At 54.3% G+C, this 41073-nt stretch carries 35 protein-coding genes (1 of these 35 running past the window's edge); 31 read left to right on the top strand and 4 right to left on the bottom strand.

Features of this window, described 5'->3' with window-relative positions:
• The 11 genes from spoIVA to H7U36_RS09755 all read left to right on the top strand — a co-directional run.
• Window positions 1-1356 carry the 3' portion of a stage IV sporulation protein A gene (gene spoIVA / locus H7U36_RS09705; protein ID WP_138304570.1) on the top strand. Its footprint begins 117 nt before the window's first position, so the window shows 1356 of its 1473 coding nt (coding positions 118-1473); its start codon lies off the left edge, out of view; the stop codon is at window positions 1354-1356.
• A 277-nt stretch (window positions 1357-1633) separates the two neighbouring features.
• The gene (locus H7U36_RS09710) at window positions 1634-2332 is read left to right on the top strand and encodes an ABC transporter ATP-binding protein (RefSeq protein ID WP_033124566.1); all 699 of its coding nucleotides are present in this window, start codon (window positions 1634-1636) and stop codon (window positions 2330-2332) included.
• A complete protein-coding gene (locus H7U36_RS09715; protein ID WP_205156070.1) occupies window positions 2329-3897 on the top strand; it encodes a putative ABC exporter domain-containing protein in 1569 nt (522 codons plus the stop codon). Before H7U36_RS09710 ends, H7U36_RS09715 begins: the two co-directional genes overlap by 4 nt.
• A gap of 34 nt (window positions 3898-3931) precedes the next feature.
• On the top strand, window positions 3932-4408 hold the full coding sequence (locus H7U36_RS09720; protein ID WP_033124568.1) for a methylglyoxal synthase: 477 nt from the start codon (window positions 3932-3934) through the stop codon (window positions 4406-4408).
• Window positions 4409-5164 (top strand): class I SAM-dependent DNA methyltransferase, encoded by a 756-nt coding sequence (locus tag H7U36_RS09725; RefSeq protein ID WP_205156071.1) that lies wholly within the window; start codon window positions 4409-4411, stop codon window positions 5162-5164.
• Window positions 5165-5249: 85 nt separating this feature from the next.
• Window positions 5250-6137, top strand: a complete 888-nt coding sequence (hslO, locus tag H7U36_RS09730; RefSeq protein ID WP_205156072.1) for an Hsp33 family molecular chaperone HslO — start codon at window positions 5250-5252, stop codon at window positions 6135-6137.
• 15 nt (window positions 6138-6152) lie between these two features.
• Window positions 6153-8084 (top strand): NAD(+) synthase, encoded by a 1932-nt coding sequence (locus H7U36_RS09735; RefSeq protein WP_205156073.1) that lies wholly within the window; start codon window positions 6153-6155, stop codon window positions 8082-8084.
• Window positions 8081-8983, top strand: a complete 903-nt coding sequence (locus H7U36_RS09740) for a hypothetical protein (protein WP_205156074.1) — start codon at window positions 8081-8083, stop codon at window positions 8981-8983. The genes H7U36_RS09735 and H7U36_RS09740 overlap by 4 nt, the downstream gene beginning before the upstream one ends.
• Window positions 8964-9395 carry a C-GCAxxG-C-C family protein gene (locus H7U36_RS09745; RefSeq protein ID WP_138304582.1) on the top strand — a complete coding sequence of 144 codons (432 nt, stop codon included), beginning with the start codon at window positions 8964-8966 and terminating at the stop codon, window positions 9393-9395. The genes H7U36_RS09740 and H7U36_RS09745 overlap by 20 nt, the downstream gene beginning before the upstream one ends.
• A 46-nt stretch (window positions 9396-9441) precedes the next feature.
• On the top strand, window positions 9442-9795 hold the full coding sequence (locus H7U36_RS09750) for a hypothetical protein (protein WP_138304584.1): 354 nt from the start codon (window positions 9442-9444) through the stop codon (window positions 9793-9795).
• Window positions 9789-11774 carry an FUSC family protein gene (locus tag H7U36_RS09755; protein WP_138304587.1) on the top strand — a complete coding sequence of 662 codons (1986 nt, stop codon included), beginning with the start codon at window positions 9789-9791 and terminating at the stop codon, window positions 11772-11774. The genes H7U36_RS09750 and H7U36_RS09755 overlap by 7 nt, the downstream gene beginning before the upstream one ends.
• Here H7U36_RS09755 and H7U36_RS09760 read toward each other — a convergent pair.
• Window positions 11771-12811 carry a type II toxin-antitoxin system RelB family anti-toxin gene (locus H7U36_RS09760; protein ID WP_205156075.1) on the bottom strand — a complete coding sequence of 347 codons (1041 nt, stop codon included), beginning with the start codon at window positions 12809-12811 and terminating at the stop codon, window positions 11771-11773. The genes H7U36_RS09755 and H7U36_RS09760 overlap by 4 nt on opposite strands.
• A 209-nt stretch (window positions 12812-13020) precedes the next feature.
• Between H7U36_RS09760 and H7U36_RS09765 the strand changes: the two genes are divergently transcribed.
• The 3 genes from H7U36_RS09765 to H7U36_RS09775 all read left to right on the top strand — a co-directional run bounded on the left by H7U36_RS09765 (window position 13021) and on the right by H7U36_RS09775 (window position 15510).
• The gene (locus tag H7U36_RS09765) at window positions 13021-13176 is read left to right on the top strand and encodes a type 1 glutamine amidotransferase family protein (protein ID WP_205156076.1); all 156 of its coding nucleotides are present in this window, start codon (window positions 13021-13023) and stop codon (window positions 13174-13176) included.
• Between the two features lie 217 nt (window positions 13177-13393).
• Window positions 13394-14059 (top strand): hypothetical protein, encoded by a 666-nt coding sequence (locus H7U36_RS09770; protein ID WP_205156077.1) that lies wholly within the window; start codon window positions 13394-13396, stop codon window positions 14057-14059.
• Window positions 14060-14127: 68 nt separating this feature from the next.
• Window positions 14128-15510 carry a PDDEXK family nuclease gene (locus H7U36_RS09775; protein WP_205156078.1) on the top strand — a complete coding sequence of 461 codons (1383 nt, stop codon included), beginning with the start codon at window positions 14128-14130 and terminating at the stop codon, window positions 15508-15510.
• 606 nt (window positions 15511-16116) lie between these two features.
• Here the strand turns inward: H7U36_RS09775 and H7U36_RS09780 are convergent.
• Window positions 16117-16800: a S1 RNA-binding domain-containing protein gene (locus H7U36_RS09780; protein WP_033124576.1), complete on the bottom strand. Its 684-nt coding sequence runs from the start codon at window positions 16798-16800 to the stop codon at window positions 16117-16119.
• A 192-nt stretch (window positions 16801-16992) separates the two neighbouring features.
• Here H7U36_RS09780 and H7U36_RS09785 point away from each other — a divergent pair, with 192 nt between their 5' ends.
• Together H7U36_RS09785 and H7U36_RS09790 are read left to right on the top strand one after the other, a co-directional pair.
• A complete protein-coding gene (locus H7U36_RS09785; RefSeq protein ID WP_205156079.1) occupies window positions 16993-18627 on the top strand; it encodes a putative manganese-dependent inorganic diphosphatase in 1635 nt (544 codons plus the stop codon).
• Between the two features lie 13 nt (window positions 18628-18640).
• On the top strand, window positions 18641-19216 hold the full coding sequence (locus H7U36_RS09790; protein WP_033124578.1) for a flavin reductase family protein: 576 nt from the start codon (window positions 18641-18643) through the stop codon (window positions 19214-19216).
• Here the strand turns inward: H7U36_RS09790 and H7U36_RS09795 are convergent.
• On the bottom strand, window positions 19186-20508 hold the full coding sequence (locus H7U36_RS09795; RefSeq protein ID WP_205156080.1) for a polysaccharide biosynthesis protein: 1323 nt from the start codon (window positions 20506-20508) through the stop codon (window positions 19186-19188). The genes H7U36_RS09790 and H7U36_RS09795 overlap by 31 nt on opposite strands.
• 170 nt (window positions 20509-20678) lie before the next feature.
• Between H7U36_RS09795 and H7U36_RS09800 the strand changes: the two genes are divergently transcribed.
• The 10 genes from H7U36_RS09800 (at window position 20679) to gpmI (ending at window position 30874) form a co-directional block, all read left to right on the top strand.
• The gene (locus H7U36_RS09800; protein WP_138304594.1) at window positions 20679-21140 is read left to right on the top strand and encodes an RrF2 family transcriptional regulator; all 462 of its coding nucleotides are present in this window, start codon (window positions 20679-20681) and stop codon (window positions 21138-21140) included.
• Window positions 21141-21194: 54 nt separating this feature from the next.
• A complete protein-coding gene (gene nifS / locus H7U36_RS09805) occupies window positions 21195-22379 on the top strand; it encodes a cysteine desulfurase NifS (RefSeq protein ID WP_138304596.1) in 1185 nt (394 codons plus the stop codon).
• Window positions 22380-22429: 50 nt separating this feature from the next.
• Window positions 22430-22873 carry a Fe-S cluster assembly scaffold protein NifU gene (nifU, locus tag H7U36_RS09810; RefSeq protein WP_033124581.1) on the top strand — a complete coding sequence of 148 codons (444 nt, stop codon included), beginning with the start codon at window positions 22430-22432 and terminating at the stop codon, window positions 22871-22873.
• Window positions 22874-22891: 18 nt separating this feature from the next.
• The gene (gene mnmA, locus H7U36_RS09815) at window positions 22892-23980 is read left to right on the top strand and encodes a tRNA 2-thiouridine(34) synthase MnmA (RefSeq protein WP_033124582.1); all 1089 of its coding nucleotides are present in this window, start codon (window positions 22892-22894) and stop codon (window positions 23978-23980) included.
• A 59-nt stretch (window positions 23981-24039) separates the two neighbouring features.
• Window positions 24040-24843 carry a histidinol-phosphatase HisJ family protein gene (locus tag H7U36_RS09820; RefSeq protein WP_033124583.1) on the top strand — a complete coding sequence of 268 codons (804 nt, stop codon included), beginning with the start codon at window positions 24040-24042 and terminating at the stop codon, window positions 24841-24843.
• Between the two features lie 128 nt (window positions 24844-24971).
• Window positions 24972-25985, top strand: a complete 1014-nt coding sequence (gene gap / locus H7U36_RS09825) for a type I glyceraldehyde-3-phosphate dehydrogenase (RefSeq protein ID WP_033124584.1) — start codon at window positions 24972-24974, stop codon at window positions 25983-25985.
• 130 nt (window positions 25986-26115) lie between these two features.
• A complete protein-coding gene (locus H7U36_RS09830) occupies window positions 26116-27309 on the top strand; it encodes a phosphoglycerate kinase (protein WP_033124585.1) in 1194 nt (397 codons plus the stop codon).
• A 291-nt stretch (window positions 27310-27600) separates the two neighbouring features.
• Entirely contained in the window at window positions 27601-28350 is a 750-nt protein-coding gene (tpiA, locus tag H7U36_RS09835) for a triose-phosphate isomerase (protein ID WP_033124586.1), read from the top strand.
• 116 nt (window positions 28351-28466) lie between these two features.
• Window positions 28467-29300: an alpha/beta hydrolase gene (locus H7U36_RS09840; protein ID WP_138304600.1), complete on the top strand. Its 834-nt coding sequence runs from the start codon at window positions 28467-28469 to the stop codon at window positions 29298-29300.
• A gap of 35 nt (window positions 29301-29335) precedes the next feature.
• Window positions 29336-30874 carry a 2,3-bisphosphoglycerate-independent phosphoglycerate mutase gene (gpmI, locus tag H7U36_RS09845; RefSeq protein ID WP_138304602.1) on the top strand — a complete coding sequence of 513 codons (1539 nt, stop codon included), beginning with the start codon at window positions 29336-29338 and terminating at the stop codon, window positions 30872-30874.
• A 97-nt stretch (window positions 30875-30971) separates the two neighbouring features.
• On the opposite strand, the gene H7U36_RS09850 is transcribed toward gpmI, so the two are convergent.
• The gene (locus H7U36_RS09850; protein WP_138304604.1) at window positions 30972-35246 is read right to left on the bottom strand and encodes a 2-hydroxyacyl-CoA dehydratase; all 4275 of its coding nucleotides are present in this window, start codon (window positions 35244-35246) and stop codon (window positions 30972-30974) included.
• Window positions 35247-35517: 271 nt separating this feature from the next.
• Here H7U36_RS09850 and H7U36_RS09855 point away from each other — a divergent pair, with 271 nt between their 5' ends.
• The 5 genes from H7U36_RS09855 (at window position 35518) to H7U36_RS09875 (ending at window position 40933) form a co-directional block, all read left to right on the top strand.
• Window positions 35518-36375, top strand: coding sequence for a DUF1751 domain-containing protein (locus tag H7U36_RS09855; protein WP_138304606.1), 858 nt, complete (start codon window positions 35518-35520; stop codon window positions 36373-36375).
• Window positions 36376-36535: 160 nt separating this feature from the next.
• Window positions 36536-37972, top strand: coding sequence for a pyruvate kinase (gene pyk / locus H7U36_RS09860; RefSeq protein ID WP_033124591.1), 1437 nt, complete (start codon window positions 36536-36538; stop codon window positions 37970-37972).
• Between the two features lie 250 nt (window positions 37973-38222).
• Window positions 38223-38939 carry a TrmB family transcriptional regulator gene (locus H7U36_RS09865; protein WP_205156081.1) on the top strand — a complete coding sequence of 239 codons (717 nt, stop codon included), beginning with the start codon at window positions 38223-38225 and terminating at the stop codon, window positions 38937-38939.
• A complete protein-coding gene (locus H7U36_RS09870) occupies window positions 38939-40210 on the top strand; it encodes a diaminopimelate decarboxylase (protein WP_138304610.1) in 1272 nt (423 codons plus the stop codon). The genes H7U36_RS09865 and H7U36_RS09870 overlap by 1 nt, the downstream gene beginning before the upstream one ends.
• A gap of 69 nt (window positions 40211-40279) precedes the next feature.
• Window positions 40280-40933 carry a YgdI/YgdR family lipoprotein gene (locus H7U36_RS09875; RefSeq protein WP_243426744.1) on the top strand — a complete coding sequence of 218 codons (654 nt, stop codon included), beginning with the start codon at window positions 40280-40282 and terminating at the stop codon, window positions 40931-40933.
• The last annotated feature ends 140 nt before the right edge of the window (window positions 40934-41073 follow it).

Raw genomic sequence — 41073 nt, forward strand, 5'->3', positions numbered from 1 at the left:
GTGCTCGTCCTTCCCCACCTGGAGGATGAGAACGTAAAGGCCAGGACGGTGGATGAGCTCCCCCAGTCTGCCTCCGGCAGGACCATCATGACTACAGAGCCCAAATTTGTCCCCAAGGAGGCGGCAAAGATCGATCTGACGGAGGATGTGTCGGTGAAGATCCGCCTCATCGACTGTGTGGGCTACATGGTGGAGGGGGCGTCGGGACACGAGGAGGAGGGGCAGGAGCGGAAGGTGAAAACTCCCTGGTTTGACTATGAGATACCCTTTACAAAGGCGGCTGCCGTGGGAACGGAGAAGGTCATCCACGAGCACTCCACCATCGGCATTGTGGTGACCACCGACGGCAGTATCGGGGAGATCCCAAGGAGCAGCTACGAGGAGGCGGAGGGGAAGACCATCCGGGAGCTCCAGGGGATCGGGAAGCCCTTTGTGGTGCTGGTGAACAGCCGCCGCCCGGCGGGGGAGGAGGCCAAAAGGACCACGCAGCACATCCGGGATACCTACCAGGTGCAGGCTCTGCCGGTGAACTGCGAGCAGCTGAAGGAGGAGGATATTCACCGGATCATGGAGGCTGTGCTCTTTGAGTTTCCTGTGTCGGAGCTTCAGTTCTTTATCCCCAGGTGGGCGGAGATGCTGCCGCCGGATCACAGGATCAGGCAGGACCTGACAGCCTGCGCCCGGGAGCTGTTGGAGAGAATCGGTCAGATACGGGACGCTGTCTCGGGAATAGACACGCCGGAGAGCCCCTACATAGAGGAGATGCGTCTGGAAAAGATCGAGATGGACACAGGCTGCGTGAAAATACGCATAGACATCGGGGAAGAGTTCTATTACGAGATGCTCAGCGAGATGACCGGGGCACAGATCCAGGGGCAGTACGGCCTCATCTGCGAGCTGAAGAAGCTGTCCGCCATGAAAAATGAGTACGAGTGCGTCAAGGGAGCCTTTGACAGTGTCAGGATGAAAGGCTACGGGGTGGTAAAGCCGGGCCGGGATGAGATCACCCTGGATGAGCCGGAGATCATACGCCAGGGCAACAAGTACGGTGTGAAGATCCGGTCCCACGCCCCCTCCATTCACCTCATCAGGGCGAACATAGAGACAGAGATCGCGCCCATTGTGGGCAGCGAGCAGCAGGCGGAGGACCTGATCCGGTATATCAGGGACAGGAAGGACACAGAGGGAGGTATCTGGGAGACGAATATTTTCGGGAAGACCATCGAGGAGCTGGTGATGGACGGCATGCAGAGCCGGATCTCCATGATCGGAGATGACAGCCAGGCGAAGCTGCAGGACACCATGCAGAAGGTGGTGAACGACATCAATGGGGGGATGGTCTGCATCATTCTGTAGAGGAGGCGTGTTTTCCCGGACTGCCTTAAGGACTTCGCAGGCGCGGAGTCCTTTTCCCGTACGGGCTGCTGACACGGACGAAGGGGGAGTACGAGCCCTATGGGAAGGGGGCGGTGGAGGCAGAGCAGATCCTCCCCTTCCTATACCGGCGGGAGAGAAAGAGTGACTGGGCCTGCCGCGTTCCATTTTTGCTGTTGACAGAGATGGTTTTCGTGCGTATAATTGTATTATAATATTAATACAAAAAACATCGCGGAATGCACAGGGGGAAGAGACCATGTTAGAGGTACAGGGACTAAGGAAAATGTATGGGAAAAACCTGGCGGTGGATCAGGTCAGCTTTTTTGTGCCGGACGGGAGGATAGGCATCCTTCTTGGCCCCAACGGCGCGGGAAAATCCACTATCATCAAGAGTATAGCGGGGCTTCTCAGGTACGAGGGGCTGATACGGATACAGGGCATCCCCTCCAGGGAGCTGGCGGCCAAAAGGATCTTTGGCTACGTGCCCGAGATCCCCTCTATGTTCGAAGCGCTGTCCGTGCGGGAGCATATCGAGTACATCCGGATGGCATACAGGAGCTCCATCACTGACCAGGAGGTGGAGAGCCTTCTTCAGAGATTTGAGATGACAGACAAGGCGGACAAGCTGGGCGGCGAGCTGTCCAAGGGGATGATGCAGAAGGTCAGCATCCTCTGCGCCCTGGCGGTCAAGCCTCAGGTCATCCTCTTTGACGAGCCCATGGTGGGCCTGGATCCCCAGGCCATCCGGGAGCTCAAGGAGGTCATACTGGAGCTGAAGAGTCAGGGGGTGACGGTCCTTATCAGCACCCACATGCTGGAGATGGTGGAGGAGCTCTGGGACGTCATGTTCGTGATGGAGAAGGGACGTATCAAGGCCTCCTTCCGAAAGGAGGATGTGGGGGACAGGGATCTGGATGACCTGTTCTTTGAAGTGACAGGCGGTGAGAAGAGATGAGGGCGCTTTTGTATCTGACAAAGAGAAGCTTTATCAACCGGGCGAGGAAGGCGGTGCGCAAGCCGGTGACCTACCTCTATATCGCGCTGGGCATCTTCTATGTGGTGGGGATCCTGGCAGCCTTTGCCTCCCTGGCGGCGGCCGGTGGCATTGCCTACAAGCAGGGGATCGTCTACGTCATGACAGTGTGGCTCTACTTTATCTTCTGCAGCAATTTTCTGTCCTACGCAAAGCTGAAGGGCGTGATCTTCAGGCCCAGCCACGCCCATTTTATCTTCACCGCGCCCATCAGCTCCAAGCTGGTGCTGCTCCACGGGGCGATTTTGAACTACACGGTATCCCTTGTGGCAGATTTTTTGTTCTCCGTGGCGGCAGTGACGATCTTCCACGTGGAGCCGGTCAGGGCTATTCTGCTCTTTGTCTTCTGCTTTGTGTTTGAGACGGCATTTGAGACCAGCCTGATGGTCTTTCTCTACTCCGGGGAGGAGAGGTTTCAGGGGCTGATCCGCCTTCTGCGGCTTCTGATCTATGTCCTTGTGGGAGCGGTGGCCGCGGTGGTGGCCTGGTATCTTGTGAGAGGAGGGCTGAATAAGGAGTCAGTCCTTGCCCTCTTTGAGTCCCCGGCCCTCAGGCTCCTTCCGGTGGCGGGCTGGGAGGTGTCGGCGGTAAGCCTTCTCGTGACGGGGCCGGACCGGTGGAATGTGATCGGGACTGTCCTCTTTCTTCTGGCCTGCGCGGGGATGCTCCTGGTGGCCCGGAGGATCCGGTGTACAGGAGCCTACTACGAGGACGCGGCTAAATTCGCGGATGACTACGCGGAGCTGAAAAGGAGGAACCAGAAGGGGGAGAGCAGTGTAGGCTTTGGAAAGAAGAAGCTGAAAAGGGCGTCCCTCGCGGGCTGGGGCACGGGGGCCAAGGCGATCTTCAGCCGGCAGCTCCTGGAGTACAAAAAGGAGCGGTTCTTCATTTTTACAGGCTTTACCCTGGTAGCCCTCATAGGGGCAGTGGTCTGCATCTTCTTTGTGGGCAGGCCCGACGAGGAGCTGCCACCGGATCTTCTGCTCATGGGGATCGCCATCTACATGGTCTTTGTGGGCACCGGGTACATGGGAAAATGGGGGAAGGAGCTGGAGCTGCCCTACATTTACCTAATCCCCGAGCCGGCGGCAAAGAAGCTCTGGTACGCCACCTGCACGGAGCACCTGAAGGCCCTGGTGGACGCGGTTATCTTCTGCGTCCCCGTGGGACTGGCCTGGGGCATTTCCATCTGGAAGATCGCGTCCATCATCCTGTCCTATGTGGTGCTCCAGGCCAACCGGCTCTACATCAAGGTGCTGGGGGACAGCCTTCTGGGCGATACCCTGGGGACTACGGGAAAGCAGTTCTTCCTGCTGGGAGTCCAGGGAGGCATCCTGGGCATCGGAGCCCTGGCCAGCATCCCGGCGGCCTACCTGATAAATGCAAATTTGCTCTTTTTAATCGTGCCGATTTATAGTATGATAATTACAGTGCTGATTGCTGCTCTCACCGTTCCGAGATTTGAGTGCATGGAGCAGTGGGATTAGGAAAATAAGGACAACATGCAAGGAGGGTCACACAATGTTGGATGAAGAATTTGTCACGCTTGAGATCGGAAAGACAAAGCATATCGCTCTGGTCGCTCACGACGGCAAGAAGAAGGAGCTGGTGGACTGGTGCGACAGGAATAAAGAGATACTGAAGGGCCATTTTCTCTGCGGGACAGGGACCACGGCCAAGCTCATCGCCGAGAAGACGGGGCTGCCGGTGAAAGGGTTCTGCAGCGGTCCCCTGGGAGGAGACCAGCAGATCGGTGCCAAGATCGTGGAGGGACAGATCGATTTCATGATTTTCCTGTGGGATCCGCTGGAGGCACAGCCCCACGACCCGGATGTGAAGGCGCTTTTGCGCATCGCTGTGGTCTATGACATTCCCATCGCCAACAACCTGGCTACCGCGGATTTCATGCTTAATTCCAGATACATGTCAGAGCCCTACGCGAGAAAGATCGAGAATTTCAACAGGACGATCCAGCAGCGTGTGGAGAGGATGAAATAGATGGCTGAGGCATACGGCAGCTTTTCGGAGGTCTATGACACTTTCATGGATAATGTGCCCTACCGGGAGTGGGCCGGCTACATAGAGGAAAAGCTGAGGCAGCAGGGGATAGAGGAGGGCCTTGTCCTGGATCTGGGATGCGGGACGGGCAGCATGACCGAAGAGCTGGCGGACGCCGGTTACGACATGATCGGGGTGGACAGCTCCCCGGAGATGCTGGAGCAGGCCTTTGAGAAGAAGGAAACAAGCGGCCACGACATCCTCTACCTTCTGCAGGATATGCGGGGATTTGAGCTCTACGGCACCGTCCGGGCAGTGGTCAGCGCCTGCGACTGTGTCAACTACATCACAGACCCGGAGGAGCTTCTGGAGGTGTTCCGGCTTGTGAACAATTACCTGGACCCGGGAGGCATCTTTCTCTTTGACTTCAACACAGAGTACAAGTACAGGGAGGTGCTGGGCGAGCAGACCATCGCCGAGGACAGGGAGGATTGCAGCTTCATCTGGGACAACTATTACGATGAGGAGGGGCGGATCAACTCCTACGAGCTGACTCTGTTTATCCGGGAGGAGGGGGATCTCTACCGGAAATATAAGGAGCAGCATTTCCAGAGGGCCTACACTCTGGAGGAGATGAAGGAGCTCCTTAAAAGGAGCGGCCTGACCTTTCTGTCAGCCCGGGAGGGCTACACGGACAGGGAGGCGGGGCCTGGCAGCGAGAGAATAACCATCATGGCGAGGGAGTGCGGAAAATGATCCGCGCTCCCTTGTCAAGTATCGGAAAAAATATTAAAATGGTACATGAGTCAAAAAAGAGAACAAGAGAAAGGATCAAGAATAGATGACACAGAACACAGATTACATCGTAAGGGCAACCGCCGCGGGAGGGCAGATCAGAGCCTTCGCGGCCACCACAAGGGACCTGGTGGAGGAGGCCAGGAGACGCCACAACACAAGTCCGGTGGCCACAGCGGCCCTGGGGCGCCTGCTGACAGCGGGCGTTATGATGGGCAGCATGATGAAAAATGACACCGACGTGCTGACTCTCCAGATTAACGGCGACGGCCCCCTGGGAGGCATCACAGTGACAGCGGACAGTCAGGGGAATGTGAAGGGCTACGTGCAGAACCCGGACGTGATCCTGCCCCCGAAGAACGGGAAGCTGGATGTGGGGGGAGCCGTGGGCATCGGCCTTCTCACCGTCATCAAGGACATGGGCCTTAAGGAGCCCTACTCGGGCCAGACCATCCTTGTGACAAGCGAGATCGCGGAGGACCTGACCTACTATTTCGCCAATTCAGAGCAGGTGCCCTCCTCTGTGGGGCTGGGCGTGCTCATGGAGAAGGACAACACGGTAAAATGCGCGGGGGGCTTTATCGTGCAGCTCATGCCCTTTGCCGAGGAGAAGGTGATCAGCCGCCTGGAGGAAAATGTGGGAAAGATCACCTCTGTGACAAAGCTTCTGGAGGAGGGCTACACGCCCCAGCAGCTTCTTTCGGATCTGACAGAGGGGCTGGATCTGGAGGTCACAGACACCATGCCCGCCCGGTTCTACTGTAACTGTTCCAAGGAGAGAGTGGAGCGGGCCGTGGCCAGCATCGGGGCAAAGGATCTCCAGGAGATGATCGACGAGGGGAAGGATATTGAAGTGAAGTGTCACTTCTGCAATACAGCCTACAATTACTCAGTGGACGAGCTGAAGAGCATACTGAAAAGAAGCAGAAAATAGAGAGGAGTGTGGACCTTGAGACATGGTTTTGTAAAGGTGGCGGCAGCCACCCCGGACATCCGTGTGGCGGATGTGGCGTATAACAAAGAGCAGATCTGCCGTCTCATCGATGAGACGACAGCGGAGGGGGCCAAGATCGTGGTGTTTCCCGAGCTGGTCCTCACCGGCTACACCTGCGGGGATCTCTTTACCCAGGACGTGCTCCTCGGGGAGGTGAGAAGAGCCATCAAAGAGGTGGCAGCGGCCACGAGGGAGAAGGACGCCCTCATCTTTGTGGGCATGCCTCTGGCAGTGGAGGGGGAGCTCTACAATGTGGCGGCGGCCCTGAACAGGGGGAGGATCCTGGGATTTACCACCAAGACCTTTCTGCCCAACTACGGAGAATTCTACGAGATGCGCCAGTTCCGGGAGGGGCCGGAGGACGTGCGGTACATCCCGTTTGAGGGGGAGAAGATCCTCTTTGGCCCCCGGATCCTCTTTGAGGCAGATGCCATGCCGGACCTGACCGTGTCGGCGGAGATCTGTGAGGACGTCTGGTCTCCGGTGCCGCCCAGCATTGACGCGGCCAGAGAGGGGGCCACGGTCATTGTCAACTGCTCCGCCAGCGACGAGACCATCGGCAAGGCGGCCTACAGGAAGAGTCTCATCGAGGGACAGTCGGCCCGGCTCATGGCGGCCTATATTTACGCCAACGCCGGGGAGGGAGAGTCCACCACAGATCTTGTCTTTGGCGGCCACAACATCATCTCCGAGAACGGTACCACCCTGGCGGAGGGAGAGCGGTTCAGAAACGGCGTCATCTACGCCCAGATCGATGTAAAGCGGCTGATCGGCGAGCGGAGGAAGAACACCACCTTCAAGACAGCCCGGGACCGCCATCTTCTGAGAGTTCCCTTCCATGTGGAGATGACCCGGACGCGGCTTTCCAGAAGGTTTCCCTCCCGCCCCTTTGTGCCGGACGCCAAGGAGGAGAGGGACAGAAGATGCGAGGAGATCCTCACTATCCAGGCTATGGGGCTGAAGAAGCGCCTGGCCCACACCCACGCGAAGAGTGCGGTGGTGGGCATCTCCGGAGGCCTGGACTCCACCCTGGCCCTCCTTGTGACAGCCCGGGCCTTTGACAGGCTGGGCATGGACCGGGGACAGATCATTGCTGTCACTATGCCCTGCTTCGGCACCACAGACAGGACCTACAACAACGCCTGCCAGATGGCGCTGAAGCTGGGGGCCAAGCTCCGGGAGGTGCGGATCGCCGACTCGGTTGCCAGCCATTTCAGGGATATCGGCCACGACATGGAGGATCACAGCGTCACCTACGAGAACTCCCAGGCCAGAGAGCGGACCCAGGTGCTCATGGACATCTCCAACCAGACAGGGGGCCTTGTGGTGGGCACAGGGGATATGTCTGAGCTGGCTCTTGGCTGGGCTACCTACAACGGGGACCACATGTCCATGTACGGAGTCAATGCCTCCGTGCCAAAGACGCTGGTGCGGCATCTGGTGCGCTACTGCGCGGACACGGAGAAGGATCAGGAGCTTAAGGCTGTGCTCTACGACGTGCTGGACACGCCGGTGAGCCCGGAGCTCCTTCCTCCCAAGGACGGACAGATCGCCCAGAAGACGGAGGATCTGGTGGGGCCCTACGAGCTTCATGATTTCTATCTGTACTATTTCCTCCGCTTCGGGTACGAGCCCTCTAAGATCTACCGCATCGCCAAGGAGGCTTTCGCGGGCGAGTACGATGAGGAGACCATCTACAAATGGCTGCGCACCTTCTGCTGGAGATTTTTCAGCCAGCAGTTCAAGCGGTCCTGTCTTCCCGACGGCCCCAAGGTGGGTACGGTGGCCCTCTCGCCCAGAGGGGACTGGCGGATGCCCAGCGACGCCTGCGTGGATGTGTGGATCCGTGACCTGGAAAAAGAGGCGAAAGGAGATGGGGTACAATGACAGTGGAAGAAATGACAGCGGTGGATCAGCGGGAGGTTGACAGGAGAGTGCGGCGCTGCCGCTTAAGGCAGTGGCTGGGATGGGCTGCCTACGCTCTGGTAGCTATCCATCTTCTCTGGATGATTTTGAGCAGCAATTTCCCCGTCCGGCTCTGGGTGAGTGGATATAAATGGGATATGCTGCAAATCTGCATGATCATCACACACTTTGCGGTGCTCTTTATCCTGGCTCTTGTAGCGAAGACCGGGACCACCTGGATCTACGGGGCGCTCCAGAAGGAGTGCGACCCCTTCCTCTTTGAGGCCTGCGTCTACCACATGGGCTTTATGGGAAATGAGAACCTGAAGCGGCTGAATCTGGCCATCGCCCAGTACTACCAGGGGAATTTCCAGCAGGCCATGGACACCATCATGCACACGGATCCCTCTTCCTTCAAGAAGACCAACCGGCTGAATTACTATGCCCTAAAAAGCGGCCTCTGCTTCCGCTTTGGCATGGGGGACAAGGTAAGGGAGCTGGAAAACGAGTTCCAGAGAAGGATCAGCGGCAAGCAGGACACAAAGAACATGCAGCTCCTCTGCGCCATGAACAATCTGAAGCGGGCCCGGGCGAACAAAGACTATGAGTCCGCCTGGTGCTTTTACCAGGAGTGGCTCCACCTGTCCGACCCGGTAAGCCAGCAGCTCTGGTCAAAGGTGGGAAGAGCCTGGCAGCAGGCGGTTCTGGAGCAGGACTGCGGGAACGAGGCGGGGGCACGGGCGGCCTTTGCCTATGTGGAGAAGTACGGAAACCGTCTGATGTTCGTGAAGGACGCGGCCCGTTTCCTGCACCCCCAGGAGACGGCTGCGGATAAAACAGAGAGCGAAGGAGTGAAACGCGATGGAGGAACTGAAGCTTAGGGAGAAAGCGGCGGAGAATTTTAATAAGATCTACAACTGCTGTCAGTCTGTGGCCTGCACGGTCTGTGAGAGATACGGGGTGAGCCAGGAGGATATGTTCCGCATGACAGAGGGGTTCGGGTCCGGCATCGGCGGGCTGAAGGACACCTGCGGAGCGGTCATGGGGATGTTCCTCATCATCAGTCTGGCGAACAGCGCCGGGGACATGGAGGATCCCACCCGGACAAAGCTGGATACATATGCTAAATTCCAGGAGGCGGCAGAGATCTTTAAGGAGAGGAGAGGGTCGCTGTACTGCCGGGACCTAAAGACCCAGGACGGTCCCCAGCCCCTTCCCTGCTGCATGGCCTGCGTGGAGGACGCGGCCCAGATTTTGGAAGAGCTTCTGAAAAAATGGGACATTCTGTCATAAAATAGAAAACAGGCGCATATATATGATCACAGGAGGAAATCAGATCATGGGAACAGAAAGAGAAATGAAAGCTGTCGTATGCCTGCACCACATTGCTACCTTTATGTCTGTGGCAGCCGGCGGATGGGCAGTCATAAAAGGAACGGGAAGCAAAGTGAAGGATGCGCTGGCAGGGATATTCCTGGCAGTCCAGCTCTTTGCCCTTCTCAAGGTCGTTCTGGAGACGGCGGGGAAGAGGGAGGAGACGCTGGGGGACCAGGTCGGGCGTCTGAGGGCGAAGATTGAGAAGACCAGGGGCGGCCGGGCGGCCGCGGAGGCCTGCACAGCGCTGATGCTTTTTTTGTCTCTTCTCTTTAAGATCGGTGTTCCCCTCTGCCTTCTGGAGAGGAAGAAATGCTAAGAGAGCGTCTGGAAGGCCAGGCCAGGCTTGTCTGGAAAAGCTTCCTTAACGCCCTCCCTGTGATCTGCTTTTACCTGTTTTTGTTCTGCACGGTTTTGCTTTTGTTCGGGACACAGTACATCATGGTGGTGTCCCTCGTGACAGTGCTCTTCCAGACCAATTACCGGAAGAGAAGGTCCTGGGTGAGTCTCGCCCGGGCGGCGGCAAGCCAGCTGGGACTCAGTCTGCTGGCCTGGATCGCCACCTGGTCCTTTCCGCTGTCTGCAGGGCTCAACCTGATCGTGCCCTTTGCCCTTGTGTTCCTGAAGGCCACCCGGTTCAACCGGATGGGCTATTTTTCCGGGCTCATGACCTTTACCTTTCTGCAGCTCCTGCCAGTGGACCTGGCGGGATTTTTTGTGCAGACAGAGGCCATGCTGTATTCCCTGGCCTGCTTTTTCCTGTTGGTGAAGCTGTACCAGTGCCGGTATCCCCAGGAAAAGAGCTACAGAAGAGAGCAGGAGGGTCTGTCTGTCCTGGCAGATTGCCTGCGCCGGCAGCTCCGGGGAGAGGAGAAATCCCCGGAGAGCCTTGGGGATCTCTATGAGCTGCAGCAGCTCCAGTACCAGGAGACCTACGCCAAGCGGGGCGGAAGGGAGGTGGCCACCCGGGAGGGGAAGATCTCCTACATGTTCGCCCTCCTGTTCCAGCGGGCCTCCTACTTTGTGGGCAGCAGATACGCCCCGGCCATGCTGGAGCAAAAGGGAGCCGCCGAACTGGTGGAAAAGACAGCCGTCTATCTGGAGAGGGCAGCATCCACAGCCTTCTGGGAAAAGACGGCGAGAACGGCGTTGGAGGAGGCGGGAGAGGCATTGCTTCTGGAAGCAGGGGCAGGGGGGGACGAGATCCAGATCTCGGTTCAGAATTTTCTCCAGCCCTTCCTCATCATCCTCCGGAAATTTGACGAGGGAGAGAGGGAGGAGGCAGGGGCTTCCTGGCCCATGCCAAGGCACCAGCGGCCTTTGGGGAAGCTGCTGTACCAGATGCGGCCGGACGGCTTTGAGATGCGGTTTGCCCTGCGGATGAGCGCGGTTTTGACCCTCAGCTTTCTCTTTGTGCACATAAGCGGCGCCGACCACGCCTACTGGCTGCCCCTCAACGCCTTTCTGCTCCTGCGGCCCATGTACGAGGACAGCCGCTATCGCATGCTGACCCGGTTTCTGGGAACTGCGGGAGGCTGCGTCATCATGAGCCTGCTCTTTCCTGTCATGCCCGGAATGGCAGGGCATTTTGTCCTGGCGGCACTCATGGTCATCTGCATGTACACCGCCACGCCGGGAACCTGCGTGCACGCGGTCTGTGTGACCTGCTTTGCCCTCTCCATGGTGACCCTGGCCATGGGGGAGGAGACAGCTGTGGAGCTTCGGATGATCTATGTGATGGGGGCTGTCGCCCTTGTCCTTGTGATCAACCGGTTTTTCTTCCCCACCAGCATGGGGCAGCAGTTCCGATACAATCTCACCGTGGTCTTCCATATGCACCACATGTACCTTAGGATGCTGGAGAGGGCTCTGGAGCGGCCCACGGATTACGGGACTATCTGCGATGCCCAGGTGGAGTACCATCTGGTTCACGGACAGATGATGGAGTATCTGGACAAGAGGCGGGGACAGCCCTGGGAGACCTACCGGGAGCTTCTTAAGATATCCTGGGAGATGGTGGCGGAGATGGAGCAGATTCTGCTCTTTGTCAATTCCGGACACTTGAGCGAGGGGGAGGATGAAGAGATGGAAAACTATATTTCCCACGCCCAGTATGTGCTGGCGCAGATCCAGAGGCTGCTGGGCCTGCGGGGCGAAAAGACGCTGCCGGAGGTGAGAAGAGTCAGCTACAGCCGGGCGGATGCCGGGCAGCAGGAGCTGTCCTATTTTCTGACAGCCTACTCAAGCCATGTCTCCCGGATGTACCGGCTTGCGCTGGAACACAGATCCGATATTTAAGCCTTTCGTTGTGCCAGCAGCTCTTCAAATTCCGGACCGCCGCGGAGAAATGCGTACTCCTCATCGTTTGCCAGCTCATCGGTGATCGCCTGGGTCAGCTTGCCTGAAAAGAATGTGGAACTGCCGGCATCTGTATGGCGATATAAGGGGCAATCCTGCGGAGCCCATTCCTGCTTCATGGCAGACAGCATTTTTTGGAGGACAGACAGGCTCCTGTCCTTATCTTTTCTTGCGAGGGCGAGCTGCAAATGGGCATTGTAGCGCATCCACTCCGGAAGACAGAACCAGCGGGTAAGGGACTCGTACCTATCCGCGAAAAAGTCCGCGTCCTTTTCCTGGTTTTCCAGTAACGCGATTTCCAGCATGTTTAGTAAAGCGGTCTGTATCCCGGTCACGCCGTTAAGCACCCGGCGCTCCCAGATTTTTTCCGCCTCCTGGTATCGTTTCTGCTGCTGGCAGAGGATGGCGGATTGCTCCTCTCTATCTATTGAGGAAAATGGCAGTGCGTTTATCAGCGCCTCTGCCTCTGCAAAATCTCCCCGGTTACGGGCATAGGAGATCAGCATACTGGTTGCGGTATCCTTTATTTCCGGATTTTCACTTGCAGACAGACGCCTGTAAAATGCTTCAAATGTCTCCCGGTATTGCGGGGCTTCAGGTGCGTTGTAGAGAACAAGCGCTCCCTCCAGATAGAGAGTGACCGAATAGATCAGCTTTTCACAGGTGGGGTATTCCTGTATTTTGCGGATCGCTTTCTGGAAAGCGGCATCATAGTCCTGCTCCCGGACCGTCTGGTCGACTTCGTCAACAAAATCTTCAATCTCAATATCTGTCAGATCGTCATGGAAGGACAGCAGGGTGTTAAGGTCGGTCTTAAGCAGACGCGCCAGCGCCGGCAGAAGGGTGATGTCAGGGTAAGTGCTGCCTTTCTCCCACTTGCTTACAGCCGGCGTGGAAACGCCCAGATAATCTGCGATCTGCTCCTGCGTCAGGGACAGCTCCTTTCGCTTTTCCCGAATGACCTGGTTAATCTTCATGGCGGACCTCCTTTGCGTTTATGCCCTTATGATAGCAGAGCGGGTTTTGCAGGACAATAGAGCTGTCGTTAAATTTCTGATCAAAAAAATGAACCGGAAGTTAAAAAACGGGTAAATTCAAATTCGGAGCTTTTAGAATAATCGAGAAAAATTGCGAAAGAGATAATCAGCGCATTTACTGAGGTTGGTTTGAAAGGGGGAGGGGAGTGGTGAAAGATATGATAAAGAATAGTGGAAGAGAATGGAAGGAAGAAACATGTGTAAGAGAGGAAAATCTAGTTGTTTCTAATGCGAATAAAGCACTCTTAGAGGGATGTAAAGAACGGATGGAACAGGCATTAAAGGATGAGAAGTCAGAAGGATAAAAAGATAGATAAGATTGAACTGAGATAAAAGGAGTGAAAAATTGTTGATAGAGAGTTATTGGCTACGAATGAACGAAGGTTGTAGTGTGGGAGAGTGGTATATAGGCGGATTTTTTGTGAAATAAGTATAATAAAAGGATAATGTATTTAGGAACATGTTATGTTAAAATAGACGTGACTATAATAGATTAATTTGGGAAGGAACACTTTTGATAAAATGAATAAAAAGATTGTTATAGTTAGTATAGGTGTATTCATATTGCTCTTACCTTTTGGGGGAATATGGGTGGCTTGGAAACACTGGGAAAAAATCGTATACGATAACCCGGATTTTTGGTATGGTTATATGGCGTATTTCGGTACAGTTTTTTTGGCAGTAGTTTCTTTAATTCAAAATGTGAATACTAAAGAAGTTAATGATAAATTCATGACACAACAACTTCGACAAAAGTTGGGATATTTTAATTTGAAAAAGGAAAGCATAAATGGACGAAAATATTGTCCGATACGAATTGGACAATTTACTAATGAAAGTGGCAATGATGATTTATCAAAAGATAAAAAATTAGGGATATGGCTGGTGAATGTCGGAGAAGACATAATACTGAATGTCAGAACCATGTATGGAAAAATTAACGGCGTGTTAGTAGAAGTGCCGTGTTCGATTAACGTGATTTATAAAAATGAAGAGATATGTTTTGAATTAGATAATACACAATATTTCCAAGCAGAGAATTTAAAAATAGAATTTTTAATTCAGATGAAAAATTCGGCCGGAATAACATATAAGCAATATTTTTGTGTTGGTGCAAAAAAGATTAATTATACAAGGCAAGAGATGTATTTAATAACGGAATACGATACAAATATAGAGTTTTCGTAAAAATAAACGTGTAAAATGCAATGTTGAATAAGAGGAAAAGTATGTGTTATATTGAATTTTCGTTTGATTTGGACAAAAACGAATTTATAAGTAAAAAGAGTGAGAATGTAAATAAAAAACCATTTTGGGAAGAAGAGGTTTTAAATAATCAAAGACTAGTATGTGTGAAATTTAGAAAAAGCAAATCTAAGTCTTATAAAAAAGTAATTGAATTGGCAAAGAACTTACCGAACTATCAATTCGATGGAAAAATGCATTCGTTTACAATAAATTCGGTTGAAGAATATGCAGATAATGAAATTAGTATAGAGTATATTATTTCATTAGTGAATAAATGGAAAGGATCGTATATAACCTTAAACGGGAAAAAATTTACGGGAAAAACTAGTATTTGGCATTTTAAAAAAGTCTTACAGGCTAACGCTGGTAAATACAGGGAAAATATACATCCAGACATATATTATGATTTTATTCCTAAAGAACCTATTGAAGATTTACCTTTACCATATGTGTTATACCCTGAGCTATATGGTAGTTTTTTTGCATTTAAAGAAAGTAAAGAAGCTACAGATATTTATTTTTGCGAATGTGAAAGGCAAGGGATTGAAAATTATTTGGTCTTAAAGAGACGACAACAGAAGCTTAGTGTTTTTGAAAAAGGAGTTGCTCCTTTATTAGGAACAGATGAGTTCCCAACTGCCGTTGCACAAACATCTTTAAATGATCTTGTAAATCCATTAAGTCTGTTTAAATTTCGTAAAGGAATATGTCATAGATGCAATGGGAAATTACCACAGGAAGAGTATTGTGATCCTATGTATGGAACAGCTTTTAAAAGACAGTATGGATGGTTTATAAATCAGAAATATTTTGAATATGGTATTTATTATATGTTAGAAGGAAAAATGTCTATTCAGAAAGAACTGATTTTAAGAGAGAAATGTCCTCCGGATGTATTAGAGATATGGGATCAGTTTATATTAGCTAATGAAGAAAGCGAAAATGATCCAGACTCGGATGAGTTATATAAGAATGCGAAAGAAGCACGTCGAAATTTTGAAAAGTGCATAGAAAATAAGGTGAGAAGAGAGTTTGGCTTTCGAAATGTTGGGGAGGCATGGGTTAGTGAAACAACATTGGCTAATATAACAAGAATGATTTATCCTAATTGTGAAATTAAAACACATTATCGTCCACAATGGCTTGAAGGGTTAGAATTAGATATTTTTGTGAAGGAAAAAAATCTAGGAATAGAGTATCAAGGGCAACAGCATTATCATGCAGTTGAACATTGGGGTGGTAAAAAACAATTAGAAAAGCAGAAAGAACATGATGAAAGAAAAGCTCGTATTTGTCGCGAGTGTAATATAAAATTGTTGACTGTGAGATATGACGAACCGTTGACAGAACCATATATTAGAAAAAGGTTACAAGAAATGCAATGTTTATAAGAGGCTTAAGGTTCAATTCAATATTCGGTGAAGAAAAGGAGTGCGGCGAAGCCATGATACCGTAGAGTAGTCCTTTGAGGAACAGACATAGTCAATACATCATGATACAGACGAGGATTTGAAAACTCGCAGACTTGTATGTTCTCTTGAGAATTGCTGACAATTTTGTCTTAGGAAGTGTGCCTAATATTTATGAGCGAAAGCAGGAAATAGTGGACACTGAACTATCGATGAAACGGTATTAGATGATCATCAGTCTAACAAAGGAATAGATAAAGATGTATTTGGGAAAACTATGGTACATGGGAGCGAACAATTGCTATAAGTAGGACAAAGAAAGTAAGAAGAGAATGGACGAAGTAGAAGTTTTAAAACTTCATCTCAAAAGCACAAAGACAGGGGGTATCGTGTACACTCTGTTTAAAGTTTCGGAGTTTCTGAGGATTGAGTCGTATGCAGTAGAAAAACTGGGGAACGTTATTTATGATACTTCTTTCGAATGTCAAGCAGGTATTGGCCAATCATTTGAATTGATGATTGGCCAATACCTGCTTCTTTTGATATTTGTACGGCTGCGGTAACGGCGTTACCGCCTGCCAGGAAGATTTACAGCTTGATGTTCTTGAACAGGTCGCCCAGGCTTGTGCCGATGTTCTCGGACTTGGGGATCTCCACCTTGATGTCTTCCTCCTCGTCCTTCTCCTCCAGAGCCTTCATGCTGAGGCTGATCTTGCCGTCCTTGAGGCCGATGATCTTCACAGTCACCTCATCGCCCACAGAGAGAACGTCCTTGGGGGATTTCACCCGCTTTCTGCTGATCTGGGACACGTGTACAAGTCCGGAGAGTCCGTCCTCCAGACGGACGAAAGCGCCGTAGGTCTGCAGGCTCTCCACCTTGCCCTTCACAACGCTGCCCACCTTCACGTTAGCGATCTTCTCCTCCATGGCCTTTTTCTCCTTCTCCCGGAGGATCTCTCTTGCGGACAGGATAAGGCGGTTCTCAGCCTGGTTGACTTCGATGACCCGGACCTCGATGTCCTTTAAAAGATATGTCTCCAGATCCTCGATATAGGATAAGGATAACCTGGATGCGGGGATAAATCCGCGCAGGCCTTCCACCATGGCGATGGCGCCTCCGTTCACGATCCCCTCCACCTTTACCGGAAGGGTAGTCTTGTTCTCCATGTAGCGCTGTACCACGTTCCACGGATTGGCATCGTCAAGATGCTCCTCGTAGTCAGCCATTGTCTCTTCCGGTTTGTTTTCCTCTTGTAATAATTCTTCGCTCATTTTGTTAGTCCTTTCTCATAACCGTATTTATGTGTTTCCACATACTAGTAACAGTATATCACGAAAAGGGGACTTTGTTCAAAGAAAAAAGCAAAGTATCCGGGAATTTTTAGTTGACTGGAAGTGGAAAAAATGGCAAGCTTATTTTACAGATCAAAAATTTGGAAAAGATACAAGCAGGGAGTTGAAGATATGAGAAAAGTTTATGTTGTAGGGCACAAAAATCCGGACACGGATTCCATCTGCTCTGCCATTGCATATGCCGGGCTGAAGAAGGAAGTCACGGGGAAGGAGTTTGTGGCAAAGCGGGCTGGCCAGATCAATGAGGAGACACAGTACGTGCTGCGCAGGTTCAAGGTGGACGCTCCGAGGCTTCTCCAGGATGTGAAGCTCCAGGTGAAGGACCTGGACATCCACAAGATCACCGGGGTGGCCCCGGGCGTGTCCATCAAGGAGGCGTGGGAGCTGATGAAAACCCAGTCTGTCAAGACCCTTCCGGTGCTGAAGGACGGGGAGCTGGTGGGGCTGATCTCCACCGGGGACATCGCGAAATCCTACATGGACGTGTACGACAACACCATCCTGGCAAAGGCCAGGACCCAGTACCGCAATATTGTGCGCACCCTGGACGGGGAGATCGTCACAGGAAATGAGCACGGCTGTTTTGTGAAGGGAAAGGTGGCTGTGGGGGCTTCCACCACGGACAGAATGGCCGAGTTCATAGAGAAGGACGACCTGGTGATACTGGGAAACAGGTACGAGTCCCAGGCCTGCGCTGTGGACATCAACGCCAGCTGTCTGGTAGTCTGCCACGGGGCGGAGATCTCCGAGGAGCTGATCCAGAAGGCGGAGGAGCAGAGCATCGTGGTCATCAAGACGCCCCACGACACCTTTACCGCGGCAAGGCTCATTAACCAGAGCATCCCGGTGAAGTATTTCATGAGCAAGGGTCCCCTGACCGTGTTCCACATGGACGACTATGTGGACAACATCAAGGAGGAGATGACGAAGAAAAAATTCCGCGATTTCCCCATTCTGGACCGGCACGGCAACTTCAAGGGCTTCATCTCCAGGCGGCGTTTCCTGGACGCCAGGAAGAAGCAGGTCATCCTTGTGGATCACAACGAGAAGTCCCAGGCTGTGGACGGCATCGAGGAGGCGGACATCCTGGAGATCATTGACCATCACAGGATCGGGAGCATTGAGACCATGGGGCCGGTGTTCTTCCGCAACCAGCCTGTGGGCTGCACGGCCACCATCGTCACCCAGATGTACGAGGAGTACGGCGTGGAGATCCCGCCGACGACGGCAGGGCTCCTCTGCGCGGCCATCATCTCGGACACCCTCCTTTTCCGCTCCCCCACCTGTACCGAGATGGACAGAAGGACCGCAAGTAAGCTGGCCGAAACGGCGGGGGTCGTCCTGGAGGATCTGGCCGCGGAGATGTTCAACGCAGGCAGCAACCTGAAGGGCAAGAGCGCAAAGGAAATCTGCTTCCAGGACTTCAAGCAGTTCACAGTGGGCGACACAGTGTTCGGTGTGGGGCAGATCAACTCCATGAGCAGCGATGAGCTGGAGGATATCAGGGAGAAGCTGCTCCCCTATCTGGATCAGGCCCGGGAGGAGCACAAGCTGAACATGGTCTACTTCATGCTCACCCATATCCTTCACGAGTCCACAGAGCTTCTCTGCTCCGGGGCAGGGGCGCGGGAGACTGTGCTGGAGGCCTTTGAGCTGCCGGAGGATATGGACCCTGTCCTCCTGAAGGGAGTCGTGTCCAGAAAGAAGCAGCTCATCCCGGCGCTGGTGAGCGCGCTGCAGCAGTAAGGAGGAGAGAGGTATGGCAAAAGAGATATGGAAACCGGGCAATATGCTCTATCCCCTGCCCGCAGTGATGGCAAGCTGCGGGGATCAGGAGGGAAGGACCAATATCATCACTGTGGCCTGGACGGGAACGGTCTGCACCAACCCTGCCATGGTCTACATCTCTGTCCGGCCCCAGAGGTACAGCTATGACATCATCCGTAGGAGCGGAGAATTTGTCATCAACCTGACCACAGAAAAGCTGCTCCGGGCGGCGGACTGGTGCGGTGTCAGATCCGGCAGGGACGTGGATAAATGGAAGGAGATGCACCTGACTCCGGGAAAGGCCGCTAAGCTTGCCTTTGCCCCGGTCATAGAGGAGTCCCCTGTCAACATCGAGTGCCGGGTGACGGAGGTGAAGGAGCTGGGGAGCCACCACATGTTCCTGGCCCGGGTGGAGGCTGTGCAGGCGGACACAGCCTACATGGACGAGGCCGGACGGTTTCATCTGAATGACGCAGGTCTTGTGGCCTACTCCCACGGGGAGTATATGGAGCTTGGAAAGAAGCGGGGCAGCTTTGGCTACAGCGTGAAGAAGAAAAAGCGCAGGTAGGCCAGGCAGAGGGCGAAGACGGCGGCCTGGCTGGCCAGCAGCCCCCACAGATACCCCTGGATGCCGAAGAGGGGAATGAGGAGGAACACACTGCCGATGCGAAGGAGGAGCCCCGTCACATTTACGGCAAAGGAAATATTGGTTTTCCCCAGGCCGTTCAGAATGCCAAGGAGGCACCCGTTTGTGTAGAGAAAGGGGCACATCCAGGCCAGGGTGATGATGAAGTGTCCCGCGGCGGCGCTGTGAAAGAGGAGCCTGCCTATGAAATTTCCCGTCACTACAAGGGCCAGGCAGAAGAGGAGCCCCAGGGAAAAGCAGCAGAAGAAGACCTTCTTTATGACTCTCTTCATAGCCGGGACATCCCCGGTGACCTGGATCTCCGCCACTGTGGGCAGCAGCATAGTGGCGATGGAGTTTGTCATAGCGGAGGGAAAGAGGACGCAGGGGAGGGCCATGCCCGTCAGGACGCCGTAGGTGCTTAAGGACTCCCCGGCGCTAAGGCCGAAGGCCTGAAGCTTTACAGGGATGGAGACGGCCTCCACGCTCTGCAGGATATTGAGGAGCACACGGCTGCCGGTGAGAGGGACTGCCAGGGAGAGGATCTCCCCCAGTCCCTTTTTGTATGCCCCAAGGGGCAGGCGCTCCGGGGAGGCCATGTCCCCGGCTTTGCGCAGATTTCCCAGGCAGTACAGGGCGGCGGCCGCCTCCCCGGCCACGATGCCGGCGGCTGCCAGGGCGATCCCGGTGTGGACGGAGCGGTCCATGAAAAACCAGTACAGAAAGACCACAGCCCCCACCCGCACGGTCTGTTCAAGGAGCTGGGACAGGGCGGGGAGTTTTGTGCGCTTCTGGCCGATATAGTAGCCGTAGATGCAGCTGTGCATCACCGAGAAGGGGAGGGCCAGGGAGAGAATTACAAGGAGAGGGGCGCACCGGGGCTCACCCAGAAAGCGGCAGGAGAGGTAGTCCGCCTCCTTCTGGATGAAGAGCATAAGGGCAAAGGCAAGGAGGAGGGACAGGGTGAAGCCGCTGTACAGAGCGGCCTTTGTGCGGCCCGGATCCTTCAGGGAGCGGCTGGCGGCGGTGCTGCGGGCGATGGCTGTCTCTATGCCGGCGGCGCAGAAGGAGAAACAGAGGGCGTAGATTGGGAAGGCCAGCTGGTAGAGGCCCACGCTCTCCTCCCCGAAGGCGCGGCTTAAAAAGATCCGGTAAAAAAAGCCCATCAGGCGGGTGACGACTCCGGTCAGGGTCAGGACAAAGGCCCCCTTTATGATCGTATTTTTCTGTATCATGGCAGACTCCGGAACATTTTTATTACAGCATATTCAGAAAAATGGGAGTATATGCGGACGTCCGGATGCAAAAAATGAGGAAAGGTGCTTGACAGACAGACAGGCCGGTGCTATCCTACTAACAGGAATTCCAAGTAAAATACTAGGAATTAAAAAGGAGGGTGAGGACAATGAAGCTATCCACAAAAGGGAGGTACGGCCTGCGGGCTATTGTGGATCTGGCCAGGTTCAGTGAGAGCGAACCGGTCTCCATCAGCAGCATCTCCTCCCGGGAGGACATCTCCGAGGGATATCTGGAGCAACTCATGGCTCTCCTGAAAAAAGCCGGTCTCGTAAAGAGCATCCGGGGAGCCGCGGGGGGATACGTGCTGGCCCGCCCGGCCGGACAGATCTCCGTGGGGGATGTGCTCAGGGCCCTGGAGGGAAAGCTGGAGCCCGCCGAGTGCGCGGCCTACCACCCGGATGAGGGCTGCCAGGCAGCGGACAGCTGTGTCACCAAGTACGTGTGGAAGAAGATCAACGACAGCATCAACGACACGGTCAACGGGATCATGCTGGATACCCTGGCGGAAAAGAGCAGACAGCTGCGGCCTGAGGAAGAGGAGAAAGAAAAGGCCTGCAGCCGGAGATAGACCTGGAAAAAGAGAACAAAAAACAAAATGAAATACAAGGCAGGAGGATATAAGATGGACAGACTGATTTATCTGGATAACGCGGCGACAACAAAGACAGCCCCTGAGGTAGTGGAGGCCATGCTCCCCTATTTCAGCGAAAACTACGGAAACCCGTCCAGCGTCTACAGCTTTGCTTCAAAGAACAAGGATGCGGTGACAGAGCAGAGGGAGATTATCGCCCGGGCGCTGGGAGCAAAGACCAATGAGATCTATTTTACAGCGGGCGGCACGGAGAGCGACAACTGGGCCCTGAAGGCAACAGCCGAGGCCTACGCCTCAAAGGGAAAACACATCATTACCACAAAGATCGAGCACCATGCCATCCTTCACACAGGGGAGTACCTGGAGGGGAGAGGCTTTGAGGTGACCTATCTGGACGTGGATGAGAACGGCCTTGTGAGGCCGGAGGAGGTGGAGGCGGCCATCCGTCCGGACACCATCCTCATCTCCGTCATGTTCGCTAACAATGAGATCGGCACCATCGAGCCTATCAAAGAGATCGGCCGGATCGCCCATGAGCACGGAGTCCTTTTCCACACAGACGCGGTGCAGGCCTTCGGGCAGGTGCCCATCGACGTGGACGAGCTTGGCATTGACATGCTCAGCGCCAGCGGCCACAAGCTGAACGGGCCGAAGGGGATTGGCTTCCTCTACATCCGCAAGGGCGTGAAGATCCGCTCCTTTATTCACGGCGGCGCACAGGAGAGAAAGCGCCGGGCAGGAACAGAGAATGTACCCGGCATCATCGGCCTTGGCAAGGCGGTGGAGAGAGCCGTTGCCACCATGGCGGAGAGGTCCGCAAAGGAGATCGAGCTTCGGGACTACCTTATCGGTCGGGTGCTGGAGGAAATTCCCTATTGCCGTCTCAACGGAGACCCGGTGGACAGACTGCCCAACAACGCCAACTTCAGCTTTGAGTTCATTGAGGGAGAGTCCCTTCTCATCATGCTGGACATGAAGGGCATCTGCGCTTCCAGCGGCTCGGCCTGCACATCAGGCTCCCTGGATCCCTCCCACGTGCTGCTGGCCATCGGCCTGCCCCACGAGATCGCTCACGGCTCCCTGCGCCTGACGCTTGGCGAGGAGACCACAAGGGAGGATATTGACTACGTGGTGGACAGCCTGAAGGAGATCGTGGCCCGGCTGCGGGAGATGTCTCCTCTCTACGAGGATTTTGTAAAGAAGAACAGCCTGTAAAAACAGAAGAACAGCCGCCCGGCGGGGCGGCATATTAAGGAGGAATAAACATGTACACAGAAAAGGTAATGGATCATTTTCAGCATCCCAGGAATATGGGAGAGATAGAGAACGCCAGCGGCGTGGGAACAGTGGGAAATGCAAAGTGCGGGGACATCATGAGGATTTATCTGGACATTGACGAGAACCAGATCATCCGGGACGTGAAGTTTAAGACCTTTGGCTGTGGTGCCGCGGTGGCCACCAGCAGCATGGCCACAGAGCTGGTGAAGGGCAAGAACATAAAGGAGGCCATGGAGGTCACCAACAAGGCGGTGATGGAGGCCCTGGACGGACTTCCGCCGGTGAAGGTACACTGCTCGCTTCTGGCAGAGGAGGCCATCCATGCGGCTCTCTGGGATTACGCCCAGAAGAACGGCATCAAGATCGAGGGACTGGAAAAGCCCAAGTCTGACATCCACGAGGGCGAGGAAGAGGAAGAAGAGGAGTATTGATCCGGAAGGATAAAGACAATGGAGAAGAAGAAGGTTGTGGTCGGCATGTCCGGGGGAGTGGACTCCTCCGTGGCGGCCTGGCTTTTAAAAGAACAGGGATATGACGTGATCGGCGTGACCATGCAGATCTGGCAGGACGAGGAGGAGGCAGTCCAGGAGGAGAACGGGGGCTGCTGCGGCTTAAGCGCCGTGGACGATGCCAGGAGGGTGGCCGCAAGACTTGAGATCCCCTACTATGTGATGAATTTTAAGGATCAGTTCCGGCGCAGCGTCATCGACTATTTTGTGGGCGAGTACGTTTGCGGCAGGACCCCCAACCCCTGTATTGCGTGCAACCGGTACGTGAAGTGGGAGTCCCTCTTAAAGAGGAGCCTGGATATCGGGGCGGACTATATTGCCACCGGACACTATGCCCGGGTGGAGCAGCTGCCGGGGGGCCGTTGGTCCCTTCGGACCTCCGCCACAGCCAGGAAGGATCAGACCTACGCCCTCTACAATCTCACCCAGGAGCAGCTTGCGAGGACGCTGATGCCGGTGGGGGCCTACGCGAAGGAGGAGATCCGGCAGATGGCCCTTAATCTGCAGCTTCCCGTGGCATCCAAGCCGGACAGCCAGGATATCTGCTTTGTGCCTGACGGGGACTACGCCTCCTTTATCGAGAGAACCGTCTGTCACAAGTTCCCGGAGGGGAATTTTGTTCTCTCGGACGGGACAGTGGTAGGGAGGCACAAAGGCATCATACACTATACTGTGGGGCAGAGGAAAGGGCTGGGACTGGCTCTTGGACGCCCGGTCTTTGTGCTGGAGATCCGCCCCGACACCAACGAGGTGGTGGTGGGCACGGGCGAGGAGTCCATGTCCAGGTACGTGACGGCGGATCACATCAACTTTATGTCCGTTTCCGACCTGCCGGAACCCAGGCGGCTTTTCGCCAAGATCCGGTACAATCACAGGGGAGCCTGGTGCCAGGTGGAGAAGACAGGCGACGACCAGATCCTGTGCACCTTTGACGAGCCTGTGCGGGCCATCACGCCGGGACAGGCGGTGGTTCTCTACGACGGGGAGTACGTCCTCGGAGGAGGGACTATCACAGGCAGCAGGCCCTAGCCCGGCCTGGCCTGGGGCGGGGATAACAGGCAAAATAAGAAGGAAAGAAGGGTAAGATAATGAGGGCAGACGTACACATGCACACATCCTTTTCCCACGACTCAGAGGCGGAGCCAAGGGAGATGATCGAGGGGGCCATCGCCAAGGGCCTGGAGGTCATCTGTTTTACCGATCACTACGACAAGGACTACATGGGCTGGGGGGACGAGAGCATCTTTGACGCGGACGACTATTTCCGGACCCTGCGTCCGCTTCAGGAGGAGTACAGAGGAAGGATCGACATCCGTATCGGTGTGGAGCTGGGCATGCAGCCTCATCTGGGCGGATTTTTTACAGAGTTTACCAGGAAATATCCCTTTGATTTTGTCATTGGCTCCCTCCATGTGGTGGACGGGGACGACCCGGCGCTGGGAACTGTGTTTGAGGGACGCACCGATGAGGAGGTGTACAGAAGCGCCTTCCGGGAAATGCTGGAGGATATAAAAAATACGCCGGACTTTGACGTGCTGGGCCACATCGACTACGTGGTGCGCTACGGGAAGAACGGCGCGGCGGACTACTCTTACCAGAAATACGCCGACGAGATCGACGCCATTCTGCGGGCGGTCATCGAGCGGGGAAAGGGCATTGAACTGAACATGGCCGGGCTCAAGTACGGCCTTCCCTTTGCCCATCCCCATCCGGACATCCTGCGGCGCTACCGGGAGCTGGGAGGCGAGATCATCACCGTGGGGGCCGACGGACACAGGCCGGAGCACATTGCCTGGGATTTTGAAAAGGCGGATGACATTTTAAAGTCCTGCGGTTTTCGGTATTACACTGAATTTAAGGGGAGAAAGCCTGTTTTCAAACTCCTTACATAAAATTGGAAAATGCTCTTGAATTTTTGTATGAGATTTAGTACAATTGGTAGTGGTTGAGAGTTCTTTAACAAAGTTGAAGGACGACAAGAGCTGTGAAACAGTAAATAGACTTTAGGAGGAATGTAATCATGGCAGTAAAAGTAGCAATCAACGGATTTGGACGTATCGGACGTCTTGCTTTCAGACAGATGTTTGGAGCTGAGGGATATGAGGTAGTTGCCATCAACGACCTGACAAGCCCGAAAATGTTAGCTCACCTGTTAAAATACGATTCTTCTCAGGGCAAATACGCTCTGGCTGATAAGGTAGAGGCTACAGAGGATTCCATCATCGTAGATGGAAAGGAAATCAAAATCTATGCAAAGGCTAACGCAGAGGAGCTTCCCTGGGGCGAGATCGGCGTAGATGTTGTCCTGGAGTGTACAGGCTTCTATACATCCAAAGAGAAAGCTTCTGCTCACATCAAAGCAGGCGCTAGAAAGGTTGTTATTTCCGCACCAGCAGGAAACGATCTGCCGACTATCGTATATAACGTTAACCATGAGACACTGAAGCCGGAGGATACAGTTATCTCTGCCGCTTCCTGTACAACAAACTGCCTTGCACCTATGGCAAAGGCTCTGAACGACTGCGCACCGATCAAATCCGGTATCATGTGCACAATCCACGCTTACACAGGCGATCAGATGACACTGGACGGACCGCAGAGAAAAGGCGATCTGAGAAGATCACGTGCCGCTGCATGCAACATCGTTCCCAACAGCACAGGAGCTGCTAAGGCTATCGGCCTTGTTATCCCTGAGCTGAACGGCAAGCTGATCGGTTCCGCACAGCGTGTTCCGACTCCGACAGGATCCACAACAATCCTGACAGCAGTTGTTGAGGGCAATGTGACAGTTGATCAGATCAACGCTGCAATGAAGGCTGCTTCCAACGAGTCCTTCGGATACAACACAGATGAGATCGTATCCAGCGATATCGTAGGAATGAGATATGGTTCTCTGTTCGATGCAACACAGACAATGGTTCTGCCGCTTGACAACGGAACAACAGAGGTTCAGGTTGTTTCCTGGTATGACAATGAGAACTCATACACAAGCCAGATGGTAAGAACAATCAAATACTTCGCAGAATTAGCATAATTCAGACTCACGAAAGGGTCCGGTCTTCAGTGGACCGGACCCTTTTTTATGAGATGCCCTGCCGGGAGGGAGAAGGCCCGCCTGGCATGAGCGTGACCAACATTTATAAGGTTCATAAGGAGGCAGTAGCATGCTTAACAAAAAATCAGTAGACGATATCAATGTAAAAGGAAAAAGAGTCCTTGTGAGATGCGATTTCAACGTACCTCTCATTGACGGAAAGATCACAGATGAGAACCGTCTTGTTGCGGCTCTTCCCACCATCAAGAAGCTGATCGCTGACGGGGGAAAGGTAATCCTCTGCTCTCATCTTGGAAAGCCAAAGGGAAAACCCGTGCCGGAACTCTCTTTAGCGCCTGTTGCGAAGCGCCTTTCCGAGCTGCTCGGACAGGAAGTGAAATTCGCCGCCGATCCCGAGGTGGTAGGCCCTAACGCAAGAGCCGCTGTGGAGGCTATGAAGGACGGAGATGTGATCCTCCTCGAGAATACGCGTTACAGAGCGGAGGAGACAAAGAACGAGGACGCCTTCTCCAAGGACCTGGCTTCCCTTTGCGACGTATTTGTAAACGATGCCTTTGGAACAGCTCACAGAGCGCACTGCTCCAACGTGGGCGTGACAAAATATGTGGACACAGCGGTTGTTGGATATCTGATGCAGAAAGAGATCGATTTCCTCGGCAATGCGGTCAACAACCCGACAAGACCTTTCGTAGCCATCCTTGGAGGAGCAAAGGTTTCCAGCAAGATCTCCGTGATCGAGAACCTGCTTGACAAGGTGGACACATTGATCATCGGCGGTGGCATGGCCTACACATTCGCAAAATCCCAGGGAGGAAAGATCGGTACATCCCTCTGCGAGGATGATTACCTTGACTATGCTTCCAACATGCTGAAGAAGGCCAAGGAGAAGGGCGTGAAGCTGCTTCTTCCCGTAGACAACAGGATCGGAGATGAGTTCTCCAACGATGCCAACATCAGGATTGTGCCCACAGGGGAGATCCCGGACGGATGGGAAGGCATGGACATCGGACCGGAGACAGAGAAGATCTTTGCTGACGCTGTGAAGGATGCAAAGACAGTTGTCTGGAACGGACCTATGGGATGCTTTGAGATGCCTAACTTTGCACACGGCACAGAAGCAGTGGCAAAGGCGCTTGCTGAGACAGATGCAGTGACCATCATCGGCGGCGGCGACTCCGCAGCGGCTGTAAACCAGCTCGGCTACGGCGACAAGATGACACACATCTCCACAGGCGGCGGCGCTTCCCTCGAGTTCCTGGAGGGCAAAGAGCTCCCAGGCGTAGCCGCTGCTAACGATAAGTAAGCACTTAATGAGCCCAAGTCCGAAGGACGCCGGGCGAATTCTAGTGCGCACTTAGTTCACCGCACTTAGCGAGGACAAGCCCCGCAGGGGCGAAGTCCGAGCTTAGTAAGGTGAACATCCCACCCCCCTTAATGAGCCCAAGTCCGAAGGACGCCGGGCGAATTCTAGTGCGCACTTAGTTCACTGCACTTAGCGAGGACAAGCCCCACAGGGGCGCAATCCGAGTTTAGTAAGGTGAACATCCCACCCGCTATCAATTTAAAAGAAATAAAGAAAAGAGTGAAAATAACAATGGCAAGAAGAAAAATTATTGCAGGTAACTGGAAAATGAACAAGACTCCCAGCGAGGCTGTTGCTCTGGTAGAGGAGCTGAAGCCACTGGTAGCCACAGAGGACGCGGACGTTGTCTTCTGCGTGCCGGCTATCGACATTATTCCGGTTGTAGAGGCTTGCAAGGGAACAAACATCCAGGTTGGCGCTGAGAACATGTACTTTGAAGAGAGCGGAGCCTACACAGGCGAGATCTCCCCGGCCATGCTCACAGACGCAGGCGTGAAATACGTTGTTCTCGGACATTCCGAGAGAAGAGATTACTTCGGCGAGACAAACGAAGATGTAAACAAGAAGGTGCTGAAGGCATTTGAGCACGGCATCACACCGATCATGTGCTGCGGCGAGACTCTGGAGCAGAGAGAGCAGGGCGTGACCATGGACTTCATCCGCCAGCAGGTAAAGGTTGGCTTCCAGAACGTGACAGCTGACCAGGCAAAGACAGCAGTCATCGCCTACGAGCCTATCTGGGCGATCGGAACAGGCAAGACAGCCACAACAGAGCAGGCAGAGGAAGTGTGTGCAGGCATCCGGGCATGCATCGCTGAGATCTACGACGAGGCCACAGCAGAGGCCATCCGTATCCAGTACGGCGGATCTGTCAACGCCGGCAACGCGGCAGAGCTGTTTGCCCAGGCTGACATCGACGGCGGACTTGTGGGCGGCGCTTCTCTGAAAGCTGACTTCGGCAAGATCGTAAACTACAAATAAAACATGAGGTTGACCCGCAGGGGACTTGAAATACCAGGCCCTGCGGGATTTTGGTTCTATACATGCAAAAGAAAGCAGCCCCTGGGCAGCTTTCGGAAGAGCTAAGGAGGCTGGATATGATACTGGAAACTGTAAAACTGAAGGAGGAGGGTTCCCTTCCGGACGCCCATGTGGTGTTCTACATCCTGGATACGCCGGGAGAAAAGCTCTTCATACAGAAAAGGCCCCTTGTGATCCTCTGTCCAGGCGGGGGATATGAGAGGACCAGCTTCCGGGAGGGGGAGCCCATTGCCATGTATTTCCTGGGGAAGGGATACCATGTGGCGATCCTGCGGTACTCCACGGCCCCGGCTGTGTTCCCGGCAGCGCTTCTGGAGCTTGGAAGGACCATGTCTCTGATCCATGAAAACGCGGAAAACTGGAAGGTGGACGAGAAGCAGATCTTTGTCCAGGGCTGCTCGGCGGGAGGGCATCTGGCCGGCTGTCTGGGCGTCATGTGGCAGGAGCCCTTTCTGGCGGAGCAGCTCCATGTAAAGGCGGAGCTCTTAAGACCTGCCGGTCTTCTTCTCTGTTACCCCGTCATCTCCTCAAAAGAGGGGGTGGCCCACCAGGGGAGCTTCCGGGCTCTTCTTGGGGAAGCCTGTGAGGAGAAGAAGGACAGCCTTTCCCTGGAGGAGAGGGTGACAGAGCATATGCCGCCCTGTTTCCTGTGGCACACCTTTGCGGACGCCACCGTGCCGGTGGAGAATTCTCTTCTGATGGCCGGGGCCCTTCACCGCTTCGGGGTGAGAACGGAGCTCCACATTTTCCAGGAGGGGATACACGGGCTGGGAGCGGCGGACGAGCTCTCCAGAAGGCCTGACGGCAGCGGAGTCCAGGAGGAGTGCCAGTGCTGGACGGAGCTGGCATACCGCTGGATGGAAGGCATCCGGCGTCAGGATCAGAAATGATAAACTAAAACAAGAGGAAAGTAGGGAGATTGAAAATGAGTAAGAGACCAACAGTGCTTATGATTTTAGACGGCTATGGCCTGAGAGATAAAGTGGAAGGAAACGCGGTGGCAGAGGGAAAGACTCCTGTCATGGACAAGCTGATGGCTGAGTGCCCCTTTGTGAAGGGAAATGCCAGCGGTATGGCCGTCGGACTTCCCGAGGGACAGATGGGAAACTCTGAGGTAGGGCATCTGAATATGGGAGCCGGCCGCATCGTTTACCAGGATCTGACAAAGATCACAAAGGCCATCCAGGACGGCGATTTCTTTGAGAACAAGGCGCTTCTTTGCGCCTGCGAGAATGTGAAGAAAAATGGCTCCGCGCTCCACCTGATGGGCCTTGTGTCCGACGGAGGCGTGCACAGCCACAACACTCACATCTACGGACTTCTGGAGCTGGCAAAGCGTCAGGGCATTGAGAAGGTGTACGTACACTGCTTCCTGGACGGCCGTGACACGCCGCCGGAGTCTGGAAAGGGCTACGTGGAAGAGCTGGAGGCAAAGATGAAGGAGATCGGCGTTGGAGAGGTAGCCACTGTCATGGGACGCTACTATGCTATGGACAGGGACAACCGCTGGGACCGTGTGGAGAAGGCATACAGAGCCCTCGTGTACGGTGAGGGCGAGCAGGCTGTATCCGGGCCCGAGGGCATCCAGACATCCTATGACAAGGAGACCACAGACGAGTTCGTTCTGCCCACTGTCATCGTGAAGAACGGAGCTCCCACAGCCACAGTAAAGGACGGCGACTCCATTATCTTCTTCAACTTCCGCCCGGACCGCGCAAGGGAGATCACAAGGACCTTCTGCGATGACGAGTTCACAGGCTTTGACAGAGGAGAGCGCGTAAAGACCACATTCGTGTGCTTCACCGACTATGATGTGACGATCCAGAACAAGCTGGTGGCCTTTGTGAAGGAGGAGATCACCAACACCTTTGGAGAGTTCCTGGCTGCCAACGGACTGAAGCAGGCCCGCATCGCCGAGACAGAGAAGTACGCTCACGTGACCTTCTTCTTTAACGGCGGCGTGGAGGAGCCAAACGAGGGCGAGGACCGCATCCTTGTGAAATCCCCGAAGGTGGCCACCTATGACCTGAAGCCGGAGATGAGCGCCTACGAGGTGTGCGACAAGCTGGTGGAGGCCATCAAGTCCGGCAAATACGATGTCATCATCATCAACTTTGCCAACCCGGATATGGTGGGCCACACAGGTGTTGAGGCGGCTGCCATCAAGGCCATCGAGGCTGTGGACGAGTGCGTGGGCAGGGCCGTGGATGCCATCAAAGAGGTGGACGGCCAGATGTTCATCTGCGCGGATCACGGAAATGCGGAGCAGCTCATCGACGAGGAGACAGGAGAGCCCTTCACAGCTCACACTACCAATCAGGTTCCTTTCATCCTTGTCAACGCAGATCCCTCCTACAAGCTGAGAGAGGGCGGCTGCCTGGCAGATATCGCTCCCACACTGATCGAGCTGATGGGAATGGAACAGCCAAAAGAGATGACAGGAAAGTCTCTGATCGTAAAATAGAGAACAGCATGACAACAATAAAGAAAGTGAAAATCCCCGGCAGAAAGCTCTGCCGGGGATTTTGTTATTCATCTGTATTTTTTGTGTTTCTATTTTTTTATCCAGCGATTTCTTCCTCTTCTCCCTCTGCCTTCTCCAGATTTTTGTTGGCAGTGGAGAGCATCAGCTTGATGCGGTTCAGCTGGTTGACTTCGCTGGCACCCGGGTCGTAGTCGATGGCCACGATGTTCGCCAGAGGATATCTGCGGCGCAGCTCCTTGATGACGCCCTTCCCAACTACGTGGTTGGGAAGGCAGGCAAATGGCTGCGTGCAGACGATGTTGGTGGCACCGCTGTGGATCAGCTCCAGCATCTCGCCGGTCAGGAACCAGCCCTCGCCGGTCTGGTTGCCGAGCGACACGATCTCCGAAGCCATCCGGCCCAGGTCGTGAATGTCAGCCGGCGGATCGAAGTGCTTGCTTTCCTTAAAGGCCTTGCTGGCCGGAGAGCGGAACCACTCCAGGGCCTTGATGCCCAGGTTTGCCACAATGGCCTTTGACTTGGCAAAGCCCAGCTTCTCCACCTTGAAGTTCTGGTTGTAGAAGCAGTAGAGGAGGAAATCAAGGAGATCCGGCACAACGGCCTCCGCTCCCTCGCTCTCCAGCAGATCTACCAGATGGTTGTTGGCTGCCGGCAGGAACTTGACGAGGATCTCGCCCACCACGCCGACGCGGGGCTTCTTCACATCCAGCAGCTCGATGTTGTTGTCGAAATCCTGGATAATATCCCGGCAGAGCTTCTTGAATTTCCGCCTGGAAGGATAGCCCTGGGATACAAAGTCGGAGCACACCTTCACCCATTTCCGGTGCATGGCCTCCACGGAGCCCGGTACAGCCTCGTAGGGCCGCAGCCGGTACACGCACTTCATGAAGATATCGCCGAACACGGCGGCGTAAATGCCCCGCAGCGCCAGCATGGGCGTGATCTTAAAGCCCGGGTTGCCCTCCAGACCGCTTAAGTTGATGGAGATCACGGGGATGTGCTCATAGCCCGCTTTCTTCAGGGCCCGGCGGATGAAGCCGATGTAGTTGGAGGCCCGGCAGCCGCCGCCGGTCTGGCTGATGATAACGGCGATCTTGTCCGTATCGTATTTGCCGGACAGGATGGCCTCCATGATCTGTCCCACTACCATCAGAGAGGGATAGCAGGCGTCGTTATTAACATACTTGAGTCCCACGTCCACGGCCTGCTTGTTGTCGTTTGGCAGCACCTCCACGTGGTAGCCGGAGGCGTTGAATGCGGGCTCCAGCAGCTCGAAGTGGATAGGAGACATCTGGGGACAGAGGATGGTGTAGTCCTTTCGCATCTCCTTTGTAAAGGGCACCTTTGTGATGGCGGAGGAGTGGATCTCCCTCTTCTGGTTTCTCTGCTCCCGCACGCGGATGGCCGCCAGGAGAGAGCGGATACGGATCCTTGCGGCTCCCAGGTTGTTGACCTCGTCGATCTTCAGGGATGTGTAGATCTTGTCAGATCCGGTCAGGATATCAGCCACCTGGTCTGTGGTGACCGCGTCCAGACCGCAGCCGAAAGAGTTGAGCTGGATGAGATCCAGGTTATCCTTTGTCTTCACAAAGTTTGCCGCCGCGTAGAGGCGGGAGTGGTACATCCACTGATCCATGACATTTAAGGGGCGCTCCACCTGGTGCAGGTGGGAGACAGAGTCCTCTGTCAGGACCGCGATGTTGTAGGAATTGATAAGCTCCGGTATGCCGTGGTTGACCTCCGGGTCAATGTGGTAGGGGCGACCGGCCAGGACAATGCCCCGGTTTCCTGTCTTGTCCAGGAAAGCCACTGTCTCCTCGCCCTTTTTGCGCATGTCGTTCCGGCACTCCTCCAGCTCGATCCAGGCCTTGTGGACCGCCTCCTTGATCTCCGATGACGTGATGGAGAACTTTTCGCCCAGCTCCTCGATGAGGCGGGAGGACAGTGTCTCCTCGCTTGCGAAGGAGAGGAAGGGGTGGATAAAGTCCACCTCCCCGTTCACGATGGGATCCATGTTGTTCTTGATGTTCTCCGGGTAGGAGGTGACGATGGGGCAGTTGTAGTGGTTGTTGGCCTCTTCAAACTCGTTCCGCTCGTAGGGGACGGAGGGGTAGAAGATGTGCTGTACGCCCTGGTTTATCAGCCACTGCACGTGGCCGTGGGCCAGCTTGGCCGGATAGCACTCGGACTCGCTGGGGATGGACTCAATTCCAAGCTCGTAGATCTTCCTTGTGGAGGCCGGTGAGAGCACCACCCGGAAGCCAAGAGCTGTGAAAAATGTGAACCAGAAGGGATAGTTGTCGTACATGTTCAGCACCCTGGGGATACCGATGACGCCCCTCTTTGCGTCCTCCTCGGCGAGAGGGATGTACCCGAAATAGCGCTGGCTCTTGTACTCGAACAGGTTGGGAAGATTGTTCTTTGTCTTCTCCTTTCCCAGACCCTTCTCGCAGCGGTTACCTGTGACAAATTTTCTGCCGCCGCTGAAGTGGTTGATCGTCAGACGGCAGTTGTTTGTACAGCCCTTGCACTTGGTCATGGTAGTGCGGTACTCCAGGCTCTCGATGTCCTCGATGGAGAGCATGGTAGTGCCCTCGCAGTCCACATACCGTTCCCTTGCGATCAGGGCAGCGCCGAAGGCGCCCATGATGCCGGCGATGTCGGGGCGGATGGCCTCGCAGTTCGCAATCTTCTCAAAGCTGCGGAGCACGGCGTTGTTGTAGAAGGTTCCTCCCTGCACCACAATGTGCTTTCCAAGCTCAGAGGCATCGGACACCTTGATCACCTTGAAAAGAGCGTTCTTTATGACAGAGTAGGCCAGGCCGGCGGAGATGTCGGAGACCTCCGCGCCCTCCTTTTGGGCCTGCTTGACCTTGGAGTTCATGAACACAGTACAGCGGGTTCCCAGATCGATGGGGTTGTGGGCAAAGAGAGCCTCCTGGGCAAAATCCTCCACTGTGTAGTTGAGGGATTTCGCAAAGGTCTCGATGAAGGAACCGCAGCCTGAGGAGCAGGCCTCGTTGAGCTGCACGCTGTCCACGGTCTGGTTCTTGATCTTGATGCATTTCATATCCTGGCCGCCGATGTCCAGGATGCAGTCCACATCCGGCTCAAAGAAGGAGGCGGCGTAGTAGTGGGCCACTGTCTCCACTTCCCCCTCGTCCAGCATGAGGGCCGCCTTGATGAGGGCCTCCCCGTAGCCGGTGGAGCAGGAGTGGACGATCTCTACACCCTCCGGAAGCTGGCTGTAGATGTCCTTGATGGCGGAGATGGTGGTCCCTAAGGGATCTCCCTCGTTGTTGTGGTAGAAGGAGTAGAGGAGCGTGCCGTCCTCCCCCACAAGGGCCGCCTTTGTGGTGGTGGATCCCGCGTCAATGCCCAGGAAGGCCTTTCCTCTGTAGGTGGCCAGATCCTTTACGGGAACCTGGTGCTTGGCGTGGCGGGAGATGAATTCATTGTACTCCGCCTCGGAGGCAAAGAGAGGCTCCATTCTCTCCACCTCGAACTCCATCTGGATCCTTCTGGCCAGACGCTCCTGCAGCTCCCGGATGGGTACCACGGGCTCCTTTGTGGAGTTCAGGGCAGATCCGATGGCCGCAAAGAGGTGGGAGTGATTGGGGGCGATGGTGTGCTCGTCGTCCAGGTTCAGGGTGCGCACAAAGGCTGCCCGGAGCTGGTCCAGGAAATGTAAGGGGCCGCCCAGAAAAGCCACGTGTCCCCGGATGGGCTTTCCGCAGGCCAGCCCACTGATGGTCTGGTTGACCACAGCCTGGAAGATGGAGGCGGCCAGATCCTCCTTGGAGGCGCCGTCGTTGATCAGAGGCTGGATGTCAGACTTGGCAAACACGCCGCAGCGGGCTGCGATAGAGTAGAGGGCCTTGTAGTTTTTCGCGTACTCATTGAGGCCGGAGGCATCTGTCTGAAGAAGAGAGGCCATCTGGTCGATGAAGGAGCCTGTGCCGCCGGCGCATACGCCGTTCATGCGCTGCTCGATGCTGCCTCCCTCGAAATAGATGATCTTGGCGTCCTCGCCGCCCAGCTCGATGGCCACGTCTGTCTGGGGCGCGTAGTCCTGCAGGGCTGTGGAAACAGCCACCACCTCCTGGACAAAGGGAACACCCAGGTGCTTGGCCAGGGTCAGGCCGCCGGATCCTGTGATGACAGGGGACACACGGATAGAGCCCAGCTTGTAGATGGCTCTCCCGAGAAGGTCGGATAGAGTCTCCTGAATGTTGGCATAGTGTCTCTCGTAGTCGGAGAATACGACATCGTTCTGATCATCCAGAACAGCGATCTTCACGGTCGTGGAACCGATGTCAATTCCCAAAGTAAATAATTCCTGTTGACTCATATTATGTACTCCTTAATCTGCAATTTTAAGATCTATGGGGAGGGAACCTCCCGCCTGGAAATATGTGGGTTCTTTCCTATTAAAAAGTAAAACGGCTTTTCAGCCTGTAACATTATACGACAAAATAGTCTAAAAGACAATTAACAAATGTTATAGAAATATTAAAATACCGTAAAACTTAGGTGGTATAATTGACAAAAGCATAGTGAAACGGTAGAATGAACTACAGTATTTACTTTTTTTACAATGACAGGAGGCAGGTATTTTTTCTATGAGCTGGCTGGATAAACTGGAGCGCAGATTTGGCAGATATGCCATTCATAATCTGATGTATTACATTATTATACTATATGTTGTGGGACTGGTTGTTCAGCTTTTTGCCCCTTCCTTCTATTATCAGTATCTCTGTCTGGATGTAAATGCCATCCTGCACGGACAGATCTGGCGGATCGTGACCTTTATCATACAGCCGCCCCAGACCAACTACATCTTTATGATTTTTGCCCTCTATCTCTATTATATGCTGGGCAGAGAGCTGGAAAACACCTGGGGCGCGTTCCGTTTTAACCTGTATTTCTTTGCGGGGATGCTTTTCCATGTGATCGCCGCCTTTGCGGCATACTTTATAACCGGCGTGTCCTTTCCGCTTGGTACATGGTATCTGAATATGTCACTTTTCCTGGCCTTTGCGGCCATTTATCCGGAGATGCAGTTCTATCTGTTTTTCATGATCCCGGTGAAGGCGAAGTGGCTTGGATGGCTGGACGGCCTCTATTTCCTGTATACCATTGCACAGGCCTTTCTGCCTGCCTACGGGGGGAGCGTGTTTGGCTTTGTCTACCAGTCAAACGCCATCGCGGCTGCTGTATCCATCCTCAATTTTGTCATCTTCTTCCTGGGCTCCAGGAATATGCGGCGGTTTTCACCGAAGCAGCAGAGGAGGAAAAGGCAGTTCCAGCAGAGGATGCGCCCGGAGCACCACTATGCGAACGGCGCCCGGCACCGCTGCGCTGTGTGCGGCAGGACGGAGCTGGACGACCCCTCTTTGGAGTTCCGGTACTGCTCCAAGTGCAACGGGAACTATGAGTACTGTCAGGATCACCTCTTTTCCCATATCCACGTAAAATAGCAGATGGAAACAGCGGGAAAATACAGATAAAGAGAAGGCTGGAAGGACAGCCGGGACGTTTTCAGGGCGCAAAGCCCGATCTTATAGAATGTATATCGAATGTATATCTGAGTCATGAGTAAAAAGGAGTAAAGAAGTGGAGGAAAAAAGAGAAATGCGTATGAAAAAAACAAAGATCATTTGTACCATGGGACCTAATACAAATGATGAGAGCCTTATGAGGGCGCTTGTGAAAAGTGGAATGGATATTGCCAGGTTCAACTTCTCCCACGGGGATCACCAGGAGCAGAAGATGAGAATGGACATGCTCAAGAAGATCCGGGAGGAGGAGAATAAGCCTGTTGCCATTCTTCTTGATACAAAGGGACCGGAGATCCGCACCGGCCTTCTGAAGGACGGGAAGAAGGTGCAGCTCCAGACAGGAGATAAGTTCACTCTGACTACAGAGGTGACGGCCGGAGATGAGAAGGGGGTATCCATCTCATACCCGGGCCTTGTGGACGATGTGTCTGTGGGGAGCACGATCCTCATTGACGACGGCCTGATCGAGCTGAAGGTAACTTCAAAGTCAGAGAAGGACATTGTCTGTAGGATTGAAAACGGCGGTGAGCTGGGGGAGCGCAAGGGCGTGAATGTGCCCAACGTTCCGGTGCGCCTGCCGGCCATCACAGAGAAGGATCGGGAGGACCTGCGCTTTGGCGTGGAGCAGGGGATCGACTTTATCGCCGCTTCCTTTGTCCGCAACGCGGAGTGCATCGTGGAGATCCGCGCCTTCCTGAAGGAGTGCAATGCTCCCTACATCCCGATCATCGCAAAGATCGAGAATGCGGAGGGAATTAAAAATATCGATGAGATCATCCGCTGCGCGGACGGCATCATGGTGGCCAGAGGCGACCTGGGTGTGGAGATCCCGGCGGAGGAGGTTCCCTACCTTCAGAAAATGATTATCCAGAAGTGCAATTACTACTACAAGCCGGTCATCACAGCCACCCAGATGCTGGACTCCATGATCCGCAATCCCCGTCCCACGAGAGCTGAGGTCACAGACGTTGCCAACGCCGTTTACGACGGGACAGACGCGGTCATGCTCTCCGGTGAGACAGCCCAGGGCAAGTACCCGGTGGAGGCGCTTCAGATGATGGTGCACATTGTGTGCAACACAGAGGAGCATCTGGACTACGACACGCTGCTCAAGAAGGCGGAGGAGCACCGGATGAAGGGCATATCCACAGCTATCGGACATGCCTCCGTCACAACAGCCTACAATCTGGGCGCGAAATGCATCATTACACCATCCGTGTCGGGAGCTACCGCCAGAGTGGTGTCCAAATTTAAACCGAAGACCCCCATCATCGGTGTGACACCGGATGAGAGGACGCTGCGCAGGATGCAGATCTACTGGGGTGTGTATCCCATGAAATCCATCCAGTTCAACTCCACCGAGGACATCTGCTCCAGCGCCATCGAGCTTGTGTGCGCAAAGCAGCTGGCAGAGACAGGGGACGTGGTCGTGCTGACCGCGGGGCTGCCTTCTCGCAATGCGAACAAGGGCCGTGAGGGGGCCAGCAATATGATGCGCATCGCTGTCATCGAGTAGAGCCGCAGCGGCTGAAAAAAGGAAAATACAAAAGAAGCCCGGAAGGCAGACAAAAAGGTTCTGCCGCCGGGCTTTTTCTATTCCGCAAAAAAGCCTTTCCTGTCCCCGCCTTTTGCGCCGGATGTGCCAGATTCCGAAACAGCTTCTGCGCCGGAACAGAAAAGGATTGACAAGAGGCCCCGGACGTACTATAGTGTTTCTGTAAAGAACTACTAAAGTGACAGAGAAGTGTCGGGAAAGAGGCGGATTTATGGAGCATGGGGCCTACACAGATCGACTGATGGAATTCGGGCTCACGCGTCAGGAGGCCACCTTGTACTATTGCCTGCTGGACGAGGGAAAGTGCAGCGGCTATGAGGCGGCCAAGCTGACAGGGATTTCCAGGTCCAACGCCTACGGAGGGCTGGCGTCCCTGGCGGACAAGGGAGGAGCCCGCATGATGGAGGAGGGCCATACACGGAAATACGTGGCTGTGGATGTAGAAGAATTCTGCAGTAACAGGATCCGGAAGCTGCAGGAGACAGAGGAGTGGCTCCGGAGGAATGCCCCCGAGAGGAGGACGGCGGAGGAGGGCTATATCACCATCGAGGGCGAGCACAATATCGTGGATAAAGTAAAGCACCTTCTCTCCACGGCCCGGGAGAGAGCCTATGTGGTGTGCGCCTGTGAGCAGCTGCCTCTCTTTGAGAAGGAGCTTGAGGCTCTGGCTGCGTCGGGGAGGAAGACCGTCCTTCTCACAGACAGAGAGTTCCCTTTGGCGGGAGAGCAGGTAAAGGTCTATCCGGATATGCAGGGAGGAAACCAGATCGGCGTCATCGTGGATTCCAGGTCGGCTCTCACCGGGGAACTGGGGCCGGACAGCACGAACACCTGTCTCTACTCCGGACAGAGAAATTTTGTGGAGCTCTACAAGCGGGCGCTGGCAAATGAGATTGAACTTTTGAAATACAGGAAAGGAGAAAAGTGATGACAAAGAAACCATTTGTGACAAAAGAACAGCTGGAGGAGATCGTAAAAGAGTATCCGACTCCCTTCCATCTCTATGACGAGAAGGGGATCCGGGAAAACGCAAAGGCTCTCAAGGAGGCTTTTGCCTGGAATAAAGGGTACAAGGAGTATTTTGCTGTGAAGGCCACTCCCAATCCCTTCCTCATTCAGATCCTCCGGGACTACGGCTGCGGCTGCGACTGCTCCTCCTACACGGAGCTGATGCTGTCGGACGCCATGGGTGTGTCCGGGGAGGATATCATGTTCTCCTCCAACGACACGCCGGCGGAGGATTTTCAGCTTGCGGACAAGCTGGGGGCCATCATCAATCTGGACGACATCACCCACATTGAATTCCTGGAGAAGGCCATTGGCCACATTCCGGAGACTATCAGCTGCCGCTACAATCCGGGCGGGATCTTCAAGATCAGCAACGATATCATGGACAACCCGGGAGACGCCAAGTACGGTATGACGACAGAGCAGATCTTTGAGGCCTTCAAGATTCTGAAGGAGAAGGGGGCAAAGGAGTTCGGCATCCATGCCTTCCTGGCCAGCAACACAGTGACGAACGAGTACTATCCGATGCTGGCGAAGGTGCTCTTTGACCTGGCAGTGCGACTGCACCAGGAGACGGGAGTCCACATCAAGTTCATCAACCTGTCCGGCGGCATCGGCATCCCCTACAAGCCGGACCAGGAGCCCAACGACATCCGCGTCATCGGCGAGGGCGTGCGGAAGGTGTACGAGGAGGTTCTCGTGCCGGCGGGCATGGGGGACGTGGCCCTGTACACAGAGCTGGGCAGATTTATGCTAGGACCCTACGGCTGTCTTGTGACAAGAGCGATCCACGAAAAGCACACCTACAAGGAATATATCGGCGTGGACGCCTGCGCGGCCAACCTGATGCGCCCGGCCATATACGGCGCCTACCACCACATCACCGTGATGGGGAAAGAGAATGAGCCCTGTGACCACGTCTACGATGTGACCGGCTCTCTGTGCGAAAATAACGACAAGTTCGCCATTGACCGTCATCTGCCGAAGATCGACATCGGGGATCTGCTGGTGATCCACGACGCCGGGGCCCACGGCTTTTCCATGGGCTACAACTACAACGGAAAGCTCCGGTCAGCGGAGGTTCTCCTCAGAGAGGACGGTACCACGCAGCTTATCCGTCGGGCCGAGACGCCAAAGGATTATTTTGCAACCTTTGACTGTTTTGAAATTGGTAAAAAGTTACTGAAATAGATAGACAATTCCCTCCCCATAGTGTAAACTGTTTATAAAGAGTCTACTGGATAAGAGGAGGAAATGAATATGAAGATGAAAAAACGGATTCTTTCAATGATGCTCGTTGCCGTGATGATGCTGGCTCTCACTGCCTGCGGAGGCATGACGACGGATGACGCCAGGACCTATGTGCAGTCCGTTCTGGATGCCAGCTATAAGGCGGATTTTTCGGAGTACACAGAGCAGACCGATTCCACGGAGGAGGAGGCGCAGCAGCTTTTCGATGACAACCTGGATAATATCATGTCCATGGGAGGCTTTACGGACGCAGGGCTGTCCGATGAGCTGTCTGCAAACTACCGCCAGCTCTTTAAGGACATGCTGGCCCAGGCGAAATATGAAGTGGGCGACGCGACAGAGGGAGAGAATGATGGATTTGTGGTAGAGGTGAGCGCAGAGCCCTTCACCGCGTTTGACGGCCTTCAGGACGAGGTGATGAACGCAGTGCAGGCAGAGATGGCAAACATCACAGACATCTCTCAGATGCCGAGCGATGAGGAAATCAACGAGATGGTGTTCCAGAAGATGTACGACATTTTGGTGCAGCGGGTGGCAGAGCCCACCTACGGGGAGGCTCAGACAGTGGAGATTCACGTGGAGCTGAACGACAATGTGTACTCCATCAACCAGGATGATCTGACGACACTGGACGGCATTCTTTTCCCGGCAGACAACCTGTAGGAATAGAATCATAGAATGTAAGAATGAAAGGGCGGATCCCTAGAGGGATCTGCCTTTTTTGGATTTGTGTGCCCGGCGGGCACACGTTCTAACGGGTGAAAGTCCCTGACCCGCCCGGCAGTGGGAAGGGTGCAGCTAAT

This window comes from Faecalicatena fissicatena, from assembly GCF_016900595.1.
In the GTDB taxonomy this organism is placed as follows: Bacteria; Bacillota; Clostridia; order Lachnospirales; family Lachnospiraceae; genus Claveliimonas; species Claveliimonas intestinigallinarum.

Coding starts and splice junctions, on each gene's coding strand:
- H7U36_RS09745 (WP_138304582.1), top strand. CDS start 8,964: ATGGAGGAACTGAAGCTTAGGGAGAAAGCGGCGGAGAATTTTAATAAG.
- gpmI (WP_138304602.1), top strand. CDS start 29,336: ATGAGTAAGAGACCAACAGTGCTTATGATTTTAGACGGCTATGGCCTG.
- H7U36_RS09785 (WP_205156079.1), top strand. CDS start 16,993: ATGAGAAAAGTTTATGTTGTAGGGCACAAAAATCCGGACACGGATTCC.
- H7U36_RS09855 (WP_138304606.1), top strand. CDS start 35,518: ATGAGCTGGCTGGATAAACTGGAGCGCAGATTTGGCAGATATGCCATT.
- H7U36_RS09740 (WP_205156074.1), top strand. CDS start 8,081: ATGACAGTGGAAGAAATGACAGCGGTGGATCAGCGGGAGGTTGACAGG.
- H7U36_RS09790 (WP_033124578.1), top strand. CDS start 18,641: ATGGCAAAAGAGATATGGAAACCGGGCAATATGCTCTATCCCCTGCCC.
- H7U36_RS09865 (WP_205156081.1), top strand. CDS start 38,223: ATGGAGCATGGGGCCTACACAGATCGACTGATGGAATTCGGGCTCACG.
- mnmA (WP_033124582.1), top strand. CDS start 22,892: ATGGAGAAGAAGAAGGTTGTGGTCGGCATGTCCGGGGGAGTGGACTCC.
- gap (WP_033124584.1), top strand. CDS start 24,972: ATGGCAGTAAAAGTAGCAATCAACGGATTTGGACGTATCGGACGTCTT.
- H7U36_RS09710 (WP_033124566.1), top strand. CDS start 1,634: ATGTTAGAGGTACAGGGACTAAGGAAAATGTATGGGAAAAACCTGGCG.
- H7U36_RS09870 (WP_138304610.1), top strand. CDS start 38,939: ATGACAAAGAAACCATTTGTGACAAAAGAACAGCTGGAGGAGATCGTA.
- H7U36_RS09725 (WP_205156071.1), top strand. CDS start 4,409: ATGGCTGAGGCATACGGCAGCTTTTCGGAGGTCTATGACACTTTCATG.
- H7U36_RS09750 (WP_138304584.1), top strand. CDS start 9,442: ATGGGAACAGAAAGAGAAATGAAAGCTGTCGTATGCCTGCACCACATT.
- nifU (WP_033124581.1), top strand. CDS start 22,430: ATGTACACAGAAAAGGTAATGGATCATTTTCAGCATCCCAGGAATATG.
- H7U36_RS09830 (WP_033124585.1), top strand. CDS start 26,116: ATGCTTAACAAAAAATCAGTAGACGATATCAATGTAAAAGGAAAAAGA.
- H7U36_RS09840 (WP_138304600.1), top strand. CDS start 28,467: ATGATACTGGAAACTGTAAAACTGAAGGAGGAGGGTTCCCTTCCGGAC.
- H7U36_RS09820 (WP_033124583.1), top strand. CDS start 24,040: ATGAGGGCAGACGTACACATGCACACATCCTTTTCCCACGACTCAGAG.
- hslO (WP_205156072.1), top strand. CDS start 5,250: ATGACACAGAACACAGATTACATCGTAAGGGCAACCGCCGCGGGAGGG.
- H7U36_RS09755 (WP_138304587.1), top strand. CDS start 9,789: ATGCTAAGAGAGCGTCTGGAAGGCCAGGCCAGGCTTGTCTGGAAAAGC.
- H7U36_RS09770 (WP_205156077.1), top strand. CDS start 13,394: ATGAATAAAAAGATTGTTATAGTTAGTATAGGTGTATTCATATTGCTC.
- nifS (WP_138304596.1), top strand. CDS start 21,195: ATGGACAGACTGATTTATCTGGATAACGCGGCGACAACAAAGACAGCC.
- H7U36_RS09800 (WP_138304594.1), top strand. CDS start 20,679: ATGAAGCTATCCACAAAAGGGAGGTACGGCCTGCGGGCTATTGTGGAT.
- H7U36_RS09715 (WP_205156070.1), top strand. CDS start 2,329: ATGAGGGCGCTTTTGTATCTGACAAAGAGAAGCTTTATCAACCGGGCG.
- H7U36_RS09875 (WP_243426744.1), top strand. CDS start 40,280: ATGAAGATGAAAAAACGGATTCTTTCAATGATGCTCGTTGCCGTGATG.
- H7U36_RS09760 (WP_205156075.1), bottom strand. CDS start 12,811: ATGAAGATTAACCAGGTCATTCGGGAAAAGCGAAAGGAGCTGTCCCTG.
- tpiA (WP_033124586.1), top strand. CDS start 27,601: ATGGCAAGAAGAAAAATTATTGCAGGTAACTGGAAAATGAACAAGACT.
- H7U36_RS09850 (WP_138304604.1), bottom strand. CDS start 35,246: ATGAGTCAACAGGAATTATTTACTTTGGGAATTGACATCGGTTCCACG.
- pyk (WP_033124591.1), top strand. CDS start 36,536: ATGAAAAAAACAAAGATCATTTGTACCATGGGACCTAATACAAATGAT.
- H7U36_RS09720 (WP_033124568.1), top strand. CDS start 3,932: ATGTTGGATGAAGAATTTGTCACGCTTGAGATCGGAAAGACAAAGCAT.
- H7U36_RS09780 (WP_033124576.1), bottom strand. CDS start 16,800: ATGAGCGAAGAATTATTACAAGAGGAAAACAAACCGGAAGAGACAATG.
- H7U36_RS09795 (WP_205156080.1), bottom strand. CDS start 20,508: ATGATACAGAAAAATACGATCATAAAGGGGGCCTTTGTCCTGACCCTG.